Origin of the sequence: Arthrobacter sp. StoSoilB22, assembly GCF_019977315.1 — a bacterium.
In the GTDB taxonomy this organism is placed as follows: domain Bacteria; phylum Actinomycetota; class Actinomycetes; order Actinomycetales; family Micrococcaceae; genus Arthrobacter.
The window spans coordinates 3,148,427-3,204,562 of record NZ_AP024652.1 but is presented as its reverse complement, the minus strand read 5'-3'; the positions used below and the strand labels follow the sequence as shown (position 1 = coordinate 3,204,562).

63 protein-coding genes (2 of these 63 only partly in view) are annotated in these 56,136 nt (G+C 60.9%); 45 read left to right on the top strand and 18 right to left on the bottom strand.

The annotated features are described in order from the left end of the window. Positions 1-2,381 carry the 3' portion of a hypothetical protein gene (locus LDN70_RS14945; protein WP_223940646.1) on the top strand. The gene continues 1,906 nt to the left of window position 1, outside the view, so only the last 2,381 of its 4,287 coding nucleotides appear in the window; the start codon falls outside the window, past its left edge; the stop codon is at positions 2,379-2,381. A 28-nt stretch (positions 2,382-2,409) separates the two neighbouring features. Next, entirely contained in the window at positions 2,410-2,535 is a 126-nt protein-coding gene (locus LDN70_RS21150; protein WP_261609405.1) for a hypothetical protein, read from the top strand. A gap of 39 nt (positions 2,536-2,574) precedes the next feature. Here LDN70_RS21150 and LDN70_RS14940 read toward each other — a convergent pair whose 3' ends face one another. Then, entirely contained in the window at positions 2,575-4,008 is a 1,434-nt protein-coding gene (locus tag LDN70_RS14940; RefSeq protein WP_223940645.1) for a GH1 family beta-glucosidase, read from the bottom strand. Between the two features lie 382 nt (positions 4,009-4,390). On the opposite strand from LDN70_RS14940, the gene rpsJ reads away from it, so the two are divergent. From rpsJ to map, 23 genes are all read left to right on the top strand, one after another. Continuing rightward, entirely contained in the window at positions 4,391-4,699 is a 309-nt protein-coding gene (gene rpsJ / locus LDN70_RS14935) for a 30S ribosomal protein S10 (protein ID WP_003803825.1), read from the top strand. Between the two features lie 17 nt (positions 4,700-4,716). After that, positions 4,717-5,367: a 50S ribosomal protein L3 gene (gene rplC, locus LDN70_RS14930; RefSeq protein ID WP_011775595.1), complete on the top strand. Its 651-nt coding sequence runs from the start codon at positions 4,717-4,719 to the stop codon at positions 5,365-5,367. A gap of 4 nt (positions 5,368-5,371) precedes the next feature. Continuing rightward, positions 5,372-5,989 (top strand): 50S ribosomal protein L4, encoded by a 618-nt coding sequence (gene rplD, locus LDN70_RS14925; protein WP_142938370.1) that lies wholly within the window; start codon positions 5,372-5,374, stop codon positions 5,987-5,989. Continuing rightward, complete coding sequence (gene rplW, locus LDN70_RS14920) at positions 5,986-6,291, top strand: 50S ribosomal protein L23 (RefSeq protein WP_024817589.1); 306 nt, start codon at positions 5,986-5,988, stop codon at positions 6,289-6,291. Before rplD ends, rplW begins: the two co-directional genes overlap by 4 nt. Before the next feature lie 29 nt (positions 6,292-6,320). Beyond that, positions 6,321-7,160 carry a 50S ribosomal protein L2 gene (gene rplB, locus LDN70_RS14915; RefSeq protein ID WP_011775592.1) on the top strand — a complete coding sequence of 280 codons (840 nt, stop codon included), beginning with the start codon at positions 6,321-6,323 and terminating at the stop codon, positions 7,158-7,160. 12 nt (positions 7,161-7,172) lie between these two features. After that, positions 7,173-7,454, top strand: a complete 282-nt coding sequence (gene rpsS / locus LDN70_RS14910) for a 30S ribosomal protein S19 (RefSeq protein ID WP_011775591.1) — start codon at positions 7,173-7,175, stop codon at positions 7,452-7,454. A gap of 38 nt (positions 7,455-7,492) precedes the next feature. Beyond that, on the top strand, positions 7,493-7,858 hold the full coding sequence (rplV, locus tag LDN70_RS14905) for a 50S ribosomal protein L22 (protein WP_011775590.1): 366 nt from the start codon (positions 7,493-7,495) through the stop codon (positions 7,856-7,858). Continuing rightward, positions 7,859-8,680 (top strand): 30S ribosomal protein S3, encoded by an 822-nt coding sequence (gene rpsC / locus LDN70_RS14900; RefSeq protein ID WP_011775589.1) that lies wholly within the window; start codon positions 7,859-7,861, stop codon positions 8,678-8,680. Continuing rightward, on the top strand, positions 8,681-9,097 hold the full coding sequence (rplP, locus tag LDN70_RS14895) for a 50S ribosomal protein L16 (protein ID WP_003803795.1): 417 nt from the start codon (positions 8,681-8,683) through the stop codon (positions 9,095-9,097). A gap of 2 nt (positions 9,098-9,099) precedes the next feature. Next, positions 9,100-9,420, top strand: a complete 321-nt coding sequence (gene rpmC, locus LDN70_RS14890) for a 50S ribosomal protein L29 (protein ID WP_014922387.1) — start codon at positions 9,100-9,102, stop codon at positions 9,418-9,420. Beyond that, positions 9,417-9,713, top strand: a complete 297-nt coding sequence (gene rpsQ, locus LDN70_RS14885; RefSeq protein WP_142938371.1) for a 30S ribosomal protein S17 — start codon at positions 9,417-9,419, stop codon at positions 9,711-9,713. The genes rpmC and rpsQ overlap by 4 nt, the downstream gene beginning before the upstream one ends. Before the next feature lie 352 nt (positions 9,714-10,065). Beyond that, complete coding sequence (rplN, locus tag LDN70_RS14880; protein WP_003803789.1) at positions 10,066-10,434, top strand: 50S ribosomal protein L14; 369 nt, start codon at positions 10,066-10,068, stop codon at positions 10,432-10,434. A 3-nt stretch (positions 10,435-10,437) separates the two neighbouring features. Then, the gene (rplX, locus tag LDN70_RS14875; protein ID WP_142938372.1) at positions 10,438-10,797 is read left to right on the top strand and encodes a 50S ribosomal protein L24; all 360 of its coding nucleotides are present in this window, start codon (positions 10,438-10,440) and stop codon (positions 10,795-10,797) included. Then, positions 10,797-11,372 carry a 50S ribosomal protein L5 gene (gene rplE, locus LDN70_RS14870; protein WP_142938373.1) on the top strand — a complete coding sequence of 192 codons (576 nt, stop codon included), beginning with the start codon at positions 10,797-10,799 and terminating at the stop codon, positions 11,370-11,372. Before rplX ends, rplE begins: the two co-directional genes overlap by 1 nt. Before the next feature lie 78 nt (positions 11,373-11,450). Continuing rightward, entirely contained in the window at positions 11,451-11,849 is a 399-nt protein-coding gene (rpsH, locus tag LDN70_RS14865) for a 30S ribosomal protein S8 (RefSeq protein ID WP_142938374.1), read from the top strand. Positions 11,850-11,867: 18 nt separating this feature from the next. Then, positions 11,868-12,404, top strand: coding sequence for a 50S ribosomal protein L6 (gene rplF, locus LDN70_RS14860; protein WP_062073167.1), 537 nt, complete (start codon positions 11,868-11,870; stop codon positions 12,402-12,404). Between the two features lie 3 nt (positions 12,405-12,407). Beyond that, positions 12,408-12,791 (top strand): 50S ribosomal protein L18, encoded by a 384-nt coding sequence (gene rplR, locus LDN70_RS14855; RefSeq protein WP_024817584.1) that lies wholly within the window; start codon positions 12,408-12,410, stop codon positions 12,789-12,791. Between the two features lie 29 nt (positions 12,792-12,820). Then, positions 12,821-13,492, top strand: coding sequence for a 30S ribosomal protein S5 (gene rpsE / locus LDN70_RS14850; protein WP_011775581.1), 672 nt, complete (start codon positions 12,821-12,823; stop codon positions 13,490-13,492). Between the two features lie 2 nt (positions 13,493-13,494). Beyond that, entirely contained in the window at positions 13,495-13,701 is a 207-nt protein-coding gene (rpmD, locus tag LDN70_RS14845) for a 50S ribosomal protein L30 (protein ID WP_142938375.1), read from the top strand. After that, complete coding sequence (rplO, locus tag LDN70_RS14840; RefSeq protein ID WP_142938376.1) at positions 13,701-14,183, top strand: 50S ribosomal protein L15; 483 nt, start codon at positions 13,701-13,703, stop codon at positions 14,181-14,183. The genes rpmD and rplO overlap by 1 nt, the downstream gene beginning before the upstream one ends. A gap of 185 nt (positions 14,184-14,368) precedes the next feature. Then, a complete protein-coding gene (secY, locus tag LDN70_RS14835) occupies positions 14,369-15,679 on the top strand; it encodes a preprotein translocase subunit SecY (protein WP_142938377.1) in 1,311 nt (436 codons plus the stop codon). 5 nt (positions 15,680-15,684) lie between these two features. After that, the gene (locus tag LDN70_RS14830) at positions 15,685-16,254 is read left to right on the top strand and encodes an adenylate kinase (RefSeq protein WP_187697147.1); all 570 of its coding nucleotides are present in this window, start codon (positions 15,685-15,687) and stop codon (positions 16,252-16,254) included. A 183-nt stretch (positions 16,255-16,437) separates the two neighbouring features. Next, positions 16,438-17,265, top strand: a complete 828-nt coding sequence (gene map / locus LDN70_RS14825; protein ID WP_166839931.1) for a type I methionyl aminopeptidase — start codon at positions 16,438-16,440, stop codon at positions 17,263-17,265. 62 nt (positions 17,266-17,327) lie between these two features. Here the strand turns inward: map and LDN70_RS14820 are convergent, their stop codons facing one another. The 3 genes from LDN70_RS14820 to LDN70_RS14810 are packed head-to-tail and all read right to left on the bottom strand — an operon-like array spanning position 17,328 to position 20,630. Further along, on the bottom strand, positions 17,328-18,674 hold the full coding sequence (locus LDN70_RS14820) for an ABC transporter substrate-binding protein (RefSeq protein ID WP_223940644.1): 1,347 nt from the start codon (positions 18,672-18,674) through the stop codon (positions 17,328-17,330). A 52-nt stretch (positions 18,675-18,726) separates the two neighbouring features. Further along, positions 18,727-19,647: a carbohydrate ABC transporter permease gene (locus LDN70_RS14815; protein WP_142938381.1), complete on the bottom strand. Its 921-nt coding sequence runs from the start codon at positions 19,645-19,647 to the stop codon at positions 18,727-18,729. Beyond that, positions 19,644-20,630, bottom strand: coding sequence for a carbohydrate ABC transporter permease (locus LDN70_RS14810; protein WP_223940643.1), 987 nt, complete (start codon positions 20,628-20,630; stop codon positions 19,644-19,646). Before LDN70_RS14810 ends, LDN70_RS14815 begins: the two co-directional genes overlap by 4 nt. A 242-nt stretch (positions 20,631-20,872) precedes the next feature. On the opposite strand from LDN70_RS14810, the gene LDN70_RS14805 reads away from it, so the two are divergent. The 8 genes from LDN70_RS14805 to truA all read left to right on the top strand — a co-directional run bounded on the left by LDN70_RS14805 (position 20,873) and on the right by truA (position 26,193). Next, positions 20,873-21,853 carry a P1 family peptidase gene (locus LDN70_RS14805; protein ID WP_223940642.1) on the top strand — a complete coding sequence of 327 codons (981 nt, stop codon included), beginning with the start codon at positions 20,873-20,875 and terminating at the stop codon, positions 21,851-21,853. 195 nt (positions 21,854-22,048) lie between these two features. Next, positions 22,049-22,270 (top strand): translation initiation factor IF-1, encoded by a 222-nt coding sequence (gene infA, locus LDN70_RS14800; protein WP_011775571.1) that lies wholly within the window; start codon positions 22,049-22,051, stop codon positions 22,268-22,270. Between the two features lie 72 nt (positions 22,271-22,342). Continuing rightward, positions 22,343-22,456: a 50S ribosomal protein L36 gene (gene rpmJ / locus LDN70_RS14795; RefSeq protein WP_011775570.1), complete on the top strand. Its 114-nt coding sequence runs from the start codon at positions 22,343-22,345 to the stop codon at positions 22,454-22,456. A gap of 196 nt (positions 22,457-22,652) precedes the next feature. Continuing rightward, a complete protein-coding gene (gene rpsM, locus LDN70_RS14790) occupies positions 22,653-23,030 on the top strand; it encodes a 30S ribosomal protein S13 (RefSeq protein ID WP_011775569.1) in 378 nt (125 codons plus the stop codon). A 51-nt stretch (positions 23,031-23,081) separates the two neighbouring features. After that, positions 23,082-23,483, top strand: a complete 402-nt coding sequence (rpsK, locus tag LDN70_RS14785) for a 30S ribosomal protein S11 (protein ID WP_014922380.1) — start codon at positions 23,082-23,084, stop codon at positions 23,481-23,483. A gap of 149 nt (positions 23,484-23,632) precedes the next feature. After that, positions 23,633-24,643, top strand: a complete 1,011-nt coding sequence (locus tag LDN70_RS14780; protein ID WP_011775567.1) for a DNA-directed RNA polymerase subunit alpha — start codon at positions 23,633-23,635, stop codon at positions 24,641-24,643. A gap of 66 nt (positions 24,644-24,709) precedes the next feature. Beyond that, complete coding sequence (rplQ, locus tag LDN70_RS14775; RefSeq protein WP_223940641.1) at positions 24,710-25,270, top strand: 50S ribosomal protein L17; 561 nt, start codon at positions 24,710-24,712, stop codon at positions 25,268-25,270. 32 nt (positions 25,271-25,302) lie between these two features. Next, entirely contained in the window at positions 25,303-26,193 is an 891-nt protein-coding gene (truA, locus tag LDN70_RS14770; protein WP_223940640.1) for a tRNA pseudouridine(38-40) synthase TruA, read from the top strand. 140 nt (positions 26,194-26,333) lie between these two features. On the opposite strand, the gene LDN70_RS14765 is transcribed toward truA, so the two are convergent. The 9 genes from LDN70_RS14765 to LDN70_RS14725 form a co-directional block, all read right to left on the bottom strand. Further along, positions 26,334-27,224, bottom strand: a complete 891-nt coding sequence (locus LDN70_RS14765; RefSeq protein WP_223940639.1) for a type II secretion system F family protein — start codon at positions 27,222-27,224, stop codon at positions 26,334-26,336. Positions 27,225-27,233: 9 nt separating this feature from the next. Beyond that, positions 27,234-28,181, bottom strand: coding sequence for a type II secretion system F family protein (locus tag LDN70_RS14760; RefSeq protein WP_223940638.1), 948 nt, complete (start codon positions 28,179-28,181; stop codon positions 27,234-27,236). Next, complete coding sequence (locus LDN70_RS14755) at positions 28,178-29,620, bottom strand: TadA family conjugal transfer-associated ATPase (RefSeq protein WP_223940637.1); 1,443 nt, start codon at positions 29,618-29,620, stop codon at positions 28,178-28,180. Before LDN70_RS14755 ends, LDN70_RS14760 begins: the two co-directional genes overlap by 4 nt. Continuing rightward, positions 29,617-30,813: a CpaE/TadZ family protein gene (locus tag LDN70_RS14750; RefSeq protein ID WP_223940636.1), complete on the bottom strand. Its 1,197-nt coding sequence runs from the start codon at positions 30,811-30,813 to the stop codon at positions 29,617-29,619. Before LDN70_RS14750 ends, LDN70_RS14755 begins: the two co-directional genes overlap by 4 nt. Continuing rightward, positions 30,810-31,556, bottom strand: a complete 747-nt coding sequence (gene cpaB / locus LDN70_RS14745; protein ID WP_223940635.1) for a Flp pilus assembly protein CpaB — start codon at positions 31,554-31,556, stop codon at positions 30,810-30,812. The genes LDN70_RS14750 and cpaB overlap by 4 nt, the downstream gene beginning before the upstream one ends. A gap of 44 nt (positions 31,557-31,600) precedes the next feature. After that, positions 31,601-32,665 carry a pilus assembly protein TadG-related protein gene (locus LDN70_RS14740; RefSeq protein WP_223940634.1) on the bottom strand — a complete coding sequence of 355 codons (1,065 nt, stop codon included), beginning with the start codon at positions 32,663-32,665 and terminating at the stop codon, positions 31,601-31,603. After that, entirely contained in the window at positions 32,653-33,102 is a 450-nt protein-coding gene (locus LDN70_RS14735) for a TadE family protein (protein WP_223940633.1), read from the bottom strand. Before LDN70_RS14735 ends, LDN70_RS14740 begins: the two co-directional genes overlap by 13 nt. Positions 33,103-33,198: 96 nt before the next feature. Then, a complete protein-coding gene (locus tag LDN70_RS14730; RefSeq protein ID WP_142938390.1) occupies positions 33,199-33,396 on the bottom strand; it encodes a Flp family type IVb pilin in 198 nt (65 codons plus the stop codon). Between the two features lie 324 nt (positions 33,397-33,720). After that, complete coding sequence (locus tag LDN70_RS14725; protein WP_223940632.1) at positions 33,721-34,365, bottom strand: prepilin peptidase; 645 nt, start codon at positions 34,363-34,365, stop codon at positions 33,721-33,723. 289 nt (positions 34,366-34,654) lie between these two features. On the opposite strand from LDN70_RS14725, the gene rplM reads away from it, so the two are divergent. The 3 genes from rplM (at position 34,655) to glmM (ending at position 37,165) form a co-directional block, all read left to right on the top strand. Continuing rightward, complete coding sequence (gene rplM, locus LDN70_RS14720; protein ID WP_024817563.1) at positions 34,655-35,098, top strand: 50S ribosomal protein L13; 444 nt, start codon at positions 34,655-34,657, stop codon at positions 35,096-35,098. Positions 35,099-35,137: 39 nt separating this feature from the next. Continuing rightward, on the top strand, positions 35,138-35,647 hold the full coding sequence (gene rpsI, locus LDN70_RS14715) for a 30S ribosomal protein S9 (protein ID WP_024817562.1): 510 nt from the start codon (positions 35,138-35,140) through the stop codon (positions 35,645-35,647). 153 nt (positions 35,648-35,800) lie between these two features. After that, positions 35,801-37,165 (top strand): phosphoglucosamine mutase, encoded by a 1,365-nt coding sequence (gene glmM, locus LDN70_RS14710; RefSeq protein ID WP_142938392.1) that lies wholly within the window; start codon positions 35,801-35,803, stop codon positions 37,163-37,165. Positions 37,166-37,256: 91 nt separating this feature from the next. On the opposite strand, the gene LDN70_RS14705 is transcribed toward glmM, so the two are convergent. Both LDN70_RS14705 and coaA read right to left on the bottom strand, forming a co-directional pair. After that, positions 37,257-38,126, bottom strand: coding sequence for a M15 family metallopeptidase (locus LDN70_RS14705; RefSeq protein WP_223940631.1), 870 nt, complete (start codon positions 38,124-38,126; stop codon positions 37,257-37,259). Position 38,127: 1 nt separating this feature from the next. Further along, positions 38,128-39,099, bottom strand: coding sequence for a type I pantothenate kinase (coaA, locus tag LDN70_RS14700; RefSeq protein ID WP_142938394.1), 972 nt, complete (start codon positions 39,097-39,099; stop codon positions 38,128-38,130). Positions 39,100-39,238: 139 nt separating this feature from the next. On the opposite strand from coaA, the gene glmS reads away from it, so the two are divergent. The 8 genes from glmS to LDN70_RS14660 all read left to right on the top strand — a co-directional run bounded on the left by glmS (position 39,239) and on the right by LDN70_RS14660 (position 51,964). Beyond that, positions 39,239-41,122 carry a glutamine--fructose-6-phosphate transaminase (isomerizing) gene (glmS, locus tag LDN70_RS14695; RefSeq protein WP_142938395.1) on the top strand — a complete coding sequence of 628 codons (1,884 nt, stop codon included), beginning with the start codon at positions 39,239-39,241 and terminating at the stop codon, positions 41,120-41,122. A gap of 4 nt (positions 41,123-41,126) precedes the next feature. Continuing rightward, on the top strand, positions 41,127-41,474 hold the full coding sequence (locus LDN70_RS14690; RefSeq protein WP_011775548.1) for a holo-ACP synthase: 348 nt from the start codon (positions 41,127-41,129) through the stop codon (positions 41,472-41,474). A 16-nt stretch (positions 41,475-41,490) separates the two neighbouring features. Beyond that, the gene (locus LDN70_RS14685; RefSeq protein WP_223940630.1) at positions 41,491-43,068 is read left to right on the top strand and encodes an NAD(P)H-hydrate dehydratase; all 1,578 of its coding nucleotides are present in this window, start codon (positions 41,491-41,493) and stop codon (positions 43,066-43,068) included. A gap of 69 nt (positions 43,069-43,137) precedes the next feature. Next, a complete protein-coding gene (glgX, locus tag LDN70_RS14680; protein ID WP_223940629.1) occupies positions 43,138-45,420 on the top strand; it encodes a glycogen debranching protein GlgX in 2,283 nt (760 codons plus the stop codon). After that, positions 45,417-47,729: a malto-oligosyltrehalose synthase gene (gene treY, locus LDN70_RS14675; protein WP_223940628.1), complete on the top strand. Its 2,313-nt coding sequence runs from the start codon at positions 45,417-45,419 to the stop codon at positions 47,727-47,729. Before glgX ends, treY begins: the two co-directional genes overlap by 4 nt. A 90-nt stretch (positions 47,730-47,819) precedes the next feature. Further along, positions 47,820-49,592, top strand: coding sequence for a malto-oligosyltrehalose trehalohydrolase (gene treZ, locus LDN70_RS14670; RefSeq protein ID WP_142938646.1), 1,773 nt, complete (start codon positions 47,820-47,822; stop codon positions 49,590-49,592). Positions 49,593-49,671: 79 nt separating this feature from the next. Next, complete coding sequence (gene mgrA, locus LDN70_RS14665) at positions 49,672-50,709, top strand: L-glyceraldehyde 3-phosphate reductase (protein ID WP_223940627.1); 1,038 nt, start codon at positions 49,672-49,674, stop codon at positions 50,707-50,709. A 169-nt stretch (positions 50,710-50,878) separates the two neighbouring features. Next, the gene (locus LDN70_RS14660; RefSeq protein ID WP_090817844.1) at positions 50,879-51,964 is read left to right on the top strand and encodes an inositol-3-phosphate synthase; all 1,086 of its coding nucleotides are present in this window, start codon (positions 50,879-50,881) and stop codon (positions 51,962-51,964) included. Between the two features lie 179 nt (positions 51,965-52,143). Here the strand turns inward: LDN70_RS14660 and LDN70_RS14655 are convergent, their stop codons facing one another. Next, positions 52,144-53,832, bottom strand: coding sequence for a formate--tetrahydrofolate ligase (locus tag LDN70_RS14655; protein WP_223940626.1), 1,689 nt, complete (start codon positions 53,830-53,832; stop codon positions 52,144-52,146). A 98-nt stretch (positions 53,833-53,930) separates the two neighbouring features. Further along, positions 53,931-55,175: a D-inositol-3-phosphate glycosyltransferase gene (mshA, locus tag LDN70_RS14650; RefSeq protein ID WP_142938400.1), complete on the bottom strand. Its 1,245-nt coding sequence runs from the start codon at positions 55,173-55,175 to the stop codon at positions 53,931-53,933. Positions 55,176-55,286: 111 nt separating this feature from the next. Between mshA and LDN70_RS14645 the strand changes: the two genes are divergently transcribed. Then, positions 55,287-55,805, top strand: a complete 519-nt coding sequence (locus tag LDN70_RS14645) for a GNAT family N-acetyltransferase (protein ID WP_142938401.1) — start codon at positions 55,287-55,289, stop codon at positions 55,803-55,805. On the opposite strand, the gene LDN70_RS14640 is transcribed toward LDN70_RS14645, so the two are convergent. Next, positions 55,802-56,136, bottom strand: the end of a protein-coding gene (locus LDN70_RS14640; protein ID WP_223940625.1) for a 6-phospho-beta-glucosidase. It continues 1,036 nt past the right edge of the window; only the last 335 of its 1,371 coding nucleotides appear in the window; its start codon lies off the right edge, out of view — the gene reads right to left on this strand; it ends in the stop codon at positions 55,802-55,804. The two genes, LDN70_RS14645 and LDN70_RS14640, sit on opposite strands and share 4 nt — an antisense overlap.

The following is a 56,136-nucleotide window of genomic DNA, read 5'->3' as shown; positions in this document are numbered from 1 at the left end:
CCGCCGTCGCGGGCCTTCTTGTACTGCCGATCTTTGACGAGACTTCCGGGCGTCCGGTTGTTGCAGCAGCTGTACTCCTTGTTGCGCTGGCAGGTTTGGTAGCGGGACTTCTGATGTTTCCGCCAGTTCGTCCGGAATCCGCTGCCAAGGTTGGATGGCGTGCAACAGTGGCCGAAGTCATTGCGCCCGCAACCGCAGTCATCGCCGGCGCAATGGCAACTGCATTCGTGTCGTGGACGTTGGGAAATGGCGTCCTTTTGGCATTGCTTGCCTACTTCGTGGTCACTGCCCTAAGAATCTCCCCGTCCTTCCACAGGCAGTGCTACTGGTGGCTGTCCCGGGCGGCTGGCACGCTGTTGGCGGTCTCGGCTTACGGGGACGCGATGCGCGATGGCTGGAGCATTCGGGTCGCCGGTGAAGTTCCCACCACAGGATTTGTACTGGTGGTGGCGGCCGCGGTCCAGCTGGTCCTTCCCCTCCTTGTCGGCAGCCGACGCCGTTACCCTCGAGCTTCCGTAGCAGATGCCGGTGTTGTGGTTGCCGTCATGGCGGCGGCAACCACGTTCCTTACTGTCACTGGAGCGTTTTCCTGGGGGACCGTTAGGGATAGCTGGCAGCCTGGAGTTGCAGCGGTATCGACTGCCTTGGCGGCAGTCCTCGTCAGTGCGATTCTGCGACGCCACTCCGCTGGCTGGATCTTTGCACCCGCTGCTTTTGTCCTCCTCCTGGCACTCCGAGGAGGGAACGTCCGGGACGTCGAAATTCTGTTGGGAATCTTTGCCGCCTACAGCGGGTTCATGATGGGCGCGGTTCGCCACCGATTGATCCGCGGTTACTACCTGCTGGCGGTCCGGGTGCTTACCGGCGCCTTCGTCGCGGTGACAGTGGCTGATGTCACGGACTCGGCGACGGCTCTGTCCATTAGCCTCGCTCTGGTTCTTGCCTTGCAGCATGCGTTGACCATGGTCCTGCGAGGGCGAGGCATTGATGTCGCCTTCCAGCAGGCAACAGTCCACGCCACCTTGGGTGCCCAGCTATTGCTGCCGTTCTCATACTTGCTCGCAGGGGATTACGACGGCGGAGGCCGCTGGGTAGCGATGCTTGAATTGGCTGTGGCCGCGGCTTCGGCCGCTATTGCATGGCGGATTCTCCGAGCCCGAGGATCCCAGTACTTCGGTACCGCGGCTGTTGTGGCTGGCGTCATCGCTGCTGGGCCGGCCCTCGTGTTCCCAGCTTCAACGTGGCTGTATCAGCCGCTTCTGGACAAGTCTCAAGTCCCTGTTGTCCTGCTCGCCCTGGCTGTTGCCACGGTTGCTGCGCGGGGGATATCCCGCCCGCAGAAGTCGTACGAGGGTTCTGCTGCCGGCGGCGCGGAGCGCTGGTTCTGGCTCATCTCGGCAATGGCATTTACGTTGGTTGGCGGCACTTTGACCTTGGGCATCTCACACTCCCTGACAGGACTGTCGGTACTGGTCCTGGCTGGTGTCTTGTTCGCTGCCTCGCACTTTGAACGGATGCCGGTCCTTTACACCGCAGCTGCCCCGGCTGTGCTGGTAGGGGCCGTGCCCGCCGTCGACGGTTTGTTGGTGGAGCTGCCTGCGGGTGTCTGGAGCGACTACGCTGCCTGGCTTATTGGCGGAGTGGGGACCGCGGTGCTCCTCTATTCCCTGAGAGTATTTGGCGGAGCGGCCATCAAAGGCAATGACTGGCGACGTAACTCCCTGGCCGCCATTGCGGCCGTGGCGGTTGCAACATCTGCGGCCGTGGGGTTGGGGCGCGATCAAACATCCATGCTGGGATTTGTCCTGGTGGTGGCTACCGGGGTACTGGTTGTGGTTGAGGTACCGAACGGGAAGTGGCTGGCAGCGGAGCTTGCGGGGATTGTCTCCGTCGCGGCTCTGCAACGGGCGGTGCTTTTTGTGGACGGATCCAGTCCGGATTTGTTCTGGACCGCGCAATGGTACGTGGTGGCGGGGGCCGTTATAGCAGGGCTGCGCTATGCAAAGGGGCAGCGCGCGGAGGCCCTCCTTCGGCTTTGCCTTGCCGCTGGCTTGCTGTCTCTCATGTCCCTGGGGACCGTCGTCGGCGGTACGTCTTCGCAACAGCTCTACGTACTGGTGGCACACGTCGTGCTTCTGGCAGCGGGCCTGCTCCTGGCTGAACGCGTACTGGTGTGGTGGGGAGCCGTCGCCGTAGCGCTGAGCATTATGTGGGCGCTGCGGTCCTACGCCTTTGCCATGCTCGCGTTGGTCGCCTTGGGTCTGATCGTGCTGGCGGTATGGCGTTTGAATCGGAAGCCGCCCAGCAATACCGGCGGGCCGGTCAAGGGCGGGGATCCGAGCGATGTTCCGCCGGAGCGGACCCGTGACGGAATCCGATAATGTTGCAGTCTACGAAGAGGAGAGCACCATGGAATTTCTGATTTTCCTGGCAGTCATTGCCGCTATCGGTGGCGGGGTGCTGTGGGGTCGAAAGAACTTCAAGAGCGAGATCGAACGCGCCAAGCGGATACGTCGCGCCAACAAGAGCAAGTAGGGTTCGGACTCCAAGCCTGATCGATTTAACTCACACATGCTACGAGTGATGGTGGCGTGCGCGGACCAGGGATCGATACCAGTAGAACGAGTCCTTGGGAGTCCGCTCCATGGTCTCGAAGTCCACGTGGGTCAGGCCGAACCGTTGTGAGTAGCCTGCTGCCCACTCGAAGTTATCCAGTAAGGTCCAGACGTAATATCCCCGGAGATCCACATCTGCGGCGAGGCCACCAGGCCCCGTTGCCGTCAAGGCATGGCCAAGATGCTCAGCCAGGTAGGTAATGCGGTTAGTGTCTTGGATGGGTCCGTCAACGTGGGCAGGCTCGGGGAAGCTTGCTCCACCTTCCGTGATGTAGACGGGGGGAAGTGCCGCTCCATACCGGTCCTTCATGTCGCGGAGCAGCAACGCCAGGTATTCCGGCGCAACAGGCCAGCCGAACCCTGTGGTCTCATACTCCTGGTAGGCGGCCAAATGGAAAGGAACATTGGTCATCTCGGGAGAACTTCCGGTAGGGATCTCCGCCGGTCCAGGGCCCACTGCCACCTTCACGGGGTAGTAGTAGTTGAGCCCGTAAAAGTCCAGAGGTTGGCTGATCAGTTCAAGATCACCGTCGTGGACGGTACCCAGCGAGCGGAACCACGGTTTCATGGGCCACGGTGGCTTGGGGTATTGGCCAAGCAGGATCGCATCGGCGTAGATGCGGTTGAGGATCAGGTCCAGCGCCTGCGTCATCAGCCTGTCGCCGAGACTGTTGCTGGCCGGCTCCACGGGGCAATGCATGTTTGACACCCCGATCTGCCCCTTGACGCCAGCGTTCCGGAGAGCCCGCACGGCCATCCCATGACCCAGCAATTGATGATGCGCGGCAGGCAGTGAGTCGAACAGCAGTTGCCGGCCAGGGGCGTGCACACCCAGCGCGTATCCCTGAACTGTGACGGACACAGGCTCGTTCATGGTGACCCAGTGCTCAACGCGGTCACCGAACCGTTTGGCGGCGGCTTCGCAGTACACTCCGAAGCGTTCTGCAGTGTCCCGGTTCATCCACCCCCCGGCATGCTCCAACTCCAGCGGGGTATCCCAGTGGTACAGCGTTGCCATGGGGGAAATGCCTGCGGCCAGGAGTTTGTCGATCAGGCGATCATAGAAGTCCAGGCCGCGCTGGTTGACTGCACCTTTGCCTCCAGGTTGGATACGCGGCCACGAGAGCGAAAAGCGGTAGGAATCGACACCAAGCTCCTGCATCAAGGCAATATCTTCGTCGGAGCGGTTGTAGTGATCGCAGGCCATGGCGGGGGAGCCGCCGTCGACTATTGCCCCGGGCTTTTCGGAGAAAGCATCCCATCCCGACGGCCCGCGGCCGTCAGCGGTCAGCGAGCCCTCAATCTGGAAAGCTGCAGCAGCCACACCCAACGTGAACCCGGGAGGCAGGCGGGCGGCGAGATCTTCCACGGAGCCTGAATCCTGGGCGTTCATGCCCCTATCATCCTCACGGGACGAGTGGCGGGCAATGGCTCTTCAGGGCCGATTAGCCTTTACACCATATTTCCGCCATACTGGATGAGTTGTTCAAGCGCTTCTTCGTGTCCCGATCCGGATAATGCCGGGTGTCAGGGTCCAGGCTGAAGCCCAAACATAACCCTGAACCCCATGATTGCGGTCGAGTTTGCGTGGAAATCGCGACACGCCCGACCGCGGGGGTCGGTGCGCCGGCAAGGTGAGGAACCCGGATTTTTCCGGATTCAGCTTGTGCGGCGTGTGGTGGCACTGCCTCAAACGCTTCGGCGGCCACATCAACAGGTAAGTAAACAGAGCAGCCCTAACTAGAGCAGCACTAGCTGAAAGAGAGTCAGGCGACATGGCGGGACAAAAAATCCGCATCCGGCTGAAGTCATATGACCACGAGGTCATTGATGTTTCAGCGCGGAAGATCGTTGAGACGGTCACGCGCGCAGGCGCAACGGTAGTCGGCCCGGTGCCGCTGCCCACGGAGAAGAACGTTTACTGCGTTATTCGCTCTCCTCACAAGTACAAGGACAGCCGTGAGCACTTCGAAATGCGTACTCACAAGCGTCTGATCGACATCATCGACCCCACGCCGAAGGCTGTTGACTCGCTTATGCGTCTCGACCTGCCCGCAGACGTGAACATCGAAATCAAGCTCTAGGGAGGTGCTGAGAGACTATGACCGCAACCCGTAACGTAAAGGGCCTGCTGGGCACGAAGCTCGGCATGACCCAGGTCTGGGACGAGAACAACAAGCTCATCCCGGTAACTGTTGTCCAGGCTGACTCCAACGTCATCACCCAGCTGCGTAACGCAGAGGTAGATGGCTACGTCGCCGTACAGATCGGCTACGGCCAGATCGACCCCCGCAAGGTCACCAAGCCGCTGGCTGGTCACTTTGAAAAGGCTGGCGTAACTCCTCGCCGCCACGTCGTCGAACTGCGTACCGCAGACGCCGCATCCTACGAGCTGGGCCAGGAGCTCTCTGTTGAGATCTTCGAAGCCGGCCAGAAGATCGACGTCGTCGGCACCTCCAAAGGTAAGGGCTTCGCCGGTGTTATGAAGCGTCACGGCTTCCACGGCGTTGGCGCTTCCCACGGTGCCCACAAGAACCACCGTAAGCCTGGCTCCATCGGTGGCGCATCCACCCCGAGCCGCGTCTTCAAGGGCCTGAAAATGGCCGGCCGCATGGGCGCCGAGCGTCACACCACGCTGAACCTCACGGTTCACGCCATTGACGCTGAGAAGTCGCTGCTCCTTATCAAGGGTGCCGTCCCCGGTGCCCGCGGCCAGGTCGTACTCGTACGCACCGCCGTGAAGGGAGCCTAGTTAAATGACTAGCACTGTCAAGGTAGACCTGCCCGCAGAGATCTTCGACGTCCAGACCAACGTGCCGCTGCTGCACCAGGTCGTCGTCGCACAGCTCGCTGCTGCACGCCAGGGTACCCACAAGACGAAGACCCGCGCCGAGGTTTCCGGTGCAGGTCGCAAGCCGTTCAAGCAGAAGGGCACCGGCCGCGCCCGTCAGGGTTCAATCCGTGCTCCTCACATGACCGGCGGTGGCGTTGTCCACGGTCCGACCCCTCGTGACTACAGCCAGCGCACCCCCAAGAAGATGAAGGCCGCTGCACTCCGCGGTGCCCTGTCTGACCGCGCCCGTAACGGCCGTATCCACGTCATCGCTGAACTGGTAGCCGGCACCAAGCCGTCCGCCAAAGAAGCACTGGCGTCGCTGCGCGCAGTCTCCGAGCGCAAGAACCTGCTCGTCGTTATCGAGCGCGCCAATGATGTTGCAGCACTCTCCGTGCGCAACCTCGAAGGTATTCACGTTCTGTACGCAGATCAGCTGAACACCTACGACGTGCTCATCTCCGACGACGTGGTCTTCACCAAGGCTGCTTTCGAGGCGTTCGTCGCTGACAAGGCAAAGAACGAGGAGGCCTCCAAGTGAGCGTAACCACCATCAAGGACCCGCGCGACGTCGTGCTTGCACCCGTCGTGTCGGAAAAGAGCTACGGTCTGATCGACGAAGGCAAGTACACCTTCCTGGTGGACCCTCGTTCGAACAAGACCGAGATCAAATTGGCCGTTGAGAAGATCTTCTCGGTCAAGGTTGACTCGATCAACACCATCAACCGTGCCGGTAAGCGCAAGCGCACCAAATTCGGCTGGGGTACGCGCAAGAGCACCAAGCGTGCAATTGTCACCCTCAAAGAAGGCACAATCGACATCTTCGGCGGTCCGCTCGCGTAGCGGAGACCACTTTAACGAGGAAATAAATTATGGGAATCCGTAAATACAAGCCGACTACCCCGGGCCGTCGTGGCTCGAGCGTAGCCGACTTCGCTGAAATCACGCGATCGACTCCGGAAAAGTCGTTGCTGCGTCCGCTGCACAAAACTGGCGGCCGTAACAACTCCGGTAAGATCACCACCCGTCACAAGGGTGGTGGGCACAAGCGCCAGTACCGTCTGATCGACTTCCGTCGTCACGACAAAGACGGCATCAACGCCCGCGTTGCCGAAATTGAGTACGACCCGAACCGTACGGCTCGCATCGCACTCCTGCACTACGTTGATGGCACCAAGCGTTACATCATCGCTCCTAACAAGCTGTCCCAGGGTGACTTCGTCGAGGCTGGTCCTGACGCTGACATCAAGCCGGGCAACAACCTGCCGCTGCGCAACATCCCGGTTGGTACCGTAATCCACGCAGTTGAACTGCGTCCGGGTGGCGGCGCCAAGATGGCACGTTCCGCAGGTGCTTCGGTACAGCTCGTTGCCAAGGAAGGCCGCTTCGCTCAGTTGCGTCTGCCCTCCGGCGAAATCCGCAACGTTGACGTGCGCTGCCGCGCAACCGTCGGCGAGGTTGGCAACGCCGAGCAGTCGAACATCAACTGGGGCAAGGCCGGCCGTATGCGCTGGAAGGGCGTTCGCCCGACCGTCCGTGGTGTAGCCATGAACCCGGTTGACCACCCGCACGGTGGTGGTGAAGGTAAGACTTCCGGTGGACGTCACCCGGTTAACCCGAACGGCAAGCCCGAGGGCCGTACCCGCCGTCCGAACAAAGAGAGCGACAAGCTTATTGTTCGTCGCCGCCGTACTGGCAAGAACAAGCGATAGGAGCCTGGACACATGCCACGCAGCCTGAAAAAAGGTCCTTTCGTTGACCAGCACCTCTTTGTGAAGGTCGCACGGGAAAACGATAAGGGCACCAAGAACGTCATCAAGACCTGGTCCCGCCGTTCGATGATCATCCCCGACATGCTCGGGCACACGATCGCCGTACACGACGGACGCAAGCACATTCCGGTGTTTGTCACAGAGTCGATGGTCGGGCACAAGCTCGGCGAATTCGCTCCCACGCGGACATTCCGCGGCCATGTTAAGGACGACCGTAAGGGCAAGCGCCGCTAGGCGCCTGACTTTACGTCTTAGACGAGAGAAGGAAAGCAATGGAAGCCAAGGCTATTGCGCGTCACATCCGCGTAACGCCTATGAAGGCCCGGCGCGTCGTCAACCTTGTTCGTGGTAAGCAAGCGAATGAGGCTCTGGCAATTCTGAAGTTTGCCCCCCAGGCAGCTTCGGAGCCGGTATTCAAGGTACTTCAGTCGGCAATGGCCAACGCACGTGTCCTCGCGGACCGTGACGGCGTTGCATTCGACGACAGCGACCTCTTCATCACCGAAGCATTTGTTGATGAAGGCCCGACCATGAAGCGGTTCCAGCCGCGTGCCCAGGGCCGCGCCTACCGCATTAGGAAGCGGACCAGCCACATCACGCTGGTTGTCGCAACCCCGGAGAAAGAGGAGGCTCGCTAAGTGGGACAGAAAGTTAACCCGCACGGGTTCCGACTCGGCATCACCACCGACCACGTTTCGCACTGGTTCGCTGACAGCACCAAGCCCGGACAGCGCTACAAGGATTTCGTCCGCGAGGACATCAAGATCCGTCAGCTCATGTCCACGGGCATGGAGCGAGCCGGCATCGCCAAGGTCGAGATCGAGCGCACCCGTGACCGTGTCCGCGTGGATATCCACACGGCACGCCCGGGTATCGTTATCGGCCGCCGCGGCGCTGAAGCAGACCGCATTCGCGGCGAGCTCGAAAAGCTCACCGGCAAGCAGGTTCAGCTGAACATCCTCGAGGTCAAGAACCCCGAGATGGAAGCACAGCTTGTTGCCCAGGGCATCGCTGAGCAGCTGACTTCCCGCGTGGCTTTCCGCCGTGCGATGAAGAAGGCCATGCAGTCCGCACAGCGTGCGGGTGCCAAGGGTATCCGTGTTGCTTGCTCGGGTCGTCTGGGCGGCGCAGAAATGTCCCGCTCGGAGTTCTACCGCGAAGGCCGTGTGCCCCTGCACACCCTCCGTGCGAACATCGACTACGGCTTCTACGAAGCCAAGACCACCTTCGGCCGCATCGGCGTGAAGGTCTGGATCTACAAGGGCGACGTCACTGCCAAGGAACTGGCTCAGCAGGCAGCTGCTGCTCCTTCCCGTGGCCGTGCAGGAGACCGTCCGGGCCGCCCGGGTGGCGACCGCCGTCGTCGTAACGACCGTCCGGCAGCTGAGGCAGCACCTGCTGCCGTTGAAGCACCGGCCGCTGAAGCTGCTGCACCTGCAGCAGAAGGAGGACAGGCTTAAATGCTTATCCCACGTCGAGTCAAGCACCGTAAGCAGCACCACCCGGGTCGTTCCGGCGCTGCAACGGGCGGCACCAAGGTCAGCTTCGGTGAGTACGGTATCCAGGCTCTCAGCCCGGCATACGTAACCAACCGTCAGATCGAGTCCGCTCGTATCGCGATGACCCGCCACATCAAGCGTGGCGGTAAGGTCTGGATCAACATCTACCCGGACCGTCCGCTGACGAAGAAGCCTGCTGAAACCCGCATGGGTTCCGGTAAGGGTTCTCCTGAGTGGTGGGTCGCAAACGTCAAGCCGGGCCGGGTTCTCTTCGAACTCTCCGGTGTCAATGAAGAGGTAGCTCGCGAGGCACTGCGCCTGGCAATCCACAAGCTGCCGTTGAAGGCACGCATTGTGCGTCGCGAAGGTGGTGAATAGAAATGGCAGTAGGGTCGAAGGATCTCGCACCCGCACAGCTGGACGGTTTCGACAACGAGCGTCTCGTTGAAGAACTCCGCAAGTCCAAGGAAGAGCTGTTCAACCTGCGTTTCCAGTCCGCCACCGGACAGCTGGAGAACCACGGTCGCCTGCGTGCGGTAAAGAAGGACATCGCACGCATCTACACCGTTCTCCGTGAGCGCGAGCTGGGCATTCGTGCCGAGGTTGCCGCACCGGTTGTGGAAGCCAAGGAAGAAAAGAAGTCCAAGAAGGCTGCCAAGGCTGAAAAGGCCGAGGTTGAAGCTGGAGAGGACGCCAAGTGAGCGAGAAGGAAACTGTGACGGAAGCAGCAGCCAGCGCTGAACAGCGCGGTTACCGTAAGACGCGTCGCGGCTACGTTGTCTCTGACAAGATGGAAAAGACCATCGTTGTTCAGGTTGAAGACCGCGTAAAGCACGCTCTGTACGGCAAGGTTATTCGCCGCACCTCGAAGGTCAAGGCTCATGACGAAGAGAACACCGCCGGCATCGGCGACCTCGTTCTCATCTCTGAGACCCGCCCGCTGTCCGCTACCAAGCGGTGGCGTCTGGTGGAGATCCTCGAAAAGGCCAAGTAAATCCAACGCCGGGCTTGCCCGGCAGGGTTGACTGGAAGGACCCGTATTCCCTGGGGAATGCGGGTCTTTCCGCGTTTCAGGCCCGTTGGTTTCGAGTGCATAAACGTGCTAGGATATTGAGTTTGTATGGCGCCATTAGTGGGCCGTCAACTACCTCGTAAACAATCGTGCTGCTGCATACTGCCCCGCGCAGAGTTTTCTGCAAGGGAAGCTGATGCTTGTGGCACGGGCGTTTAGGCCCGTCCTGGCAAAATCCAGACGGGTCAAGAGACACCCCGATCAACCGTTCCGCAAGGCTCATTCCGTATGCATGATTTCGGTCTGAGAACCGGCGCGACGCAAGGAGTAAAAATTGATTCAGCAGGAGTCGCGACTGAAGGTCGCCGACAACACGGGTGCTAAGGAAATCCTTACCATTCGCGTTCTCGGTGGATCTGGCCGTCGCTACGCAGGCATTGGCGACGTCATCGTCGCAACCGTCAAGGACGCTATCCCTGGCGGCAACGTAAAGAAGGGTGACGTCGTCAAGGCTGTCATCGTTCGTACCAAGAAGGAACGCCGCCGTGCGGATGGTTCCTACATCAAGTTTGACGAAAACGCAGCTGTGATCCTGAAGAACGACGGTGACCCCCGCGGTACCCGTATCTTCGGCCCCGTTGGTCGTGAACTTCGCGACAAGAAGTTCATGAAGATCGTTTCGCTGGCCCCGGAGGTGCTTTAGTCCATGGCTAAAATCAAGAAGGGTGACCTCGTTCAGGTCATCACCGGCGCCAAGCAGGAACGTGGCGGAGACCGCGGCAAGCAGGGCAAAGTCCTGCGCGTATTCCCGGACACCAACCGCGTGTTGGTAGAGGGCATCAACCGCGTCACCAAGCACACCAAGGTCGGTCAGTCGCAGCGCGGCACCAAGACCGGTGGCATCGAGGTCGTTGAGGCCCCGATCCACGTTTCCAACGTTGCTTTGGTTGACCCGTCGACCAAGAAGCCGACCCGTGTTGGTTTCCGTCTCGACACCGTTGAGAAGGATGGTCGTTCAAAGACTGTCCGTATCCGCGTGTCCAAGGCCTCCGGGAAGGACATCTAATGAGCGAGACACTGTCTGCAAACAAGATCGTTCCGCGTCTGAAGACAAAGTATGCAGAGGACATCAAGAAGTCCCTGCAGGACGAATTCAACTACGCGAACGTGAACCAGGTTCCCCGTCTGGTGAAGGTTGTTGTGAACATGGGTGTTGGAGATGCCGCCAAGGACTCCAAGCTGATCGACGGCGCTGTCCGCGACCTCACCCTGATCACCGGCCAGAAGCCGCAGGTAACCAAGGCCCGTAAGTCGATCGCACAGTTCAAGCTGCGCGAAGGCATGCCCATTGGTGCACACGCTACCCTGCGTGGCGACCGCATGTGGGAATTCGTGGACCGTCTGGTTTCGCTGGCCCTGCCGCGTATCCGTGACTTCCGCGGCCTCAACGGCAAGCAGTTTGATGGCAACGGCAACTACACCTTCGGTCTGACCGAGCAGGTTATGTTCCACGAAATCGACCAGGATTCCATTGACCGCGTTCGCGGCATGGACATCACGGTTGTGACCACTGCCAAGACCGACGACGAAGGCCGCGCGCTGCTCAAGGCGCTTGGTTTCCCGTTCAAAACCGAAAACTAACTACGTGACAGGTCCGTCCGCGTTTGCTCATGAGGGCAAGCGCAGCGGAAACCGGTACGAGGAAGGGCTATAGCCCAAATGACTATGACAGATCCTGTCGCAGACATGCTTACGCGTCTGCGCAATGCAAACTCGGCATACCACGACACCGTGTCCATGCCGTACAGCAAACTGAAGGCACGCGTTGCCGACATCCTTAAGGCCGAGGGCTACATTGCCGGCTGGAAGGAAGAGGAAGCAGAAGTTGGCAAGAAGCTGACCATCGACCTCAAGTTCGGTCCCAACCGCGAGCGTTCAATCGCTGGTGTCCGCCGCATCTCCAAGCCGGGTCTCCGCGTTTACGCGAAGTCCACCAACCTGCCGCACGTGCTGGGTGGCCTGGGTATCGCTATCCTGTCCACCTCTTCCGGCCTCCTGACTGACAAGCAGGCCGGCAAGAAGGGCGTGGGCGGCGAAGTCCTCGCGTACGTCTGGTAACGGGAAAGGAAGAGAATAATGTCACGTATTGGACGTCTCCCCATCACCGTTCCTGCCGGAGTTGAGGTCAAGCTCGATGGCTCCGTCATCAGCGTCAAAGGTGCCAAAGGCGAGCTGAGCCACACTGTGGCCAGCCCGATCGAGGTTACCCAGGAAGAAAACACTCTCACGGTCACCCGCCCGAACGACGAGCGCAACTCGCGTTCGCTGCACGGCTTGACCCGCACCCTGATCGCAAACATGATCCAGGGCGTTACCGAGGGCTACGAGAAGAAGCTTGAAATCGTTGGTACTGGTTACCGCGTTCAGGCCAAGGGTTCTGACCTGGAGTTCGCTCTGGGCTACAGCCACCCGGTTAGCGTCTCTGCACCCGAAGGCATCACCTTCGTAGTAGAGGGTCCGACCAAGCTCTCTGTTGCGGGTATCAACAAGCAGCAGGTCGGCGAGGTTGCTGCCAACATTCGCAAGCTGCGCAAGCCTGACCCCTACAAGGGCAAGGGTGTCCGTTACGCCGGCGAAGTCATCCGCCGCAAGGTCGGAAAGGCTGGTAAGTAAACCATGGCCATCGCAATTAACAAGAAGCGTACGAACAAGAGCAAGTCGGCTGCACGCAGCCGTCGCCAGCTTCGTATCCGCAAGCGCATCACAGGTACGGCCGTACGTCCTCGTATGGTTGTTAACCGCTCTGCACGTCACATGTTCGTCCAGGTTGTCGATGACAGCAAGGGTGTAACCGTGGCTTTCGCTTCCACTTTGGAGGCGGACCTCCGTGCATTCGACGGTGACAAGACTGCCAAGGCCAAGCGCGTTGGCGAGCTCGTTGCCGAGCGTGCCAAGGCTGCAGGCGTCGAAGCTGTTGTCTTCGACCGTGGCGGTAACAAGTACCACGGCCGTATCGCCGCCGTCGCTGACGGTGCTCGCGAAGGTGGGCTGGCACTGTGACCGTTGAAAATAACGAAAAGGACGTTCAGGTGACTGAAGCTGTAGCTGCTGAAGCAACTGAGACCGCACCCGCTACCGACGACCGCCGCGGCGGACGTCGTGGCGAGCGCGGCGACCGTGGCCAAGGCCGCGGCGACCGTGGTGGCCGTGGTGGCCGCGACGGCGGTCGTGAGGCTGAGAAGAGCCAGTTCGTAGAGCGCGTTGTCACCATCAACCGCGTTGCCAAGGTCGTCAAGGGTGGTCGTCGCTTCAGCTTCACTGCGCTCGTCGTCGTCGGTGACGGCAACGGTATGGTCGGCGTCGGCTACGGCAAGGCCAAGGAAGTTCCCGCGGCTATCGCAAAGGGCGTTGAAGAGGCTAAGAAGTCCTTCTTCCGCGTTCCCCGCGTTGGCAGCACCATCCCGCACCGTGTGCAGGGTGAGGCCGCTGCAGGTGTAGTCCTGCTGCGTCCGGCTTCCGCCGGTACCGGTGTTATCGCCGGTGGTCCGGTCCGCGCGGTACTGGAGTGCGTGGGTATCCACGACATCCTCTCCAAGTCGCTCGGTTCCTCAAACGCGATCAACATCGTTCACGCGACTGTTGCCGCTCTGAAGCAGCTCGAAGAGCCCGCTTCCGTGGCTGCCCGCCGTGGCCTGCCGCTGGACGAGGTTGCTCCTGCTGCTCTGGTGCGCGCGCTCCAGAACCAGAAGGCAGGTGTTTAGTCATGGCTAAGAACCTGACTCCCTCCAACGCCAAGTTGGAGATCACCCAGATCAAGGGCGTCATTGGCGCCAAGCAGAACCAGAAGGCTACCCTTCGGTCCCTCGGCCTGAAGCGCATCGGACACACCGTTGTCCGCAACGCTGACGCCGTGACCGTGGGCATGCTGAACACGGTTCCGCACCTCGTGAATGTAGAGGAGGCGAAGTAATGGCAGAGAACAAGACCGCCGAAGAGACTGCTGAGAAGCAGCACGCTCTGAAGGTCCACCACCTGCGCCCCGCCCCGGGTGCCAAGACCGCCAAGACCCGTGTTGGTCGTGGTGAAGGCTCCAAGGGTAAGACCGCTGGTCGCGGAACCAAGGGTACGAAGGCCCGCTACCAGGTGAAGGCTGGCTTTGCCGGCGGCCAGTTGCCGCTGCACATGCGCCTGCCGAAGCTGCGCGGCTTCAAGAACCCGTTCCGGGTTGAGTTCCAGGTTGTGAACCTGGAGAAGCTCAACGAGCTGTTCCCGGAAGGTGGCACTGTCACCGTAGAGTCCCTGGTTGAGAAGGGTGCCGTTCGCAAGAACCAGCCCGTCAAGGTGCTGGGCACCGGCGACATCACCGTCAAGGTTGACGTCACCGCCCACGCATTCTCTTCCAGCGCTGCGGAAAAGATTGCTGCAGCAGGCGGAAGCACCACTGCTCTCTAAGAGCCAGTTGGGCAAATGCCCGTTGTAAAAGGATCCCGGTATGCGGGGCTTCGGCCCTGTATACCGGGATTTTTTGCGTGGTTGTGGACTCTCGATTATTCCGACGGCGTCCCAAGCGGTTAGACTCGGTTGTTGGGTTTCATTGATCCCATCCACATCCTTGTACTTTCTACTCAGGAGGACGCTTGCTAAGCGCATTCGGCCGGGCGTTTCGGACGCCTGATTTGCGACGCAAGTTGTTGTTCACGCTGGGAATCATCACAATCTTCCGCTTGGGAGCTTTCATCCCCTCGCCTGGTGTGAACTACCAGAATGTCCAGCAATGCTTGAACACCGGTGACACCTCGCAGGGCATCTACCAGCTGGTGAACTTGTTCAGCGGCGGCGCGTTGCTGCAGGTTTCAGTGTTTGCCTTGGGCATCATGCCCTACATCACGGCGAGCATCATCGTGCAGTTGCTCCGGGTGGTCATTCCCCGGTTCCAGCAGCTTTACGAAGAGGGCGCCTCCGGTCAGTCAAAGTTGACGCAGTACACCCGGTACCTCACCATCGCATTGGGCCTGCTGAACGCCACTACGTTGGTTTCGCTGGCTCGATCCGGCCAGTTGCTCCCAGGGTGTAACCTGCCCATCATTCCTGATGAGAGCATCATGACCACCATCCTGATCATCATCACGTTGACGGCCGGCACCGGCCTCATCATGTGGATGGGCGAGTTGGTCACGGAAAAGGGTGTGGGTAACGGTATGTCGTTGCTGATCTTCACCTCTATCGCTGCAAGCTTCCCCGGCTCGCTGGGCTCCATCTGGGAATCCAAGGGCCCGGGAACGTTCTTCACCGTGCTGGCTGTAGGCCTGCTCACGGTGGCCCTGGTGGTCTTCGTGGAGCAGTCCCAGCGCCGCGTTCCCGTTCAATACGCCAAGCGCATGATCGGACGCCGCACCGTGGGCGGCACCAGCACCTACATTCCCATCAAAGTGAACATGGCCGGCGTCGTGCCTGTCATCTTCGCTTCCTCCATGCTGTACCTGCCCGGGCTGATTTCGCAGTTCAACCAGCCCGCGCCGGGGGAGCAGATGGCCCCGTGGGTTGAGTGGATCAATAACAACCTCACCCGTGGCGACCACCCCATCTACATGGCACTGTATTTCGCCATGATTGTGTTCTTCACCTACTTCTACGTTGCCATCACCTTCAACCCTGAAGAAGTGTCGGACAACATGAAGAAGTACGGCGGGTTTATTCCGGGCATCCGGGCGGGTAAACCGACCGCGGACTACCTGCAGTACGTGCTTTCCAGGATCACCTTGCCTGGAGCCCTTTACCTGGGCTTCGTGGCGTTGATTCCGCTGGTTGCGCTCGTCCTGATCAACGCCAACCAGAACTTCCCGTTCGGTGGCACGTCAATTCTGATCATGGTGGGTGTTGGCCTGGAGACCGTCAAGCAGATTGATGCGCAGCTACAACAACGTCACTACGAAGGGCTTTTGCGATGACGAGAATGCTGATCATTGGACCTCCCGGTTCGGGTAAGGGTACGCAGGCTGAGCGAATTTCGGAGCGCCTCGGCGTAGTCGCCATCTCCACCGGCGACATCTTCCGTGCCAACGTCAAGGGCGAGACCCCTTTGGGCATCGAAGCCAAGAAGTACATGGACGCCGGCGACTTTGTTCCGGACAGCGTCACGAACGACATGGTTCGCGATCGCCTGAGCCAAAGCGATGTGGAGAACGGTTTCCTGCTGGACGGATACCCGCGCACCACAGCGCAGGTGGACTACCTAGACCAGATCCTCGCTGAGGGTGAGCAGGAGCTCGACGTCGTGCTCCAGCTGACCGCTGACGACGAAGAACTGGTGACCCGTCTTCTTGGCCGTGCCAAGGAAACGGGCCGCTCGGACGACAACGAAGCCGTAATCCGTCACCGCCTGGATCTCTACCATGAGCAGACCGAGGCAGTTGTGGCTAAGTACGCCGAGCGTGGCATCCTCACGCAGGTAGATGGCATCGGTGGTATCGATGAAGTTACCGACCGCGTGCTGACAGCGATCGAGGCGGCCAAGACCGTTTAGTGTGTTCTCCACGAAGCCGGTAAAACGGTGGTGGAGTGAGGGTGTGTCCCGTACAGTGCGTGCGGGACACACCCTCTTTTCTTTTCACCCTGCATTCCAATTTCGGCCACGCACCCCGGTACGGGAAAATGGTTGAAGCATGGGGCCTGATCGGCCTCTACAGCAAACCTTCCAGAGGAGATCATGGCGTTCGGTCAGCCCCGCATTGAATACAAAACCAACGAGCAGATGCGCACCATGCACCAGGCCGGTCTCGTCCTGAGCCGGGCACTGGATGCTGCCGTTGCGGCGGCCAAGCCGGGGGTCATCACCAAGGACCTGGACGACGTCTTCGCCGCGGTCCTCAACGATGCCGGCGCAAAGTCGAACTTCCTCGGGTATCACGGCTTTCCGGCCACCATTTGCACCTCTGTCAATGAAGAAGTGGTCCATGGAATCCCTGGCGGCAAGGTGCTCAACGACGGCGACATCATCTCCATTGACGGCGGATGCATAGTTGACGGTTGGCATTCCGACTCCGCCAGGACGGTGATCGTCGGTAACGCAGATCCTGAAGACCAGAGACTCTCTGATGTCACCGAGGCAGCTATGTGGCGCGGTATCGCAGCCTTGGCCACAGGCAAGTTTGTCGGGGACATCGGAAACGCAATTGATGATTACGTATCGTCCGTCCCGGGCAAGCCCTTGGGCATCCTGGAGGACTATGTGGGCCACGGCATCGGCTCGGAAATGCACATGGCCCCGGACGTTTTGAATTATCGGACCGGCCACCGCGGCCCCAAGATCCGGCCCGGCCTGTGCCTGGCCATCGAACCCATGCTGGTTCGTGGTGACATCGAGACCGCGACCCTCGACGACGACTGGACCGTGGTCACCACGGACGGCAAGCGTTCCTGCCAGTGGGAGCATTCCGTGGCTGTGCATGAAAAAGGCATCTGGGTTCTTTCGGCCCCGGATGGGGGAGCCGAGCAGTTGGCGCCACTCGGCGTGGTGCCCGTCCCCATCCCGTAACACCGCAAAAAAGAGCTGGGCTACGTCAGTAGCCCAGCTCTTTTCGCAGTGATGAAAAGCAGTTACGCCTTCAGCTTGGGCTTCACGTCCTTAGTGTAGATACCCTCGAGTGTCTTCTTCAGCTCGGTCATGGTTGCCTGGACATCGCCCTGCTGCGTCAGGATCTTGGCCGCAGCCTTGGCCATCTCCTGGTCCGCTCCCGGCAGGAACACGCGGGCATTGTCTTGGACCTTGGTGGCTGCAAGCTGGTCCATGGCGGTCTTGATTTGCGGTGTTGCTGCCAGGACCGCGGACATGTCAGCTGAGAGCCTGGTAGGCATGTAACCGGTGGCGGCCGAGAACGCCGCAGTGTTCTCCGGCTCGGTCATGAACTTCAGGAACGTCGCGGCGGCAAGCTGCTCTTCCTTGCTGATGCCGCTCGGGATGCCCAGCCCAGCGCCGCCGGTGGGGCATACGCCGCTGGGTGCCTCCGGGCCGCCGGGAAGGAACCCGACGCCCACGTTGAACTTGGCTGCTTTCAGGACGCCGAGCAATGAGCCGGTAGAGGAAATGGTGGACGAGGTGATACCTGCGGCGAAATCATCGGCTGCTTCCTTGGACGAGACCCCGGCCCAACCGTCCTTGTAGATGGTGTCCTGCGCCCACTGCAGTGCAGCCACGGACTGGGGAGAATCGCAGGTGATGTCCCAGTCCTTTGACCAGCTTCCGCCCCAGCCCCACAGGTTGTTCTGCAACGTCCAGCCCGCGTAGCCAGCCAGGGCCGGGTAGATGTAGGCGTACTGCGCACCTGATGTGGCCTTGAGCTTGGGCGCCCACTCGGCAAACTCCTGCCACGTGGCCGGGGCCCGATCCGGAAGCCCCGCTGCCTTGAAGTGGTCCTTGTTGTAGTAGAACAAGGGCGTGGAGCGGCCGTAGGGGAGCGCCCACTGCTTGTCGTCGTATTTGTAGTCGTCCACCAGCGACTTTTGGAAGTCGTCCATCTTGATGTCCAGCTGCTTCACCAAGCCATCGATGGGAATGATGCTGCCGTTGGAGAAGTAGCGGAACCACCACACATCCGAGAGGACCACCAACCCGGGAAGGCCTGTCTTGGCTGCCTGGGACGTCTGGAACTTCTGGGCTATTTCTTCGTAGTTGGCGCCCGCTGTCACCAGGTTCACCTTGATGTCCGGGTACTTGGCGTGGAACTTTTCAATGATCGCCTTTTCCACGTCCTGCGACTTGCCGGGGTGGTTGGTCCAGAAATCGATGGAGGCGGCGGGCTTTACGCCACTGAAGTCGATCATTGCGGTGTCGACGGCGTCTGCCGTGCCCGCCGTCGACGGTCCGCCGCATGCGGCAAGGGCCGCAGCTCCGGCGCCGAGGCCTGCTAGGCCCAGGAAATGTCGGCGGTCAAGGTTGGTGCGCATGGTGCTTCCTCTCAATAATTTACTTCGATGCGAATGGTGCGGTTGGAGAAAATCAGCCGGTGACACTGCCTTGGGTCAGCCCGGCAACGATGTATCGCTGGAGCGCTGCGAATACCAGCAAGATGGGAACGATCACCAAAACGGCTCCCGCCATGAGAATTCCCCATCCGGCGCCGTTGCCCTCCGAGTTCTGCAGCAACGTCAGCCCCACTGGCAATGTCATGGTTTCGGGACGGTCCGTGATGATGAGGGGCCAGATGTAGTCGTTCCATTCACTGACCACGGTCACCAAAGCCACCGTCGCAATAGATGGAACCGACACCGGGACGATGATCTGCCACAACCGCCGCCAATGGCCCGCACCGTCGATTTCAGCTGCTTCGAGAATCGACGGCGGTAACGTCAGGAAGTGTTGGCGCAGCAGGAACGTGCCAAATGCCGTCCCCAGGCCCGGAAGGATGATGCCCCACAGGGTGTTCTTGCCGCCCATGCCCGCTATGAGGATGTAATTGGGCAGGATGGACACCTGCGCGGGCACCATGAGTGCCACCAGAATCAGCACGAAGATTACGTTCTTGAACGGGAAACGAACGAACACCAGCGCGTAAGCCGTCAGAATGGCCAGGATGACCTTGATGGACGCGCCAACCACGGTGACGATGAGGCTGTTGGCGAAGAACTGCGCGAACGGAACCGTAGTCATCGCCGTGGCGTAGTTCTCCAGGTTCACAGACTCCGGAAGGATTCTGAGGTCCGTGGTAACGATCTCGCCCGGTTGCTTGAACGAGCTCAGCAACATCCACATCAGCGGCAGGAACACCACCAGCGTGGCGATGATCAGGGGCACGTATCCGGTTGCCATGGTCCGGATGAGGTTGGCTTTGGAGAATGGTCGCGGCGGCTCATGCGGCGCCTTCTCCTGCATGCTCTCCTGTAAGGAATCAACGACGACGGCGGGTGAAGGCGCGCTCATGAATAGTGGACCTTTCGCTCAACGAACCGCAGTTGAAGAACAGTAATGATCAGCAGGATGGCGAAAAGAATCACCGATATCGCGGCCGAATAGCCTGCCCTGTTGTAGGCCCCGAACGCCTGCAGGTATGCCTCGTAGATCAGTGTGCTGGTGCCATTGCCCAGCGGCGTCATGATGCGGATGAGGTCGAACGCCTGCAACGAGCTGAGCATGGTGGTAATCAACAGGAAGAACGTGGTGGGGGACAGCAGCGGCAAGGAAATATTGAGGAACCGGCGTGCGCCATTGGCTCCATCCAGTGCCGCAGCTTCCATGACGTCGCGTGGAAGGGACTGCAGGCCGGCCAAGTAGACCACGGCGCAGTAGCCCAGGTTCTTCCAGACGTACACAATGATCACCATCACCAAGGACAGCTGGGGATCGTTGATCCACTGTGGACTCTGCTGTCCCAGGCCCCGGAGGAGCCAAGCAAGTACGCCGTAGCCGGGATCGAAAATGAACAGCCACACCAGGCCGACACCCACACCGGACAGTACATAAGGCGCGAACACGGCAGAACGGGCGAACGTGGTGCCGCGGACCTTGGAGTTCAAAGCCAAGGCAACCAACAGTCCAAGGACCATCGAACCGCCAACCGTCACCAGCGTGAAAATCGCTGTAGTCCCAAGGACCTTTGACGCGTCCTCACCGGTGAAAAACGTGACGTAGTTCTGTAAGCCCACCACCGTGGCCGAGGCCGAGCCGAGGGTCCAATCCAACGTGGAGTAGTAGATGTTGTTGATCAGCGGCCAATAAGTGAACGTGCCGATCAACACCAAGTTCGGCAAGGCCATGGCCAGGAACACCAGGAAATCCCGGCGGTCTCGGCCGGACCAGCGCTTCCTAACCTGTCTGGGCTTGGCTGCTGTGAGGGGCGGAACCGGAGGCTCGGCCGGCTTGTCTGCAGGCGCAGCACTGCTGCTGTGAATCTGTCGGGTAGTCATGAGTCACTAACGGTTTCGGGCTAATGTGGGGCGCCAGCTCCCGGACCGGGGCGGCGAAGACAGGCCTAGCTCACCACACCTACAGACTCCGTTCGGACCAAAATGGGGAGCCGCAGCGATAGTTGGCTTACACTTCCTAACCCGTTTACTCAGCGTTACTCGCCTGTTCGTATTTGAGGCCCGGCTCCCACTTGTTGCCGCGCCTTGGGCCGCCAGTTGGCTCACCAGTGGAGAATGGAGCCATGAATTCGATCACCGATGTTGCCGGCATACGGGTTGGGCATGTGCAGAGGGTGGGGGAGGGGTGGTTGTCCGGGGTTACTGTGGTGCTTCCTCCGCCGGGGACCGTGGGGTCTGTGGACGTGCGCGGTGGGGGGCCCGGGACGCATGATACCGATGCGCTGGATCCCACCACGTTGGTTTCCACTGTGGACGCTGTGGTGTTGACCGGGGGCAGTGCGTTCGGGTTGGTCTCGGCGACGGGTGCTCAGTTGTGGTGTGAAGAACAGGGGCGGGGTTTCGCTGTTCCCGGGACCGTGGTGCCCATTGTGCCGGCGGCCGCCATCTTCGACCTTGGTAGGGGCGGCCATGTTAAAGCCCGACCTGATGCCGACATGGGCTACCAGGCAGCCGCCGCAGCCTTCGCCTCAGGCGACCATGCCGCCGTCGAGCGCGGAAACGTTGGTGCCGGGACTGGCGCCGTTATTGCCCGCGGCCAGTACAAAGGCGGCGTGGGGACGTCCTCGATCGAACTCGACGACGGCGTGGTAGTGGGGGCCATCGCAATAGTCAACGCCCTGGGATCGCCGGTGGGGCTGGGACCCGGCAGCGCGCGTCTAAGGGAGGAGCGACCGAGCGCGCAGAGGGTCGCAGGCCCACCGGCTCCACCGCAGGGACTCAACACCACGCTCGTGGTGATCGCCACAAATGCTGTCTTGGATGTTGCCGAGTGCAAGCGGACTGCTTCTTCCGGGCATGCCGGGCTTGCGCGTGCTTTGGATCCGTCCCATACCCTCGCGGACGGCGATACCGTGTTCGCTGTGGCGACCGGCGCCGTCGTGCTTGACCGCAGTACTGAACAGGCGCGGCAGGCGTCCTTGATAACACTCCAAAGTGCGGCGGCGGAAGCCGTTCGACTAGCCATTCTGGATGGTGTCCTTGCAGCGCAAGCCGTCTCGACGGCGGCGGGCGACTTCCCGGCCTATCGGCCAGCGGGGGAGTGACGACTGGAGACAGGTGCGCTACCATTGACGGATTTAACTTTCCGGCTTCATTGGCGTAGAGTTATTTGTTGGTTGTCTGTGCAGCCACGCCCTTTTTAGTGTCGTGGTTCCAAGAGAGCCAAGCAAACAAAAAACGTCCGCTGGATCTTCGGTGCCTAACTGAAGGACGGCGGCAAACAACAGTTAGCGGAGGATATGGCCAAGAAGGACGGGGTCATTGAGATCGAGGGCGTTGTGACTGAGGCGCTGCCCAATGCGATGTTTCGTGTTGAGCTCACCAATAAGCACGTCGTTCTCGCACACATCTCTGGGAAGATGCGACAGCACTACATTCGAATCCTCCCCGAGGACCGGGTAGTGGTTGAGCTGAGCCCATACGACCTCACACGTGGTCGTATCGTCTACCGCTACAAGTAAATTGCTGGGCGGCAAGGCAATAGTGCCTAAGCCGCTCCAGCAGATCAACTGCAAAACACGCAAAGGAACGCCATGAAGGTCAAGCCGAGCGTCAAGCAGATCTGCGACAAGTGCAAAGTGATCCGCCGTAACGGCCGGGTCATGGTGATCTGCGAGAACCCGCGCCACAAGCAGCGCCAGGGCTAATTCCCCTCACGGGAATCTGCGTCCGCAAGGACAAACCTGGGCTGCTAGCCCACGCAAGTAAATAAAGGCAGCACAAGCTGTGCCAGGACTGCATTACAGAGCCTGGTCAGCGAACCCCCGGTCGGAGGCTGGGGCCACACTGAACGTGTGGGTGTACTGCCTACGACCTCCGGTTTATTCAAGGAGTACTGCCACTATGGCTCGTCTCGCTGGCGTAGACATTCCCCGCGAAAAGCGGTTGGAAATTGCGCTTACTTACATCTACGGCGTGGGCAAGACCCGTGCACACGAAACCCTGGCTGCCACCGGCATCAGCGCTGACGTTCGCGTCAAGGACCTGACTGACGCCGAGCTGGTCCAGCTGCGTGACTACATTGAAGGCAACTACAAGGTTGAGGGTGACCTTCGCCGCGAGGTAGCCGCTGACATCCGCCGCAAGGTAGAGATCGGCAGCTACGAAGGCCTGCGCCACCGCAAGGGCCTGCCCGTACGCGGACAGCGTACGAAGACCAACGCTCGTACCCGCAAGGGCCCCAAGCGCACCGTCGCCGGCAAGAAGAAGGCCGGACGTTAATCCCTCGGGATTGATCCGGTTTTCCCCCGATAACTTTCTGTAGGAGAAACAATGCCCCCGAAGACTCGTGGAGCGGTTCGTAAGCCGCGTCGCAAGGATAAGAAGAATATTGCGCTTGGCCAGGCGCACATCAAGAGCACCTTTAACAACACCATCGTGTCCATCACGGACCCGAACGGTGCTGTAATCTCATGGGCTTCCGCCGGTGAGGTTGGCTTCAAGGGCTCCCGTAAGTCCACCCCGTTCGCTGCCCAGATGGCTGCTGAAGCTGCTGCAAAGCGCGCTCAGGAGCACGGTCTGCGCAAGGTTGACGTATTCGTCAAGGGCCCGGGATCCGGACGCGAAACCGCAATCCGTTCGCTTCAGGCCGCTGGCCTCGAGGTTGGCTCCATCCAGGACGTCACCCCCAGCGCCCATAACGGTTGCCGCCCGCCGAAGCGCCGCCGCGTCTAATTAGGTCTTCCCCGCCTGACCGGCCGGGCCTGCTATGGATGGTTTCGATCATCCATCAGCATGGCCCGGCTGGTCAGGCTGGAAACCGAAGCCGATTTCCACCACCTGTGTTGCGTCATATAGCGGATGCTCGCCGAAAGGAAACCTAAGTGCTCATTGCACAGCGCCCCACCCTGTCTGAAGAAGTTGTATCCGAGAACCGCTCCCGTTTCATCATTGAACCGCTGGAGCCGGGCTTCGGCTACACCCTCGGAAACTCCCTCCGCCGTACCCTGCTCTCCTCCATCCCCGGTGCCGCTGTAACCAGCATCCGGATCGATGGCGTGCTGCACGAGTTCACCACGGTTCCGGGTGTCAAGGAAGATGTCACCGAGATCATCCTGAACATCAAGAACCTTTCGGTTTCCTCCGAGCACGATGAGCCGGTTGTTGCTTACCTGCGCAAGCAGGGCCCCGGAGTCGTCACCGCCGCGGACATCGCTCCGCCGGCCGGCGTCGAATTCCACAACCCGGATCTGCACATTGCCACTCTGAACTCGAAGGGCAAGTTCGAACTCGAACTGACCATCGAGCGCGGCCGTGGCTACGTTTCGGCAGCTCAGAACAAGTCCGGCGACTCCGAGATCGGCCGTATTCCGGTTGACTCGATCTACTCGCCGGTCATGAAGGTAACTTTCCGCGTGGAAGCTACCCGTGTTGAGCAGCGCACCGACTTCGACAAGCTCATTGTCGACGTCGAGACCAAGCAGGCTATCGCCCCTCGCGATGCTGTTGCTTCCGCAGGCACCACCTTGGTGGAACTGTTCGGTCTGGCTCGTGAGCTGAACACCGCAGCTGAAGGTATCGAGATTGGCCCGTCGCCGACGGACGCTGCCCTGGCAGCGGACATGGCTCTGCCGATCGAGGATCTGGACCTCACCGTCCGTTCCTACAACTGCCTCAAGCGTGAGGGCATCCACACCGTGGGTGAACTCGTTGCCCGCTCCGAGGCTGACCTGATGGACATTCGTAACTTCGGTGCGAAGTCCATTGACGAGGTCAAGGCAAAGCTCGTGGAACTGGGTCTGTCCCTCAAGGACTCCCCTCCCGGTTTCGATCTCGCAGCCCGCGCCGCAGCCATCGAAGAGGACGACGCCGCGTTCAGCGACGACGAGCTCTAAACAGCAGATCTTGGCCGCCGGGTCCAGCGATGGACCTGAACGGCTTACATAACAGGAGAAATAACTATGCCTACCCCCACTAAGGGTCCGCGCCTCGGAGGCGGCCCGGCTCACGAGCGCCTGATGCTCGCGAACCTGGCAGCTGCTCTCTTTGAGCACAAGCGCATCACCACCACGGTCACCAAGGCCAAGCGCCTCAAGCCGTACGCAGAGCGTCTGGTCACCTTCGCCAAGCGTGGCGACCTCGCTTCCCGCCGCCGCGTTCTCGGCCTGATCAGCGACAAGGGCGTTGTCCACGAGCTGTTCACCGACATCGCCGGCGCTGTTGCTAACCGCGATGGTGGCTACACCCGCATCACCAAGATCGGCAACCGCAAGGGCGACAACGCTCCCATGGCTGTCATCGAGCTCGTTCTCGAGCCGGTTTCCCCCAAGCAGGCTGTAGTTGCTGAAGCAACCAACGCTGCTGCCAAGGCTGCTCCGGCCGCCGAAGCTCCGGCTGCTGAAGAAGAGGTTGTAGAGACCGAAGCTGCTGAAACCGAAGAGGCTCCGGCCGCTGAGGCAGAAGCTGCTGAGGCCGAAGCTGCTGAAACCGAAGAGGCTCCGGCCGCTGAGGACAAGAAGTAATTCACTGAATTCTTCACAGTAGACTTAAGTCTATGAACGAACGAAAACCCGCTGCCCCCGTTATGGGGGGCGGCGGGTTTTTGCGTGTCCGGCTTGATCTTTCCTACGACGGCGGCCCGTTCAACGGGTGGGCCCTGCAGCCCGGTCTTCGCACCGTTCAAGGATCGCTTGAAGAAGCTTTGGCGCTCATCCTGCAACGCCCGATTCGCGTGACGGTTGCCGGTAGGACCGACGCCGGCGTCCATGCCCGGGGTCAGGTCGTTCACCTGGACCTGACGGAAGCCGAGTGGCTGTCACTGCCGCGTGGGCACGAACTCGATCCCGCCGTCGCGCTTTTGCGCCGACTCCGCGGCGCTTTGAGCCGCATTCTCGGCGATCTGACGGGGTCCATTGAAGTGCACGACGCCGGTCTGGCGCCGGAAGGTTTCGACGCCCGCTTCTCAGCGTTGTGGCGCAGGTACAGCTACCGGATTGCCGATGGTCCGGGTCGCTGGGACCCTGTGCTGCGGGGAATCACTTTGTGGCATAAAACGCCTTTGGATGTTGAGCTCATGAATCACGGTGCGCATTCTCTGCTGGGCCTTCAGGACTTCCGCTCTTACTGCAAACCCCGCGAGGGAGCCACCACCATTCGTGAACTGCAGCAATTTTCGTTCGACCGTGGAAGCGACGGTGTCATAGTTGCCACCGTCCAGGCCGACGCGTTCTGCCACAACATGGTGCGGTCCTTGGTTGGTTCTGCGCTCCGCGTGGGGGAGGGGTTGGAAACTCCGCGTTGGCTGCACTCTCGTCTTCTGGAACGTCAACGTGACGCCAAATCAGTGCTCGCTGCTCCACATCCCCTGGTGCTTGAAGAAGTCGCCTACCCTTCCGATAGTGAGTTGCTGGCGCGGGCCGAGCTGACGCGGGCACGGCGCGAGTAGCTCTTCTGTCCGTGACCAAGGACCTATCCGGGCGTTGGGGGGACCCCCTCCCGGCTCTGGGTACCGGAAGGGGGCCGTTGTGGCACTCCGTGGTCTGGGATCCGCGAAGTGCCGGTCATTAGGGCAAGAACACCAGAGCCCTAGAACGTTCCGGCAAGGTTAGTCATTACGTTGATGACGGCCGGACCCATGATGACGATGAAGAGCACCGGAAGGATGCAAAACATCAGGGGGAAGAGAACCTTTACCGGCAGTTTCATGGCCTGCTCTTCTGCCCTCTGCCGACGCTTGATACGCATTTGCTTGGCTTGTGTACGAAGGACATTGGCGATCGCGATCCCGTAGGTGTCTGCCTGGACTATGGCCCCAACGAAGGCCCGCAGGTCGTAAACGTCAACACGTTCGGCCAGGGCAATGTAGGCCTCCTTGCGGCTTCTTCCTGCCTGCATGTCCTGCAGCGTACGGAGCATTTCCATAGCGAGCGGTCCCGAACCGTTTTGTCCGGCCCTTGCCATGGCACCTTCAAAACCAAGGCCAGCTTCCACGGAGATCAGCATCTGGTCCAGGCTGTTGGGAAGCTCCATCTGGATGGCCTTCTGCCGCTCGGCTGCCCGGCCGTGGATGAGCAGGTCCGGAATGAAATACACCAACGAGACCCCTGCCAGATAGAGCACGAAGCCCGGGCCGGATGGTGCCCGCAGAAAGAACAGCAGGCCTACGAGCCCTGCTGCCAGGGCCAACGCCGGCTTGAGGATGAGAAGGCGCCCAAGGGGCATTCCCGCTGGTCGGCCCAATTTGGCCAGCAGCTTGTCCAACCAGATGGTGTAGCCCTTGGGGGTGAGCCTTGCTCCGAGGCGTTGGAGGTTGAATGATGATGACTGTGCTCCCAGCTCCGTTGCTATCCCGGCGCTTCGGCTCAAGTTGGCTCTAACAGTCGCCAGGCCGGCACGATCAACTGAAATGAAGGCCCACGCCATGAAAGCGATGGGGATGACGATCAAGGCGACGGACGCCCATGCAATAACGTTCATGATCACTCCCTAAAACTTGATCTTGACCACGCGGCTGAGCCAGAAGGTGCCCAACCCCAAAAGGACTATTGCGGCCACCAGCATGATCCAACCCAGGGGATGGGTGAACAACGGCTGGATGTACGTCCCGTTCGCAAGGCTGAGGTACAGGAACATGCCAGTCGGCAGCGCTATGAGCACATAGGCGGACATACGTCCTTCAGCGCTGAGTGCCCTGACTTGCCCCTTGATTTGGGACCGTTCACGGATCGTCTCGGCCACATGGTCCAGGACTTCAGCCAAGTCGCCGCCCACTTCGCGGTGAATTTCGATGGCCTGCGTCGCCCAGAGGAAGTCCTCGCTATGGAGACGCGAGGCCGCGTCCAAGAGGGCGTCACGCAAGTCGCGACCCAGGCGAACTTCTCCCACGATCCTGGCAAATTCTTCCTTGGTAGTTGACTGGGCCTCTTGGGCAACAGCATCCACCGCCCGGAGCAAGCTGTGGCCGGCCCGCATGCTGCCGGACAGCATTTGCAACGTGTCACCCAGTTGAGCCTCGAACTGGGCCCTGCGTCGGGAGGTCATAATGCTCAGAACCATGCGTGCGCCGATGGGCACGATGATTCCGAAGAGAATCGCCACCAAGACGCCGCCAAGGATGAAGCCTAGAACGGCGCCAGTGAACGTGGCGCAGATGACCAAAAGAACGTAGTCCGCTGGTCTCATCCGCGAGCCGGCCTGTTCAAGCAAAATCCTGGTTCCTGAAGCCCGGCTTGCAGAAACCGAACCATCCACCATGGCCACAGCGGAATTCGTCACTCGGGTCAGGACGGATTCCTGTGGGCCCGAGTCCGGACGGCGCCGGGACAACGCAATCGTTGAGTTCCTCGACCTGGGGATGAGGAACAGCCCGATCGCCAGAGCGGAGAATCCGAGAAGCACGCCGGCTATGAGCAGGAGCGGGTTGGTGGCGGTCATCGCTGACCACCGCCAGTGTGCACGCTGCCAAAGACCGCCGGCGACAAGTAGATTCCAAGGTCCGCGAAGTGGTCCACGAACCGTGGCCGCACCCCTGTAGGAACGGGCTTCCCAAGGAACCTCCCGTTGGCGTCCATGCCTGCCGAGTAGTCGAACGTGAAAGCATCCTGCAAGGTAACAACGTCACCTTCCATGCCCTGGACTTCTGTCACGTGGGTGATTCGGCGGGTTCCATCGCGCAGCCGAGAGATCTGAACCACCAGGTTCACGGCGGACGAGATCTGCTCGCGGATCGCCCTGAGGGGCAAATCCATTCCAGCCATAAGCACCAACGTCTCGAGGCGTGCAATGGCGTCCCGTGGCGAATTCGCGTGAACAGTGGAGATGGATCCATCATGGCCGGTGTTCATTGCCTGAAGCATGTCCAAGGCTTCGCCGCCACGAACCTCGCCCACCACGATCCTGTCCGGGCGCATGCGCAGCGAATTGCGAACCAGGTCCCGGATGGCGATTTCGCCCTTGCCTTCGATGTTGCTGGGGCGGCTTTCCAAACGAACCACATGTGATTGCTGGAGTTGCAACTCCACTGCGTCTTCGATGGTGACGATGCGCTCATCGGAGGGCAGGAAGGACGAAAGGACATTAAGGAGAGTTGTCTTTCCCGTTCCAGTACCGCCGGAGACGATGATGTTCAGCCGGGCCTGTACACATGCATGAAGGAGTTCCGTGATCTCGGGGCTCGTAGTTCCCAACTGGATGAGATTCTGGGCCGTTAGAGGGACGCGCCCAAACTTACGGATAGTCAGCGACGATCCATTGACGGCCAGCGGCGGAATGATCGCGTTGACACGGGACCCATCCGAAAGCCGCGCGTCCACCAGAGGTGAGGACTCGTCGATGCGGCGGCCAACTTTTGAGACGATCCGCTCAATGATTCTGCGTAGGTGCTCTTCGGACGAGAAATGAACATTGGTTAAATGGAGTTTTCCTGCAATTTCCACGTAGACCTTATCTGCGCCGTTCACCATGATTTCGGTGACGTCCTTGTCGTCAAGGAAACGCTGTAGCGGCCCCAGGCCAAGCACGTCGTCAGCGATTTCCTGAACCAGCCGTTGCCTTTCCGAGGACGTGAGGGGGATATCGTCCTCGTCGATGACGGCGCGGAGTTCCTCTTTGACATAGCGGTGCAGCTCGGCTTCATCGAGTGTGGTATCCGAGATCCGGGAGCCCATGCGGTCAAACAAGGCGCTGCTGGTACGTTCCTTGACCGCAGACAAGGCCTGGCTGGAGTCCTCGGTGGCTCCTCCGGACCCCGGCGAATCGGCGAGATAATCCGGGGCTTGCGTTGCCGGTCCGGCCCACGGATCTCCCGGCGTTGATGTTCCAGGCGTCTCAACTTCAAGTCCACGGACCGTTTGAAGGCGTTTTGCGAGGTTCACTTGACTACCGCCCTTCGATGCAACTGCTTGTGTGGCCGTTCTTCCCATCCGGGCTTGAACCGCTCCACAAGCTGGCGGAGACCCCGAAGGGTGACATCCTTCGCTCCATCTTGGAGTATGGGGATGCCTCTGTTGGTTGAGTAGGGGAGTGAGCGGGACCGGGGCAACGTGACATCCACCGGGCAACCGATGGTGGCTTCCACATCCACCAAGGTGAGCCCGCTCCGCTTGTCCGCGAAGTTCAGGACAACATGGCGCTGTTCCGGGACCAACCCAATCTCGTCCAAAATCTCCAGGCCGTTCCGGAGCCCCCTGATGCTGGGGATGTCCATTCCGCATACCCAGACGACGTCGGAGGCACGTTCCAGAGTGGCCAGGACATGTTCACCGAGACCGGGGGCCGTATCCACAATCACGTAATCGAATTCCTTGGCCAACTGTTCAAGGAGATGCCCCACTTGTTCTGCGGAGATCTGTTCGATTTGAGATGGGTTGCGCGGCGCGCAGAGTGCGTAGATACCAGCAGGATGGGCTGAAAGGTACGACTTCAGCACCATGCTGTCTTGGACTGCCGCGCCAGTGACAGCATCCGCGATGGTCCGTTCAGGGTCTATGAGCAGACCGGATGCGACGTCGCCGAATTGGAGATCCAGATCGGCTATGACTACCTTCATGGGCGCGGTACGCCCCAAGCCAATGGCCAGGTTGGTGGAGATGGTTGTTTTGCCCACGCCACCCTTGGGAGACATGACGGCGATGATCCGGCCTCCCTGTGGACCTGCGTCCACTTGGGCACCCAAGCCCCTGCGTCGCCCGGCGGCTGCAAGGCTGGCACGCTCCAACAGTGCTCGAATGGCCACTGCATCTGCAGATGGCTCCAACAAGTCACGGATTCCTGCACGCATGGCTGGCAGCGCGATCTCGGCCGCATCCGTCGATGCGAGTACGACGCTGATCTCGGGATACTGGAGGTCGAACAGGCTGGCCAGGCGAATGGCGTCGTCTGCTTGCAGTCCGGGGCCCAGCACCAGGACTTCCAGCAGTTGACCGGACAACACGCGTAGGACGTCGTCCGGGCCCTGCGGCAAGTAGTCGGCAATGATGGACTGCACGTCGCCGTGCAGACCGGACGCAGCGTGCCGGACGCGCTTTTCAAACTCAACGTCAGCTGTGATGACTAGAAAGCGGCTCATTGGAGTACCTCTGCCTTCTTGATGGTGACGCGTGCGCTTTCCTGTGCTTCTGCGGGTTCTTTGGTCAGCCAGATGTCCCCGTACTTGGCGCCATAAACAATCTTGGTTGCGTCTACATCGCTACGGGCCAGGGTCACTATGAAGGAACCTTCCGGCAGCTGGGTATTGGCCTGCTCGGAGCTTGCCTGCGCCGTATTGGTATTTCTTGAGGTGGCCCGCTGAACGCTGGTCACAAGAACCTTGTGGAAGACGAGCTGCGCTGATGCGTCAGATTCGGCCTGCCCGGGCTGGCCAAGCAGTACCATGACGCCGACGGTGTCGCCGGCAGCCAAGCGCCCGCCAACCACACGCTGCGCGTCCAGTTGAACTGAAACTTCTTGAAGTCCGTCTGGAACGGGGACTGATCCCGGAGCCGCCAGGCTGTTGGGGTCCACCAGACGGTTTCCCAGCAGCGCTTCACCCGGCATGAGTTCTGCCCCGGCGACTTTGCCTTCCATGCCGGAGAGGCTCTTGAGGGCGCCGTTTGGCACCGAAGCCGCAGGTAGCGAAGCAAGTTTTACAGCAGACCTGATCTGCTGAAGATCGGCTCCCTCTGGAACCTGGCTTTGAATAACGAGGACATCGACGGGCTGGAGGTCCTTTTGAGCCCGCGCGTCTGCTGCTTGAACATATGTGACCAGTAACAGCGTGCCGACTATTGCCAGCACTACTGCGACTATGCCTCCCAGTAGGCGAGTTTTCACTTTGATTCTCCTTAATGCAATGGAGTTTTCTCCCAGATTGGTTACTACTCGGTGAGTTGGACGCCCAAGGCGCCGTACGTGGTGGGGCCGCCCAGAGTTGCGGCTTCCGTCAGACTTACTTTCTTGATGAAGGTGCCGAACAGCCCGGTATCGCTGTTCTTGAGGCCAAGAGACTTCTGGAGCGCCGAGGCATCGGACGTCATGTAGGTCGGTCCGCCGCCTGTCAGATGCCATCCTCGGAGTGAGATCTGGGCAAAGGCCTCGATCTTGAAGGACTTCTTATACGGAGAAGAAGCGCAGGGGTTGGTTCCCGTACCCTTCTTCACCGGGCAGGCAGTTTCAAAAATGGGAATCAGGAGTTCCACAGGCTTGCCGGCTTTGAGCTTGGCCTCCCAGGATGCGAAGGCCGAGCTGCATGTGGAATCGAAGTCGTTGCCCTCGTTGGCCTCCACCCACGGATCATCAATGTCCACATGTACGGTGCACGTAGCACCGGGATGTTTGAGCCAACCGAAACCGCCGGGAAGCTCGAAGCCGGACGAAGACTGATGCTTACACGCGTAATCCGGGTCATCGGACAACTTGGTCCCGTGGACCGGGAAGAACTGAAGGCCTTTAGTGAAACCCGGGTCCGCTTCACATTGCGAGAAAGTCAGCGGTATTGCATCCGTTGCGGAAAAGCCACCGAATTTGGCTTGGGCGGTGGCCTTGATATCCGCCGTCTGGACACCCAGTGCCCGAGCGAACACCAAGCTGAAATGATTGTCACCGGATACGTTGCGGGATTGGGTAGTGACATCAACGGTTCCGGTGGCCAGATTCACCGTTGCCACCGGCGCATTGCTGACACCGTCCAGGGCATTCAGTCCTGCCAAGGTGGTAGCTGTGGATGCGGGCGACACGCAGTCCGCAGAGCCTGCACTCTTGGCGCAAGCCTGGGCGATGCCTATTGCCGACGAGTCGGCGCCATTCTGCAGTTGAGCATGCTCGGAGTACATCATGGCCACGTCCACGGCGAAGGCGGTCATTCCCAGCAGCGCCACCATCAGCATGGCCGTCATGGGAGCAACAGCACCGCGTTCGGGATCACCGTGCTTCAGCCGCCGCATCGCATGACTCCTGTCCCTGAGATGGCTAGTTCGGCCGGCATTCCAGGTACAAGCCCGGGAAAACCGGTCATCCACGGCGTGCTGTAGGAGATGGTGACTTCCACGTTGCAAGGGTTGGTTCCGGTTGACGTAATGGCAATGTCGCCGGGGTCGAGGTCCACCGACGGTGCCGCAGCCACACCCGCCGCCTGCGCATCGCCCACGGTGTAGGTGGAGTCCGACTGGTGAATGGCTGCATATCGGGCGGCTTCCCGGGCGGCTTCAGACAAGGAAATCTGGATGTTGAATGCGCGGCCGAACTCAAAAATTCCCAGTACCAGCACGAGGAATATGGGCAACACCAATGCAAATTCAACCGCAACGGCACCGGACTGGTTCTTGGATGTGGAGGGCTTCCGTGCGCGGAGCTTTTTCCTCTTCTTATCGTTAGATCTCATAGCTACTCCCAGATAAAACGAATCCGGGCCGGCTGCAGCCGATGAATGCATCGGGGCAGCCGGCCCGGGATCGGTAGTGAAGCCGGCCGGTATGGGTTACGGCAACGCCTTTTCTACGGTTTGGAAGCCCTTGAGGACGTCCGTGCCCAAAGTAACCACAGTGCCAACGATGATTGCGGCGATGAGGGCCACCAGCAGACCGTATTCAACTGCCGTTGCGCCCTTCTCCTCGGAGGTGAAGCGATCCTTGACGCCGGCGATGAACGAGATAACGGAAACCATAAGAGATGACATTGGAATATCCTTCCCAGAATTAATGTGGCAGTAAATCATGAATGGCAGGGCGGCAAATTATCTAAATTTACCCGAATATCGAACTGCGTCTGTGGAGCCTTTAGCTGTTCGTAATTCGATGAGATAAGAATTCACCCTGGGCCGCTGAAGTCACAATGCGTAGCCGTACTCGATTTATCCGGGCGCCTATTACTTGCCGGATGTGCCAGCGGGCAGAAAGTACTCAGTTTCGGTGCCTGGGCGGGTGGAAACTACTTGCTTTACAAAGGAGCCTTATGTATTCCGGGCGGGCTGAAGCCTGGGTAAGGACGTACTAACCACGGGCTAGTTCATGAACAGAACTACGCCAACCGCAGCAATGAGCATTGCGGGTCCATGGGCTGTTTCTGCGGGCTTTTCGGCGGATCGCAGGCGTAACATCAGCACCGTCAGCAACCCGCCCACCACGAATCCCAGTAGCCCGCCAATGAGTACTTGCTGCCAACCCAAGTAGCCCAAGTACAAACCCAGGGGCGCTGCGAGCTTCACATCGCCCATTCCGAGGCTTCTTGGCGAAATAAGTTTGAGAATGACGTAGCCGGCGAACATCATCGCCCCGCCGGCGAGGGCGCGGAAGAGGTCCGGCCAGCCCGGCGCGAGAGCTGCGGATGTGGAAAAAAGTACTAAACCCCCACCGAGCAACAGCAATACAAGGCGGTTGGGCAGCAAATGGAGAGTGAAATCGATCCGTGAAAGTTGCACTCCGAGTAATGCCAATAAAAGGAATGCCGGCAACTCCGGAGAGAAACCGAGCCGCCACGCAAGCAAGCAAAACAGCAGCGCGGTGACGGCCGCCGTCGTGATCCGGACCTTAGCTACAGGGAGGCCGCCGAGTCGCGGCAGCGCGCGGGCAATCAGAAGCTCGGTAACAGGGCTCAGCAGCAAACCAAGGAGCGCAAGAAGGAGTGCGAAGCCGGGTCCGTTGGGCATCTGTTCTCCCTCAATCAGCGCATGGCCCCCAAGGGCGGTTACCCCATTTTGACCCGGACGCCCTCATGACGGTATTGTTTAGAGTCGTTGTGCGTGTCCTATCTCGATGACACATGCCTTGCGGGGGATCCAGTTGCAGGATCGCTAACTCCTTAGGCATTTTCGAGATCTTGGGATAACTGGTACATAGAGCCCTCACCTCTGCTCCGGTAGCGCATACATAGATAGGTACACGCCTTATTGCGTGTCGCCTAAAACATGAACGCCAGAACAAGAACGAGGCAAAACCGTGCGTACGTACACCCCGAAGCCCGGCGATATCAACCGCCAGTGGCACGTCATTGACGCCACCGACGTTGTCCTTGGTCGTCTTGCCAGCCAGACCGCAACACTGCTGCGCGGAAAGCACAAGCCGACCTTTGCGTCCCACATGGACATGGGCGACTTCGTCATCATCATCAACGCTGAAAAGGTTGCCCTCACCGGCGCCAAGCTGGAGCAGAAGCGCGCATACCGCCACTCCGGTTACCCGGGCGGCCTGACCTCCGTCAACTACGCCGAGCTGTTGGAATCCAACCCGGTTCGCGCTGTTGAGAAGGCCATCAAGGGCATGCTCCCCAAGAACTCCCTCGCTGCACAGCAGTTGGGCAAGCTCAAGGTCTACCGTGGCGCTGAGCACCCCCACGCTGCACAGCAGCCGAAGACTTTCGAAATCACCCAGGTCGCCCAGTAGTCCTGGCCACCAACTAAACTTTTTATTACAAGGAGAACCGTGGCTCAGAACGAAGAACTGACCGCCGAAGCCGTCGAGGCCGAGGAAACCCTCACCAGCTACACCTCTGAAAGCAGCAACGCTGCCGAAGATGCTCCCAAGAAGGAGCGCCCGGCACTGACCGTTGCCGGCGCAGCTGTTGGCCGCCGCAAGGAAGCCGTTGCACGCGTTCGCGTTGTGCCTGGCTCCGGCAAGTGGACCATCAACGGCCGCACGCTGGACAACTACTTCCCGAACAAACTGCACCAGCAGGATGTCAACGAGCCCTTCAAGATCCTTGATCTCGAAGGCGCCTACGACGTCATCGCCCGTATCCACGGTGGTGGCATCTCCGGCCAGGCCGGCGCACTGCGCCTTGGCGTTGCTCGCTCGCTGAACGAGATCGATGTCGACAACAACCGCGCCACCCTCAAGAAGGCCGGTTACTTGAGCCGTGACGCACGCGTCATCGAGCGCAAGAAGGCTGGTCTCAAGAAGGCCCGCAAGGCTCAGCAGTACTCCAAGCGTTAATCTACGCTTACTCGAAAGCCCGTTCCGCCGTTTCGGCGGGGCGGGCTTTCGCCGTTTCAGATACCAGGCAGCGGAGTCAAGGAAGGCGCCGCACATGACCTTCTGGCGGCCGCTTGAACCAGTGCTGTCCTGTCGTCGTCTAAACTTGACCCGATGTCTAGATTATTTGGAACAGATGGCGTCCGCGGTCTCGCGAACGGATTGCTCACCGCCGAACTGGCTATGCAGCTCGCGCAAGCAGCCGCCGTCGTACTCGGCCATGAACGCTCTACCGATGGCAAGCGGCCGCGCGCCGTCGTCGCAAGGGATCCCAGAGCCAGCGGCGAGTTCCTCGCCGCTGCCGTCGAAGCCGGGCTGTCCAGTTCCGGCATCGACGTCTACGACGCCGGCGTGCTCCCCACCCCTGCCGCGGCTTACCTCGTGGCGGATCTCGACGCCGACTTTGGAGTCATGCTCTCGGCGTCGCATAACCCTGCGCCGGACAACGGAATTAAGTTCTTCGCCCGCGGCGGCCAGAAGCTTCCGGACGATGTTGAGGACGCCATCGAGGCTCAGCTGGGCAAAGAGCCGCAGCGCCCGGTGGGAGCCGACGTCGGACGAATCCAGAGGTTCTCAGACGCCGAAGACCGGTACATTGTGCACCTGCTTGGCACGCTTCCCAAGCGCTTGGAAGGCTTGAAGGTAGTTCTGGACTGCGCCCATGGTGCAGCTAGCGGCTGTTCGCCCCAGGTCTTCAAGGATGCTGGCGCCGACGTGGTGGTCATCGGCGCAGAGCCGGACGGCTTGAACATTAATGAAGGCGTTGGATCCACGCACCTGGGCCCGCTCAAGGAGGCCGTGGTCAAGCATGGCGCGGACCTTGGCGTAGCCCACGACGGTGACGCTGACCGCTGCCTGGCCGTCGACCATGAAGGCAACGAAGTGGACGGCGACCAGATCATGGCGATTCTGGCACTGGCGCTCAAGGATGCAGGAAAGCTCAAGGACAACATCCTCGTGGCCACAGTCATGAGTAACCTCGGCCTGAAGATCGCCCTGCGCGATGCGGGTATCGCCATCCGCGAGACTGGTGTTGGTGACCGTTACGTATTGGAGGCAATGCGAGACGGCGGATACAACCTTGGTGGTGAACAGTCCGGCCACGTGATCTTCTCGGACTTCGCCACCACAGGTGACGGCGTCCTGACCGGTCTGCAGCTTGCAGCCCAGGTTGCCTTGACCGGACGCAGCCTCAAGGACCTGTCCAGCGCCATGACCAAGCTGCCGCAGCTCATGATCAACGTCAAGGGCGTTGATAAAGCCCGGGCTGCCACTGACGAGGGCGTTGCCGAGGCTGTTGCCGCGGCGGAGCTTGAACTGGGTGAGACCGGCCGTGTGCTCCTCAGGCCCTCAGGGACCGAGGCGTTGGTGCGTGTGATGGTGGAAGCCGCTGACATGGAAACGGCCGAGCGCGTCTGCAAGGGGCTCGCCGCCGTCGTCAAGGAACGTTTGGGCGCTCCCAGCGAAATGGCAGTCTAGGAGACCACATTTTGAGGCCCGTACCCCAGCTTGAGTCGGAGCAGGGGTGCGGGCCTCGGTGTTTAAGGATGAGAGCCTCAGTTACTAAGGATTAGAGGTAGTCCGGAGCTGCTTCAAGCCCGAAATACTCTTCCAGGGTTGCGATGCCGCGGGCGGTCATGTCCGTAGCTGCCTCCACCCCGATGTACCGCAGATGCCAGGACTCGTAAAAGTACCCTGTGGTGTCGTGGAACATCCACGGATAGCGGACCACGAATCCAAACTTGTGGGCGTTGGCTTTGGCCCAGATGGCAGCGGGTTGCTCGGCGAAGCATGGTTGGAAGCTGCAGGCTCCCGCACCGTCGCCGATGTCAAAGGACCAGCCCGTTTGATGCTCGGAGTGCCCTGGGCGGGCGGAAGCGCGGTCGGCGGCGGCCTGGCCGGTGCTGGCGACGTAGCCGTTGTAGGTAGCAACCTGGGTGGAATACGAACGGTATCCGGAGGCCAGCGTCATGATGACGCCCTCCGTGGCTGCGGCCCCGAACATCTTTTCAGCGGCAGTCGCCGTCGTGCTGTTAATCAGGGCCGCTTCGCCGCTGACGGCGAGCCGTACGCCTGGCTGCACCAAGTCTGCCGGAACGAAGGCCTGGGGGACCAGGGGCCGGTGCTTGTTCACCACTACCCAGGGACTCGTTGGATCCGTAAGGGAGTGCTGCGGGGCAACGGCGTGCGAGGGGGCTGTATTGGAGGGAGTCGCGCTGGGGGCTGATTCAACGGGTGCAGGCTCGCTTGCTGCGGCGCTGGGGGTGCCCACGGAGGACGGTGTGGGTAACGAAGGGGCCTCGCTGGCGGCGTTCGCCGCGACGGGGGAGGGGGCGGCGTTTTCAGGCGTGCAGGCCGCCAATGCTGCCATTCCCGCGCCGGCGGTCAGGAGGCTGGCGAAAGTCCGCCGGCTAGGCAACGGTTGGGAATTGTTGGGCACCCTAGACCTTTCTGAGCAGCATGCGGCGGATCGAGTGGTCTGCGTCCTTGGTGAGTACCAGTTGTGCACGTCCGCGGGTGGGCAGCACATTTTCCTCGAGGTTCGGCTCGTTGATGCGTTTCCATATGCCCCGTGCCGTTGACTCGGCGTCCTCGTCCGACAGTGTGGCGTAGCGGTGGAAGTAGGACTCGGGCTGGGCGAATGCCGTGGTCCGCAATTTCCGGAAGCGGTCCACGTACCACTCTTCAATGTAGGAGGTCTTGGCATCCACGTAGATGGAGAAGTCGAAGAAGTCGCTGACGGCCAGTCCCTGCTTGCCGTCCATCCGCGGGCGGGCCGGGGCCAGGACGTTCAGTCCCTCGACAATCAGGACGTCGGGGCGCCGCACTACGACTTCCTTTCCCGGCACTATGTCATAGGTGACGTGGGAGTACCAAGGCGCGCGGACTTCCTCGGCGCCGCCTTTGACTTCAGAAACGAAACGAAGAAGTCCACGGCGGTCGTAGGACTCCGGGAAACCTTTCCGCTCCAGCAAGTGCCGGCGCTTCAGCTCAGCCAAAGGATAAAGGAAGCCATCTGTGGTGATGAGTTCCACGTTGGGCGTTCCGGGCCAGCGCCGGAGCATTTCCCGGAGCACACGGGCAATGGTGGACTTGCCAACGGCAACGGACCCGGCCACCCCGATCACGAACGGCGTGCGTTGGGTTTGCTCACCCAGGAACGTAGTGGTGGCTGCGTGGAGTTGGTGTGAGGCCTCCACGTACAGGTGAAGGAGGCGGGAGAGAGGGAGGTAAACCTCCCTGACTTCTTTCATGTCCAGGGGGTCGCCGAGGCCGCGGAGACGGAAGACGTCCTCTTCGTTGAGGGGCTGCTCCATCTGCGCTGCAAGCCTGGACCACGTTTGACGGTCCAGCTCTACAAACGGGGAAGCGCCGTCGCCATTAGCTTCGGTGCGTTGCAAAGTCACGCTCATGATTCTGCCCTCCGCGGAGCGGATCAGGAAATGCGCGACGAAGGGCAGGTGAATTGCGAGGGCTGGAACCCCGTCAATGAACAGAAGGAGGGAGGATGTCCCACATCAGTTGTTTGCACTAGCCGCTAGGCTTGTACCCATGTGTGGAATCGTAGGCTATGTTGGCAATTCGTCTCGCAAGGCAGCTGGATACAGCGCTCTTGACGTTGTGGTGGAAGGGCTGCGCCGTCTGGAATACCGCGGCTATGACTCCGCAGGCGTCGCAGTAGTGGCTGACGGGAGCATTTCTTCCCGCAAGAAGTCCGGCAAGCTGAGCAACTTGATCGCAGAACTGGAAGCAAGCCCGGTTCCTGAGTCCCTGACCGGCATCGGCCATACCCGTTGGGCAACGCACGGCGGACCCACGGACCGTAACGCGCACCCGCACCTCTCCGACGGTGGCAAGCTGGCGGTCATTCACAACGGGATCATTGAGAACTTCGCCGAGCTCAAGCAGGAACTGCTGGGCAAGGGCGTCACCTTCGAGTCCGAAACGGACACCGAAGTTGCTGCCGCACTTATCGGCGACATTTTCCGCACCCAGCTCAACGGCGACGGCGGCAACCTCACCGAGGCAATGCGCCTGGCCTGCCAGCGACTCGAGGGCGCTTTCACTCTTCTCGCCGTCCACGCTGACCAGCCCGACGTCGTCGTGGCCGCCCGCCGTAACTCCCCGCTTGTAGTGGGCCTGGGCGACGGCGAGAACTTCCTCGGCTCCGACGTCTCCGGCTTCATCGACTACACCCGCCGTGCCGTCGAGCTGGGTCAGGACCAGATCGTCACCATCACCGCGGACTCCGTGGAGATCACCGACTTCTTCGGCGCTCCTGCCGAGGGCAAGGAATACCACGTTGACTGGGACCCGGCTTCCGCCGAAAAGGGTGGTTTCAGCTCCTTCATGGAGAAGGAAATCAACGACCAGCCGGACGCCGTAGCGCAGACCCTCCTGGGCCGCTCGGACCTCAACGGCAAGCTCACCCTGGACGAAGTCCGCATCGACCCTGAGCTCCTCAAGCAGGTGGACAAGATCATCGTTTTGGCCTGCGGTACCGCGGCCTACGCTGGTCTGGTAGCCAAGTACGCCATTGAAAACTGGTGCCGCATTCCCACCGAGGTGGAGCTCGCGCACGAGTTCCGCTACCGCGATCCCATTGTTGACTCCAACACCCTGGTGGTTTCCATCAGCCAGTCGGGCGAAACCATGGACACGCTGATGGCTGTCCGTTACGCCCGCGAACAGGGCGCCAAGACGATCTCCATCTGCAACACCAACGGTTCCACCATCCCGCGTGAATCCGATGCTGTGCTTTACACGCACGCAGGCCCCGAAATCGCTGTTGCTTCCACCAAGGCGTTCCTGGCGCAGATCACTGCTGCCTACCTGCTTGGCCTGTACCTGGCCCAGTTGCGGGGCAACATCTTCTCCGGCCAAATCAAGGATGTCCTGGCGGACCTGAACAAGATCCCCGCCAAGATCCAGAAAATCCTGGACAACGCAGGGCCGCTGCGTGAGCTTGCCCGCAGCATGAAGGACGAGAAATCCGTCTTGTTCCTGGGCCGCCACGTTGGCTATCCGGTAGCCCTTGAAGGCGCGCTGAAGCTCAAGGAAATCGCATACATCCACGCTGAAGGCTTTGCCGCCGGCGAGCTCAAGCACGGTCCTATCGCTTTGATCGACGACGGCCAGCCGGTCTTCGTGGTGGTTCCGTCCCCGCGTGGCCGCGACTCGCTGCACTCGAAGGTTGTCAGCAACATCCAGGAAGTCCGTGCACGTGGTGCCCGGACCCTGGTCATCGCTGAAGAGGGCGACGAATCGGTCAAGGATTACGCAGAGCACGTCTTCTACGTACCCGAAACCCCCACCCTGCTGATGCCGCTGCTCACCACGGTTCCGCTGCAGATCTTTGCTGCTGAACTGGCCGGTGCCAAGGGTTACGACGTCGATCAGCCGCGTAACCTCGCCAAGAGCGTCACCGTAGAGTAGTGCCATGATTGTTGGCATCGGCGTGGACGTCGTAGACATCGAGCGGTTTGGTCGGCAGTTGGAACGGACACCGGGGCTCCGGGACCGTCTGTTTGTTCCTGCCGAGCGGGAACTCAACACCCGGTCCCTGGCGGCGCGCTTCGCGGCCAAGGAAGCTGTTGCCAAAGTGCTGGGCGCTCCGGCAGGCATGAACTGGCAGGATTGCTGGATCGGCCTCGATGAGAATGGACCCACCGTCCAGGTCAAGGGAACGGTGCTTGCCGTTGCCGAGGCCAAGGGCGTCAAGCGCTGGCACTTGTCCATGAGCCACGACGGCGGCATAGCTACGGCTACTGTCCTCGCCGAAGGCTAAAGGGACTTCACAAGCAATGATCAGCGCCTTCACCGGACAACAGATCAGGGATGCGGAAAAACCGCTCCTGGACTCCGGTGAGGGCGCTGTTCTTATGCGACGGGCCGCCTACGGGTTGGCCCACGTTGTGGCTCGCGAGGTCAAAAGCAAGCGGAAGCTTGCAGGGGCGAGTGTTGCAGTGCTGGTTGGGAAGGGTAATAACGGTGGCGACGGCATGTTCGCTGCAGCTTTCCTTGCCCGCCGCGGTGTCCGAGCGACGGCGGTACTCGCCGCCGCTGAAGTACACCCGGAGGCGCTGGCTGCTTTAGTCGCCGCCGGCGGAACTGTTGTGACGTTGGAAGCCGCTAACGCGGAAGAGCTGGCCGTCCTGTGCGCGGGCCATGACGTCATTATTGATGCCCTGCTCGGGACCGGTGCGCGCGGTGGGCTGCGGGACGCCTCTGCCGAACTGGTGGCTTCGCTTCAAGAGTTGCGTCCACGGTTGGTAGTGGCCTGCGACCTTCCCAGTGGACTGGACGCCAACACCGGCGAAGTGCATTGGCCGGTGCTTGGTGCGGACGTGACCGTGACGTTTGGCGGCATCAAGGCCGGGCTGATGACTGACCCGGGTGAAGGGTGTGCCGGGCGCGTGGAGCTGATCCCCATCGGCATTGAGAATTCTTTGGAATGCTACCGCCCTGAGCTTCGACGCCTCACTGCCTCGGACCTTGGATCCTTGCTGCCCCATCCTGGCCGGCGCGCCCACAAATATTCGCGGGGCGTGTTGGGCGTAGTCGCCGGTTCCGCGCGCTTTGCCGGAGCTGCTGTCCTGAGTGTCCACGCTGCCGCCCTCTCGGGGGCGGGAATGGTGCGCTACAACGGGCCCCGGGACGCGGCGCAGCTGGTGCTCGCGCGAACCCCGGAAGCCCTTTGGGAGGCCGACAACCCCGGCCGCGTCCAAGCGTGGCTGCTGGGATCCGGGGTGGACGGCGAGGAGCAGCTGCAACGGGCAAGGGACGCCGGTGCGTCGGCCCTCTCCAACGATTTGCCCGTGGTTGTAGATGCCGGAGCTTTGAGCCTCCTGCCGGAACGCTGCCCGGCCCACTGGATCCTGACACCTCACGCCGGAGAGCTGGCTGCGTTGTTGAACTCGCTTCCTTCGACTGGCGAAATAGAGGTAACCCGCGACGACGTCGAATCCCGTACCCTGCACTATGTGCGGCAGGCCGCCCAACAAACCGGCGCCACAGTGCTCCTGAAGGGTGCCACCACACTGGTGGCGTCGCCGTCGGGCGTTGTTTTCAGTCAATCCGAAGGCACCGCGTGGATGGCAACCGCGGGCAGCGGCGATGTCTTGGCGGGCGTGCTGGGAGCCTTGCTGGCACAGTCTGCGGAGATGGTACGGCACGACGACGGCGCATATGCCGCGTTGGGCTTGGATCCCGCCGACCGCTGGGCTGCTCTGGCAGCCGTTGCTGCCAGCGTCCACGGGCGAGCCGGAGCCCTTGCATCCGCTCATTTTGACGAAGGTCCCATTACAGCCTCGGCCGTCATGAATGCGGTTCCGCGCGTCATTGGTTCGCTCAACGCGGAATACGACCGAACAATACCCTAAGGTTGCTGTCGGTGTCTGGGGGCTTGAGTAGGCTTGCAACAGTTGTTCGCATCATCAAGAGGAGAACGCATGGAAGTCTGGCCTGGATCGGCTTATCCGCTAGGTGCCACGTTTGACGGCACCGGCACCAACTTCGCGCTGTTTAGCGAGAAGGCCGAAAAAGTGGAATTGTGTCTCTTCGACGACGACGGCGGGGAAGTCCGCGTAGAAGTTACCGAAGTAGATGGTTACGTTTGGCACTGTTATCTGCCGCAGGTCCAACCGGGACAAAAGTACGGCTACAGGGTGCACGGTCCCTACGACCCTGACGCCGGCCAACGCTTCAACCCCAATAAGCTGCTGCTGGATCCTTACGCGAAGGCCATCCACCGGCAGATTGACTGGGACCCGTCCCTGTTCTCATACAACATGGGTGACCCCGATTCGCGAAATGATGAGGACTCTGCGCCGCACATGATGCTGGGCGTTGTCATCAACCCCTTCTTTGACTGGGACGGCGACAAACTCCTGCGCATTCCGTATCACAAGTCCGTGATCTATGAGGCACACGTCAAGGGCCTTACCCAGATGCACCCCGAGGTGCCCGAAGAGCAGCGCGGCACCTACGCCGGCGTCGCGCATCCGGCGGTTATTTCCCACCTGCAGAAGCTGGGCATCACGGCGATCGAACTCATGCCGGTGCACCAGTTCGTCAACGATGGCATCCTGCAGGACAAGGGCCTGAACAACTACTGGGGCTATAACACCATCGGGTTCTTCGCACCCCACAACAGCTACAGCTCCAAGGGCGATACTGGACAGCAGGTCCAGGACTTCAAAGCCATGGTGCGGGCGCTGCATACGGCTGGCATCGAGGTCATCCTCGACGTCGTGTACAACCACACAGCCGAAGGAAACCACCTCGGACCCACACTGTCCTTCAAGGGCATCGACAACTCCGCGTACTACCGCCTGGTGGAAGACGACCAGAAGTACTACATGGATTACACCGGCACGGGCAACTCGCTTAACGTCCGCAGCCCCCACTCCCTCCAACTGCTCATGGACTCCCTGCGCTACTGGGTGACCGAGATGCACGTGGACGGATTCCGATTCGACCTCGCCTCAACGCTGGCACGTGAGTTCTACGACGTGGACAAACTCTCCACCTTCTTCGAACTCATCCAACAGGACCCGGTAGTCTCCCAGGTGAAGCTCATCGCTGAGCCGTGGGACGTTGGGCCCGGTGGGTACCAAGTGGGCAACTTCCCGCCTCAGTGGACAGAATGGAACGGCCAATACCGCGACACGGTCCGTGACTTCTGGCGCGGCGAACCTTCCACCCTTGGCGAGTTCGCGTCACGTCTGACCGGATCGGCGGACCTCTACGAGCACTCTGGCCGTCGACCCGTGGCGTCCATTAACTTCGTCACCGCGCACGATGGCTTCACGCTGGCCGACCTTGTGTCCTACAACGAGAAACACAATGAGGCCAACGGCGAAGACAACAACGACGGCGAGTCCCACAACCGTTCCTGGAACTGCGGCGCAGAAGGACCCACGGACGATCCCACCGTCCTTGGCCTCAGGGCCCGCCAGCAGCGTAACTTCATTGCCTCGCTGTTCCTGTCCCAGGGCGTCCCCATGCTGCTGCACGGCGACGAACTGGGCAGGACGCAAAACGGCAACAACAACGGTTACTGCCAGGATTCCGAACTCACCTGGATCAACTGGGAGAACGTGGACCAGCCGCTGATCGAGTTCACTGCCGCGGTCAGCGCGCTCCGTGCCAAACACCCCAGCCTGCGCCGCAGCCGCTTCTTCGATGGCCGTCCCGTGCTTCGTGGTGAAGGCGAACGGCTCCCGGACATCGTATGGCTCGACGCCGACGCCAGCACCATGTCTCCGTCCGACTGGGACGAAGCTTTGGGGCGCTCCGTTGGTGTGTTCCTCAACGGCGATGGCATCCACGGCCTGGACACCCAGGGCCGACGCATCACGGACGTCAACTTCCTCTTGTACTTCAACGCGGACCAGGACGAGGTAGGCTTCCGGATTCCTTCCGACGAGTACGCGCCGGCCTGGGACGTCATGATCGACACCGCCGGGGAGGGCGCCGAAGCGGGCGTGGTCAAGCCGGACCAGATCCTGATGGTAGGCGGCAAGTCGCTGGTGGTACTCCGGGCCCACAGCACCCCGGAAATTGAACCCGATCACTCGGTGGCAGCTTCCCTCGCAGCTTTGACGCAAACGAGCACTCCGGAGACGGCATCCATCACCGCCCCGGCAGTGACGTCCTTGCCTTTCGATTACAAAGGCTCGGCCCCGGAGGGCGACGAAAAGGCAGATGAAACGAAGGAGCCTGGATCATGAGGACGCCTGTCTCCACGTATCGACTCCAGATCCGGCCGAGCTTCACCCTGCAGGATGCGGCGGAGCTCACCGGATACCTGCAATCCCTGGGAATTGATTGGGTCTATGTTTCACCCATCCTGACAGCGGAAAAGGGTTCCGATCACGGCTATGACGTGACCGATCCTTCCACCGTCGACCCCGCCCGCGGAGGCTCCGAAGGACTAGCCGCATTGTCCCGGGCTGCCAAAGACAAGGGCCTGGGCGTTCTTGCCGACATCGTCCCCAATCACATGGGTGTCGCTTCGCCGAAGCAAAACGCCTGGTGGTGGCAGCTGCTCAAGGAAGGCCAGGGTTCAAAGTACGCCGAGGCTTTCGACGTCGACTGGGACTTTGGCGGGGGGAAGATCCGCATCCCGGTCCTGGGAAGTGATGACGACCTTGATGAACTGAAAATCGTGGACGACGAACTGCGTTACTACGATCACAGTTTCCCCTTGGCAGAGGGGACGTACACGGCCGGGGACAACCCGCGTGAGGTCCACGAACGGCAGCACTACGAGTTGGTTGGCTGGCGCCGCGCCGACGCCGATCTGAACTACCGCCGCTTCTTCGCAGTGAACACCTTGGCCGGCTTACGAGTCGAAGTTCCATGGGTCTTTGACGAGTCCCACGCAGAGATCGTCCGCTGGTTCCGTGAAGGACTGGTGGACGGGCTGAGGATCGACCACCCCGATGGTCTGGCCGACCCCGAGGGCTACCTCGCAAGGTTGCGCGAAGCTACTGGTGGCTCCTACCTTCTGGTGGAGAAGATCCTGGAACCGGGGGAGCAATTGCCGGATACCTTCGAGTGCGAAGGGACCACGGGATACGACGCCTTGGCCGACGTCGACCGCCTTTTCGTGGATCCGGCGGCAGAGGAATACCTGAACTCCCTCGATGCCCGACTCCGGAATGCAGATGCTCCCGCGGACTACCACTCCATGATCCATGCGACCAAGCGCCGGATCGCCGACGGCATCCTGAGATCGGAAGTCCTAAGGCTGGCCCGCCTTGTGCCTGAATCCTTGGAGCTGCCGTTCGCGAAGGTAGCCGATGCCTTGGCTGAAGTCATCTGCTGTTTCCCCATCTACAGGACGTATCTGCCCTATGGTGGGAAAACGCTGATCGAGTCCGTGGAGAACGCCGCCAAGCAGCGCCCTGACCTGGCAGCTGTCCTTAGCGGGCTTCAGCCGCTCTTGCTGGATGAGTCCAGCCTGCTGGCCCGGCGTTTCCAACAGACGTCCGGCATGGTGATGGCCAAGGGTGTGGAGGACACCGCATTTTTCCGGTACACCCGTCTAGGGTCACTGACGGAAGTGGGTGCGGATCCCACGGAGTTCTCCATTCCCGGCAATGTCTTCCACGAACGCATGGCCCGGAGGCAGCAGCTCTTGCCGCTGTCCATGACAACGCTGAGCACCCACGACACCAAACGGAGCGAGGATGCGAGGGCCAGGATCTCGGTGATCTCCGAGGCCGTACCGGAATGGGAGCTCTTCCTCGGAATCGTCCATGAGCTCGCGCCCATCCCCGATGGGCCCCTCTCGGCCTTGGTCTGGCAATCCATCGCAGGCGCGTGGCCGGCAGATCGCCAACGGTTGCAGTCCTACGCCTTGAAAGCGGCACGGGAAGCCGGCAATTCCACCAACTGGACCGATCCCAACCAGGATTTCGAACGCCAGTTGGCGGCCGCCGTCGACGCCGTCTTCGATGTTCCGGAGGTTGCAGCCGCCCTGACGAACTTCGTCAACGAGCTCGAACCGTATGGAACATCCAACTCGTTGTCCGCCAAGTTGATCCAGCTGACCATGCCCGGCGTTCCGGACGTCTACCAAGGCACTGAATTCAGGGACGGTTCGCTGACCGACCCCGACAACCGGCGTCCCGTGGACTTCAAGGCTCGGATCGCAGCCCTGGAAGAGTTGGACGGCGGCGCCAAGCCCGCATTCACCGATGAAGCCGCCAAACTGCTGGTGACCTCGCGTGCCCTGAGGCTACGGCGCGACAGGCCGGAACTGTTCGCCGGCTACCTCCCGGTGGCTGCCCAAGGCGCCGCTGCGGGACACGTGGTGGCCTTCGACCGGGGAGCCGAACATCGTGGAGCTCTCACCGTTGCCACCCGCCTGCCCAAGCGGCTGGCCAGTGAAGGCGGCTGGCGGGACACGGCCATTGAATTGACGGTGGCCTGCCGGGACGAACTCACCGGGGTCAGCTACGGGGCAGGCGCCGTCCCTCTGGCCACCTTGCTGGAGCATTACCCGGTGGCTTTGTTGGTCCCTACGGACTGATTTCCGGACGGTGCGATCACCGAATAGCGGTGATCGCACCGTCAACACCGTCATTGCAAAGCACGCTTGAAACACGTACAGGGGAGCATGATGCTGGAGCACGCTGCTGGAAAGAATCTTTACGACGTCTGGGCTCCGAATGCGGATTCGGTTCAGTTGCTCGCCGGAGGCCACGAGTACTCCATGGAGAGGCATCACGACGGCGCCGCAGCCGGTTGGTGGCGGGCGCCTGCTGACGCAGTGGCCCAGGATGGCGACGACGTGCGGTACGGCTACATCGTGGACGGCGAGGGACCGTTTCCCGATCCGCGCTCGCGGAGGCAGCCGGACGGGGTCCATGGTCTGTCAGCGACCTTCGATCCTTCCGCCCATGAGTGGAAGGACAGCGAATGGAAAGGCCGGAGCCTCAAGGGTTCGGTCATCTATGAGCTACACCTCGGCACCTTCACCGCGGAAGGCACGCTGGATGCCGCAGCCGAGAAACTGAAGTATTTGGTGGACCTTGGCGTCGACTTCGTAGAGCTACTGCCGGTCAACGGATTCAATGGTGTTCACAACTGGGGTTATGACGGCGTCCTTTGGTACGCCGTGCACCAGCCGTATGGTGGCCCGGCCGCCTACCAACGCTTTGTGGATGCAGCGCATGCCGCGGGCTTGGGCGTTATTCAGGACGTCGTCTACAACCACCTCGGTCCAAGCGGCAACTACCTGCCCAAGTTCGGCCCCTACCTGAAATCGGGGGAGGGCAACACCTGGGGTGACTCCGTGAACCTTGACGGCCCCGGCTCGGACGATGTTCGTCGATACATCCTGGAGAACGCAGAGATGTGGCTCCGGGATTACCACGTGGACGGACTCCGCCTCGATGCCGTGCACGCGTTGCGTGATGAGCGTGCCGTGCACATCCTTGAGGAATTCGGCGCGCTGGGAGACGAGGTGGAGGCAGCCACCGGAATCCCCAGGACGCTGATTGCGGAATCGGATTTGAACAACCCGCGGCTCATCTACCCGCGGCAAGACAACGGCTACGGCTTGGAAGGCCAGTGGAGCGACGACTTCCATCACGCCGTCCACGTCAACCTCAGCGGGGAAACCACCGGCTATTACGCGGACTTTGACTCGCTCGCAGTCCTGGCGAAGGTCCTGGAGCACGGATTCCTTCACGACGGCAGCTACTCCAGCTTCCGGGGCAGGCACCACGGCCGCCCGATCCGCCGCGATATGGCCCACCCTTCCGCGCTTGTGGTCTGCCTGCAGAACCACGACCAAATCGGGAACAGGGCCACCGGGGACCGCCTCACTGCGTCGTTGTCGTACGGAAAGCTGGCCATCGGTGCTGTGCTGACCATGACATCCCCCTTCACGCCCATGCTGTTCATGGGTGAGGAATTTGCTGCCTCCACTCCATGGCAGTTCTTCACCTCCCACCCGGAACCTGAGCTCGGCAAAGCTACAGCAGAAGGGCGAATCAAGGAATTCGAACGTATGGGATGGGACCCGGCGGTTGTTCCTGACCCGCAGGATCCTCAGACGTTCCAGCGCTCCAAACTCAAGTGGGACGAAGCCGGCGAAGGTGAGCACGCACGCTTGCTGCAGCTGTACAAGGATTTGGCACAGCTGCGCCGCAACACTCCGGAATTGGTGGACGGCGGCTTCGGCGAGACACACGTTGAGTTTGACGACGACGAGCACTGGCTCCAGTTCTCCCGCGGCCCCATCCGGGTAGTCTGCAACTTCGGGGACGAAGCACTGGGCACGCCATTGAATGGCTCCGTGTTGCTGGCTACCGACGACGAAGCAGCGCTGAACGACGGGACGCTGACCCTTCCCGGCGGTAGCGCCGCCGTCGTGCGCGTCCAGTAAGCCACAGAAATTGAGGTGACGGCGCCCACATGGCGGACGGCGCCGTCACCACTGTTTCTGCAGTGGCAGGATGGTACGTATGACTTATTCGGCCGCGGAAAACCGCTACGAAACCATGCCCTACCGCCGCGTCGGACGCAGCGGACTCAAACTCCCCGCCATCTCGTTGGGCCTCTGGCACAACTTCGGCGATGACAAACGATTCGACGAACAACGCGCCATCCTGCGCCGTGCGTTCGATCTCGGTGTCAACCACTTTGACCTCGCCAACAACTACGGTCCGCCGGATGGCTCGGCAGAGACAAACTTCGGCCGTCACCTCAAGGACGACTTCAAGCCGTACCGTGACGAACTGGTCATCTCCACCAAAGCCGGTTACTACATGTGGCCCGGCCCGTACGGCGAGTGGGGATCCCGCAAATACCTGATCTCCAGCCTGGACCAGTCGCTGGAGCGCATGGGCCTGGATTACGTGGACATCTTCTACAGCCACCGCCCCGATCCTGAAACTCCACTGGAAGAAACCATGGGCGCTTTGGACTATGCAGTCCGGTCCGGCAAGGCACTGTACGCGGGAATCTCTTCCTACACGCCGGAACAGACGATCGAAGCCGCCCGGATCCTCAAGGAACTCGGCACTCCTCTTCTCATCCACCAGCCCAGCTACTCCATGCTGAACCGGTGGACGGAGAACGGCTCACCCAACCTGTACGAGGCCTTGGACCAGGTGGGCGCCGGTTCCATCGCCTTCTCGCCGCTGGCGCAGGGCATGCTCACCAACCGGTACCTCAACGGTGTGCCGGCCGATTCGCGGGCCGCCAAAGAACGGTTCCTGTCCGAATCTGCACTCACTGAAGACAAACTCGACCGCGTGCGGGGCTTGAACGCCATAGCCGAAGGGCGTGGGCAGACCCTTGCCCAGATGGCCATCGCTTGGATCCTGCGTGATCAGCCCAAGGGTTCGCCGGTGACCTCAGCCCTGATTGGTGCTTCCAGCGTTGCCCAGCTTGAGGACACGCTCAGCGCGATCAACAACCTGGGGTTCACCAGCGAAGAGCTCACGGCCATTGACGAATTTGCTGTGGAATCGGACATCAACCTTTGGGCTCAGAAGTAGCCTTCAACAACTGACATAAACAGCGGAGGCCGGGAGGGAACAAAACCGGCTTCCGCTGTGTTGGTTACAATGCAAGTGTGCGCCGAATGGCGCCGTGCCACTCAGCCGTGCCCTGGACTCAGTCAGGGATGCGCCTGGCACCTGAGGTTAGTTCTCAAAAAGGAGTTCCGTGTCTTCACATCCGATTCGTGTTGCCATTGTCGGCGTAGGCAACTGCGCCGCATCGCTGGTCCAAGGTGTTCAGTACTATCGCGACGCTGACCCCAAGGCCACGATCCCGGGTCTGATGCACGTCGAGTTCGGCCAGTACCACGTCAACGACGTTCACTTCGTTGCTGCTTTCGATGTCGATAGCAAGAAGGTTGGGCTCGACCTCGCTGACGCCATCGGTGCCAGCGAAAACAACACCATCAAGATCGCCGACGTTCCCGCAACAGGCGTGACTGTCCAGCGCGGTCACACCCTCGATGGTCTGGGCAAGTACTACCGCGAGACGATCGTGGAGGCTCCGGAAGAAGCTGTAGACATCGTTGCCGCGCTCCGCGAAGCCAAAGCAGACGTTATGGTCTGCTACCTGCCCGTCGGTTCGGACCAGGCCGCCAAGTTCTACGCCCAGTGCGCCATCGACGCAGGCGTGGCCTTTGTCAACGCGTTGCCCGTTTTCATCGCCGGGACCAAGGAGTGGGCTGACAAGTTCACCGAAGCCGGCGTCCCGATTGTGGGCGACGACATCAAGAGCCAGATCGGTGCCACCATCACCCACCGTGTCATGGCCAAGCTGTTCGAAGACCGCGGCGTCACCCTGGACCGCACGTACCAGCTGAACGTTGGCGGCAACATGGACTTCAAGAACATGCTTGAGCGCGATCGCCTCGAGTCCAAGAAGATCTCCAAGACCCAGGCCGTCACCTCCAACGTTGAGGCTGAGCTGCACGCCGACGACGTCCACATCGGACCGTCCGACTACGTTGCCTGGCTCGATGACCGCAAGTGGGCCTTCGTCCGCCTTGAAGGCCGTAACTTCGGTGACGCCCCTGTTTCGCTCGAGTACAAGCTCGAAGTGTGGGACTCCCCGAACTCTGCCGGTGTGATCATTGACGCCATCCGCGCTGCGAAGATCGGCCTGGACCGCGGAATCGGCGGCCCGCTGCTCTCCGCATCCAGCTACTTCATGAAGTCGCCGCCGGAGCAGTTCAACGACGACATCGCCCGCGACAAGGTTGAAGCCTTCATCCGCGGCGACATCGAACGCTAAACACCCCGCCTTACCAAGCGCCAAACCGCGCGACGCCAAACGCCCTCGTCTTCCGATACGGGGGCGTTTGCCGTACCCAACGCTCTATCAGATCCTTGGCCTCTGAGCGCAACGCTCTATCCCTTTCCTCAAGGAAGTGAGAGACGGTTGGGGTGTAGGGCTTGGGATGTGAGAGAGGGTTAGAAGAGGCCGGTAGGGTTGCCGTCGGCATCCACGTCCATGCGCATGGCGGCCGGTTCCTTGGGAAGGCCGGGCATGGTCATCACCGCACCGGTCAGCGCAACGATGAATCCAGCACCGGTCTTGGGAATCAGATCGCGAACGTGCACGCGGAATCCTTTGGGCGCACCCAGTCGGGAAGCATCGTCGGTGAAGGAGTATTGTGTCTTGGCCATACACACGGGGAGCTCTGACCAGCCGTTCTTCTCGATCTCGGCGAGACGTTTGATTGCCGGCACAGAGAATTCCACACCGTCGGCCCCGTAGATCTCCTGCGCGATCGTCCGGATCTTGTCCTCAACACTGAGTTCCAGCGGGTAGAGGTGGTGGAAGTCGGTTGGCACATCCAGTGCGGCTGCCACCTTGGCGGCGAGCTCATCACCACCGTCGCCTCCGCCACCGCGCCCCCAAACATCGGCAACCGCCGCCTGAACGCCTTCCGCGGCGCACCAGGCAAGGAGCCACTGAAGTTCCTCCGGACTGTCCGTTCCGAATTTGTTGATGGACACAACGGGGGAAATACCGAACTTGGCCACGTTTCCCACGTGCCTTTTCAAATTCTCGACGCCGGCCGCCACGGCTTCGATGTTTGGCTCGCTGAGGTTCTCCTTGGCAACTCCGCCCTGCATTTTGAGGGCGCGGATGGTGGCTACTACTACGACGGCGGATGGCGCCACGTCGGCGATGCGCGCCTTGATGTCCATGTACTTCTCCGCACCAAGGTCCGCGCCGAAGCCTGCTTCGGTGACCACGACGTCGGCAAGCTGCATGGCGGTGCGGGTGGCGATCAACGAATTGCACCCGTGGGCGATGTTTGCGAAGGGGCCGCCGTGGACCAAAGCGGGCGTCCCTGCGATGGTTTGGACGAGGTTGGGCTTGATGGCATCCTTCAAGAGCATGGTGAGAGCGCCCTCCACACCGAGGTCCGACACCGTGACGGGTGCGCGGTCGTAGGTGTACCCGAAGGTGATGCGTCCCAGCCGGTCCCGAAGATCGTCAAGGTCTGAGGCGAGACAGAAGACCGCCATGATTTCCGAGGCCACGGTGATATCGAAGCCGTCTTGCCTGGGCACTCCCTGCATGGGGCCGCCGAGTCCGATGATCACTTCGCGCAAAGCGCGGTCGTTCATGTCCAGCACGCGTTTGAACGTCATGCGGCGTGGATCGATGCCGAGGTGGTTGCCCTGGAAAATGTGGTTGTCCACCAAGGCCATGAGGGCGTTGTTTGCCGAGGTGATGGCGTGGAAGTCGCCCGTGAAATGCAGGTTGATGTCGTCCATGGGCAACACCTGGGAGTAACCGCCGCCCGTGGCTCCACCTTTCATGCCCAGAATCGGACCGAGAGAGGGCTCACGCAGGGCGATCATCACGTTGTGGCCTGCGCGGGCCAGGGAATCAGCGAGTCCCACTGTGGTGGTCGACTTGCCTTCACCGGCAGGAGTGGGGGACATGGCGGAGACGAGCACTACCTTGCCGGGGGCCTTGCCCTGAGGCAGTACCAGTTTGGCCGTGTTGATCTTGGCCTTGTAAGGCCCGTACAGCTCAAGTGCATCCACGGGAATGCCGGCGCGTTCGGCCACCTCTTCAATGGAAAGCATGGTGGCGTGGTGGGCAATCTCAAGATCACTCATGACCTTGTTTTCAGACATCTTTGTCCTTCGGTTCTGCCCGCAGCGGGGATGCTGCTGCCGGGGGTTTACGCTGTGCGCGACAATCTATCAGCCCCGGTGCAGATACCGGCGGAGACTCAGCGCCGCGGGACCAAGAGTCCGCCCACAGCCTCACGGTAGCTTTCCAACGTGATGGCGGCGGTGCGTTGCCATCCGAAGGACTCGGCGTAGGTGGCAGCGAGCCGGCCCATGTCCTCGCGGGTCTGGACGTCGTCGTAAAGATCTTCGAGGGCGTCTGCCCAATCGGAAGGATCGTGTCCGTTTACCAGGATGCCCGTTCGCCCGTCGGAGATGGCGCGGGAGAGACCACCAACATTGGTGGCCACCACAGGTGTACCGCACGCCTGTGCTTCCAACGCCACCAAACCGAAGGACTCGCTGAAGGAGGGCATCACCACCACATCTGCTGACCGGAACCAGCTGGCCAGCTCCGGTGCCACAACAGGCGGCCGGTGAGTAACGACGTCGGAGAGTCCAGCGTCTTCAATGATGTGCTGGAGGTTGAAGTCCTTCGCCCCGCTCAGAGAGCCCAGTATGGTCATTTCCAAATCAATGTCCGGCCGGCGTTTTCGGAGTATGCCGGCCGCCTTGACGAATACCTGGGGACCTTTGAGCCGCTGGATCCTGCCGGCAAAGAGGATGTGGAAGCTGTCCGGCCTGACGCCCCGCAATGAACGCGATTTTCGCCGGAACGAGGGCGTGAACACCTTGAGGTCCACTCCCGGCGGGGCTACATCTATCCGGTCAGGATCCGCCCCGTAGTGTGAAACCAATTCCTCCGCTTCGGCAGGAGTATTGGCAACCAGCCTCGAAGCGCCGTCCACAATGCGTTGCTCTCCGTCTTCCCGGCGCCGCGGCTCAGGCCGTTCACCGGATTCCAGGACAAGATTTTTGACCTTGGCCATGGTGTGCATGGTGTGGATGAGGGGGACGCCCCAAAGTTCTGAGAGCTCGAGCCCTGCCACGCCTGAAACCCAGTAGTGGGAGTGGATGGCGTCGTAGCGGCCGTGGAGCTGTTGGTGGCGGATTTTGTCGATTTCCTCGACCATGTGGTGCAGAAGTGCCGGCAGTTCTTCCTTGGGCAGTTTGCGGCGTGGTCCTGCCATGACGTTGTGTACGCAGACGCCGGGGCCAGGGTGCTCGACGGCGGGCTGGCCGGCTTTGGTGGATCGCGTGAAGATTTCCACCTCCACCCCGGACTCCGCAAGTGCCATGGCCAAGGCGCGCACGTAAACGTTCATTCCGCCGGCATCTCCCGCGCCGGGCTGCTCCATGGGGGAGGTATGGAGGGACAGAAAGGCCACACGACGGATCAACGGCATCCGGGACCTCCTCACGATCACAGCAAATTCAACTTTGCGCTGCAGAAAACATTACTCCTGCCGTTGAGTCCTCAGCCGGGCAAGCTCCGCTATGTGGACAAGACTGCTAGCGTGGCCGCTGTGAGCCAAGAACAATCCTTTGACATCCGTAAAGCAACACCTGAGGACTGGCCCGGAATGTGGTCGATCCTGCAGCCGGTGATCCGCGAGGGCGAGACCTTCACATGGGATCGCGACACCACAGAAGAGGTGGCCAGGAGCAAATGGGTGAAGGAAGCTCCCGGCCAGACCTTCGTTGCTGTGCGCCAGGGCAGCGGCGAGATCCTGGGAACAGGGGAGTTCCACGCCAATCAAGCCGGTGGTGGAAGCCATGTTGCCAACGCCGGATACATGGTGGGGGCCAACAACTCGGGTCAAGGTATTGCCAGGGCCCTGTGCGCCTACTCACTGAGCGAAGCGAAAGCGGCAGGCTTCCGTTCCATGCAGTACAACGCCGTGGTGGAGAGCAACGTGCGTGCCGTGTGGTTGTGGCAGTCCATGGGTTTCAAGATTCTGGCTACGGTGCCTGAAGCCTTCAACCACCCCGAAATCGGCTACGTGGGCTTGCACGTGATGTACCGAAAACTTTAGGCCCACAGCTGGGTTAATTCAGGAAAAGCGGCCTCGTATCCGTCAAGCAGTTGCCGGCCCAGGGCGAGCGAACCTACCAGGGGATGTGCCGCAAAGGCTTCCACAGCTGCCTCGCGCTCGCCGGACACCACGGCGCGGATTGTCAGCCGCTCCACCTCCTTGATGTGCTGCATCAGGGTGAGGAACTGCCCGTCCGGCCGGTCCTGGGCCAGCGGCAACGCGCCGCCGGGCGTTACCTCGCAGGGAACCTCGACGACGGCGTCCCCAGGCAGTCCGGGCACCGCCGCCTCGGCAGCGGGCCCAGTGGCGGACACCGGCGAGTTGGGCACAT

Coding starts and splice junctions, on each gene's coding strand:
- truA (WP_223940640.1), top strand. CDS start 25,303: ATGAACGAACGAAAACCCGCTGCCCCCGTTATGGGGGGCGGCGGGTTT.
- rplF (WP_062073167.1), top strand. CDS start 11,868: ATGTCACGTATTGGACGTCTCCCCATCACCGTTCCTGCCGGAGTTGAG.
- LDN70_RS14725 (WP_223940632.1), bottom strand. CDS start 34,365: ATGCCCAACGGACCCGGCTTCGCACTCCTTCTTGCGCTCCTTGGTTTG.
- LDN70_RS14805 (WP_223940642.1), top strand. CDS start 20,873: ATGAATTCGATCACCGATGTTGCCGGCATACGGGTTGGGCATGTGCAG.
- rpsJ (WP_003803825.1), top strand. CDS start 4,391: ATGGCGGGACAAAAAATCCGCATCCGGCTGAAGTCATATGACCACGAG.
- rplV (WP_011775590.1), top strand. CDS start 7,493: ATGGAAGCCAAGGCTATTGCGCGTCACATCCGCGTAACGCCTATGAAG.
- rplD (WP_142938370.1), top strand. CDS start 5,372: ATGACTAGCACTGTCAAGGTAGACCTGCCCGCAGAGATCTTCGACGTC.
- rpmD (WP_142938375.1), top strand. CDS start 13,495: ATGGCTAAGAACCTGACTCCCTCCAACGCCAAGTTGGAGATCACCCAG.
- LDN70_RS14830 (WP_187697147.1), top strand. CDS start 15,685: ATGCTGATCATTGGACCTCCCGGTTCGGGTAAGGGTACGCAGGCTGAG.
- LDN70_RS14940 (WP_223940645.1), bottom strand. CDS start 4,008: ATGAACGCCCAGGATTCAGGCTCCGTGGAAGATCTCGCCGCCCGCCTG.
- glmS (WP_142938395.1), top strand. CDS start 39,239: ATGTGTGGAATCGTAGGCTATGTTGGCAATTCGTCTCGCAAGGCAGCT.
- mgrA (WP_223940627.1), top strand. CDS start 49,672: ATGACTTATTCGGCCGCGGAAAACCGCTACGAAACCATGCCCTACCGC.
- coaA (WP_142938394.1), bottom strand. CDS start 39,099: ATGAGCGTGACTTTGCAACGCACCGAAGCTAATGGCGACGGCGCTTCC.
- rplQ (WP_223940641.1), top strand. CDS start 24,710: ATGCCTACCCCCACTAAGGGTCCGCGCCTCGGAGGCGGCCCGGCTCAC.
- mshA (WP_142938400.1), bottom strand. CDS start 55,175: ATGCCGTTGATCCGTCGTGTGGCCTTTCTGTCCCTCCATACCTCCCCC.
- LDN70_RS14750 (WP_223940636.1), bottom strand. CDS start 30,813: ATGAGCCGCTTTCTAGTCATCACAGCTGACGTTGAGTTTGAAAAGCGC.
- rplE (WP_142938373.1), top strand. CDS start 10,797: ATGAGCGAGACACTGTCTGCAAACAAGATCGTTCCGCGTCTGAAGACA.
- rpsH (WP_142938374.1), top strand. CDS start 11,451: ATGACTATGACAGATCCTGTCGCAGACATGCTTACGCGTCTGCGCAAT.
- rpsK (WP_014922380.1), top strand. CDS start 23,082: ATGCCCCCGAAGACTCGTGGAGCGGTTCGTAAGCCGCGTCGCAAGGAT.
- rplR (WP_024817584.1), top strand. CDS start 12,408: ATGGCCATCGCAATTAACAAGAAGCGTACGAACAAGAGCAAGTCGGCT.
- treZ (WP_142938646.1), top strand. CDS start 47,820: ATGCTGGAGCACGCTGCTGGAAAGAATCTTTACGACGTCTGGGCTCCG.
- LDN70_RS21150 (WP_261609405.1), top strand. CDS start 2,410: ATGGAATTTCTGATTTTCCTGGCAGTCATTGCCGCTATCGGTGGCGGG.
- LDN70_RS14735 (WP_223940633.1), bottom strand. CDS start 33,102: ATGAGATCTAACGATAAGAAGAGGAAAAAGCTCCGCGCACGGAAGCCC.
- rplP (WP_003803795.1), top strand. CDS start 8,681: ATGCTTATCCCACGTCGAGTCAAGCACCGTAAGCAGCACCACCCGGGT.
- LDN70_RS14685 (WP_223940630.1), top strand. CDS start 41,491: ATGATCAGCGCCTTCACCGGACAACAGATCAGGGATGCGGAAAAACCG.
- LDN70_RS14760 (WP_223940638.1), bottom strand. CDS start 28,181: ATGACCGCCACCAACCCGCTCCTGCTCATAGCCGGCGTGCTTCTCGGA.
- LDN70_RS14740 (WP_223940634.1), bottom strand. CDS start 32,665: ATGCGGCGGCTGAAGCACGGTGATCCCGAACGCGGTGCTGTTGCTCCC.
- glmM (WP_142938392.1), top strand. CDS start 35,801: ATGTCTAGATTATTTGGAACAGATGGCGTCCGCGGTCTCGCGAACGGA.
- LDN70_RS14730 (WP_142938390.1), bottom strand. CDS start 33,396: ATGTCATCTCTTATGGTTTCCGTTATCTCGTTCATCGCCGGCGTCAAG.
- infA (WP_011775571.1), top strand. CDS start 22,049: ATGGCCAAGAAGGACGGGGTCATTGAGATCGAGGGCGTTGTGACTGAG.
- LDN70_RS14765 (WP_223940639.1), bottom strand. CDS start 27,224: ATGAACGTTATTGCATGGGCGTCCGTCGCCTTGATCGTCATCCCCATC.
- LDN70_RS14815 (WP_142938381.1), bottom strand. CDS start 19,647: ATGAGCGCGCCTTCACCCGCCGTCGTCGTTGATTCCTTACAGGAGAGC.
- treY (WP_223940628.1), top strand. CDS start 45,417: ATGAGGACGCCTGTCTCCACGTATCGACTCCAGATCCGGCCGAGCTTC.
- rpmC (WP_014922387.1), top strand. CDS start 9,100: ATGGCAGTAGGGTCGAAGGATCTCGCACCCGCACAGCTGGACGGTTTC.
- rpsM (WP_011775569.1), top strand. CDS start 22,653: ATGGCTCGTCTCGCTGGCGTAGACATTCCCCGCGAAAAGCGGTTGGAA.
- LDN70_RS14655 (WP_223940626.1), bottom strand. CDS start 53,832: ATGTCTGAAAACAAGGTCATGAGTGATCTTGAGATTGCCCACCACGCC.
- rplC (WP_011775595.1), top strand. CDS start 4,717: ATGACCGCAACCCGTAACGTAAAGGGCCTGCTGGGCACGAAGCTCGGC.
- LDN70_RS14810 (WP_223940643.1), bottom strand. CDS start 20,630: ATGACTACCCGACAGATTCACAGCAGCAGTGCTGCGCCTGCAGACAAG.
- rpsS (WP_011775591.1), top strand. CDS start 7,173: ATGCCACGCAGCCTGAAAAAAGGTCCTTTCGTTGACCAGCACCTCTTT.
- map (WP_166839931.1), top strand. CDS start 16,438: ATGGCGTTCGGTCAGCCCCGCATTGAATACAAAACCAACGAGCAGATG.
- LDN70_RS14690 (WP_011775548.1), top strand. CDS start 41,127: ATGATTGTTGGCATCGGCGTGGACGTCGTAGACATCGAGCGGTTTGGT.
- glgX (WP_223940629.1), top strand. CDS start 43,138: ATGGAAGTCTGGCCTGGATCGGCTTATCCGCTAGGTGCCACGTTTGAC.
- rplO (WP_142938376.1), top strand. CDS start 13,701: ATGGCAGAGAACAAGACCGCCGAAGAGACTGCTGAGAAGCAGCACGCT.
- LDN70_RS14820 (WP_223940644.1), bottom strand. CDS start 18,674: ATGCGCACCAACCTTGACCGCCGACATTTCCTGGGCCTAGCAGGCCTC.
- rpmJ (WP_011775570.1), top strand. CDS start 22,343: ATGAAGGTCAAGCCGAGCGTCAAGCAGATCTGCGACAAGTGCAAAGTG.
- rplB (WP_011775592.1), top strand. CDS start 6,321: ATGGGAATCCGTAAATACAAGCCGACTACCCCGGGCCGTCGTGGCTCG.
- rplX (WP_142938372.1), top strand. CDS start 10,438: ATGGCTAAAATCAAGAAGGGTGACCTCGTTCAGGTCATCACCGGCGCC.